The organism is Bradyrhizobium sp. (genome assembly GCF_022844465.1).
Lineage (GTDB): Bacteria > Pseudomonadota > Alphaproteobacteria > Rhizobiales > Xanthobacteraceae > Bradyrhizobium.
This window is the reverse complement of record NZ_JALHLP010000021.1, coordinates 1-56,135: the sequence shown is the minus strand read 5'-3', so window position 1 is coordinate 56,135 and position 56,135 is coordinate 1. Positions and strand designations below refer to the sequence as shown.

Annotated in this window: 54 protein-coding genes and 1 riboswitch (1 of these 55 running past the window's edge); of the genes, 31 read left to right on the top strand and 23 right to left on the bottom strand. The window is 64.9% G+C overall.

The features are described 5' to 3' along the window. The 4 genes from Q0D31_RS21740 to aroQ all read right to left on the bottom strand — a co-directional run. On the bottom strand, positions 1-557 hold the 5' portion of the coding sequence (locus tag Q0D31_RS21740; RefSeq protein WP_291855905.1) for a xanthine dehydrogenase family protein subunit M. 307 nt of this gene lie to the left of the window's left edge; 557 of the gene's 864 nt are visible here — the first part of the coding sequence; its start codon is at positions 555-557; its stop codon lies off the left edge, out of view. A 145-nt stretch (positions 558-702) separates the two neighbouring features. Continuing rightward, complete coding sequence (locus tag Q0D31_RS21735) at positions 703-1,920, bottom strand: MHYT domain-containing protein (protein ID WP_291855902.1); 1,218 nt, start codon at positions 1,918-1,920, stop codon at positions 703-705. A 187-nt stretch (positions 1,921-2,107) separates the two neighbouring features. Continuing rightward, on the bottom strand, positions 2,108-2,680 hold the full coding sequence (locus Q0D31_RS21730) for a 6,7-dimethyl-8-ribityllumazine synthase (protein ID WP_291855900.1): 573 nt from the start codon (positions 2,678-2,680) through the stop codon (positions 2,108-2,110). A gap of 73 nt (positions 2,681-2,753) precedes the next feature. Further along, positions 2,754-2,917: riboswitch (FMN riboswitch) on the bottom strand. 166 nt (positions 2,918-3,083) lie between these two features. Continuing rightward, on the bottom strand, positions 3,084-3,515 hold the full coding sequence (gene aroQ, locus Q0D31_RS21725; protein ID WP_291855898.1) for a type II 3-dehydroquinate dehydratase: 432 nt from the start codon (positions 3,513-3,515) through the stop codon (positions 3,084-3,086). Positions 3,516-3,970: 455 nt separating this feature from the next. Between aroQ and Q0D31_RS21720 the strand changes: the two genes are divergently transcribed. After that, a complete protein-coding gene (locus Q0D31_RS21720) occupies positions 3,971-4,471 on the top strand; it encodes a YbjN domain-containing protein (protein WP_291855896.1) in 501 nt (166 codons plus the stop codon). Positions 4,472-4,650: 179 nt separating this feature from the next. Further along, complete coding sequence (gene proC / locus Q0D31_RS21715) at positions 4,651-5,469, top strand: pyrroline-5-carboxylate reductase (protein WP_291855894.1); 819 nt, start codon at positions 4,651-4,653, stop codon at positions 5,467-5,469. A gap of 270 nt (positions 5,470-5,739) precedes the next feature. Here proC and Q0D31_RS21710 read toward each other — a convergent pair whose 3' ends face one another. The 3 genes from Q0D31_RS21710 to Q0D31_RS21700 form a co-directional block, all read right to left on the bottom strand. Next, a complete protein-coding gene (locus Q0D31_RS21710) occupies positions 5,740-5,943 on the bottom strand; it encodes a tautomerase family protein (RefSeq protein WP_291855892.1) in 204 nt (67 codons plus the stop codon). Between the two features lie 132 nt (positions 5,944-6,075). After that, the gene (gene hisS / locus Q0D31_RS21705) at positions 6,076-7,548 is read right to left on the bottom strand and encodes a histidine--tRNA ligase (protein ID WP_291855890.1); all 1,473 of its coding nucleotides are present in this window, start codon (positions 7,546-7,548) and stop codon (positions 6,076-6,078) included. 91 nt (positions 7,549-7,639) lie between these two features. Continuing rightward, positions 7,640-8,719: a branched-chain amino acid aminotransferase gene (locus Q0D31_RS21700; RefSeq protein ID WP_291855948.1), complete on the bottom strand. Its 1,080-nt coding sequence runs from the start codon at positions 8,717-8,719 to the stop codon at positions 7,640-7,642. Positions 8,720-9,133: 414 nt separating this feature from the next. On the opposite strand from Q0D31_RS21700, the gene Q0D31_RS21695 reads away from it, so the two are divergent. Genes Q0D31_RS21695 through Q0D31_RS21685 form a run of 3 tightly spaced genes read left to right on the top strand, consistent with a single transcriptional unit; the run spans position 9,134 to position 11,821 of the window. Continuing rightward, positions 9,134-9,688 (top strand): MarR family transcriptional regulator, encoded by a 555-nt coding sequence (locus tag Q0D31_RS21695; protein WP_291855887.1) that lies wholly within the window; start codon positions 9,134-9,136, stop codon positions 9,686-9,688. 2 nt (positions 9,689-9,690) lie between these two features. Beyond that, positions 9,691-10,425, top strand: coding sequence for a response regulator transcription factor (locus tag Q0D31_RS21690; protein ID WP_291855885.1), 735 nt, complete (start codon positions 9,691-9,693; stop codon positions 10,423-10,425). Positions 10,426-10,435: 10 nt separating this feature from the next. Continuing rightward, positions 10,436-11,821, top strand: a complete 1,386-nt coding sequence (locus Q0D31_RS21685) for an ATP-binding protein (RefSeq protein WP_291855883.1) — start codon at positions 10,436-10,438, stop codon at positions 11,819-11,821. A 145-nt stretch (positions 11,822-11,966) separates the two neighbouring features. On the opposite strand, the gene Q0D31_RS21680 is transcribed toward Q0D31_RS21685, so the two are convergent. Beyond that, positions 11,967-12,506 carry a DUF3617 family protein gene (locus Q0D31_RS21680; RefSeq protein ID WP_291855881.1) on the bottom strand — a complete coding sequence of 180 codons (540 nt, stop codon included), beginning with the start codon at positions 12,504-12,506 and terminating at the stop codon, positions 11,967-11,969. Positions 12,507-12,546: 40 nt separating this feature from the next. Further along, the gene (locus Q0D31_RS21675; protein ID WP_291855878.1) at positions 12,547-12,837 is read right to left on the bottom strand and encodes a hypothetical protein; all 291 of its coding nucleotides are present in this window, start codon (positions 12,835-12,837) and stop codon (positions 12,547-12,549) included. Between the two features lie 166 nt (positions 12,838-13,003). On the opposite strand from Q0D31_RS21675, the gene Q0D31_RS21670 reads away from it, so the two are divergent. The 4 genes from Q0D31_RS21670 (at position 13,004) to Q0D31_RS21655 (ending at position 15,689) form a co-directional block, all read left to right on the top strand. Then, entirely contained in the window at positions 13,004-13,462 is a 459-nt protein-coding gene (locus Q0D31_RS21670; protein ID WP_291855876.1) for a hypothetical protein, read from the top strand. A 216-nt stretch (positions 13,463-13,678) separates the two neighbouring features. Continuing rightward, positions 13,679-14,293, top strand: a complete 615-nt coding sequence (locus tag Q0D31_RS21665; protein ID WP_291855945.1) for a ribonuclease T2 — start codon at positions 13,679-13,681, stop codon at positions 14,291-14,293. Positions 14,294-14,356: 63 nt separating this feature from the next. Beyond that, on the top strand, positions 14,357-15,217 hold the full coding sequence (gene rlmJ, locus Q0D31_RS21660) for a 23S rRNA (adenine(2030)-N(6))-methyltransferase RlmJ (RefSeq protein ID WP_291855874.1): 861 nt from the start codon (positions 14,357-14,359) through the stop codon (positions 15,215-15,217). 256 nt (positions 15,218-15,473) lie between these two features. Next, positions 15,474-15,689: a cold-shock protein gene (locus Q0D31_RS21655; RefSeq protein ID WP_291855872.1), complete on the top strand. Its 216-nt coding sequence runs from the start codon at positions 15,474-15,476 to the stop codon at positions 15,687-15,689. A 240-nt stretch (positions 15,690-15,929) separates the two neighbouring features. Here the strand turns inward: Q0D31_RS21655 and Q0D31_RS21650 are convergent, their stop codons facing one another. Beyond that, positions 15,930-16,559, bottom strand: coding sequence for an outer membrane protein (locus Q0D31_RS21650; protein ID WP_291855870.1), 630 nt, complete (start codon positions 16,557-16,559; stop codon positions 15,930-15,932). Positions 16,560-16,779: 220 nt separating this feature from the next. Here Q0D31_RS21650 and uvrC point away from each other — a divergent pair, with 220 nt between their 5' ends. The 8 genes from uvrC (at position 16,780) to Q0D31_RS21610 (ending at position 25,334) form a co-directional block, all read left to right on the top strand. After that, positions 16,780-18,858: an excinuclease ABC subunit UvrC gene (uvrC, locus tag Q0D31_RS21645; RefSeq protein ID WP_291855868.1), complete on the top strand. Its 2,079-nt coding sequence runs from the start codon at positions 16,780-16,782 to the stop codon at positions 18,856-18,858. A gap of 103 nt (positions 18,859-18,961) precedes the next feature. Then, complete coding sequence (gene pgsA / locus Q0D31_RS21640; protein ID WP_291855866.1) at positions 18,962-19,576, top strand: CDP-diacylglycerol--glycerol-3-phosphate 3-phosphatidyltransferase; 615 nt, start codon at positions 18,962-18,964, stop codon at positions 19,574-19,576. Further along, positions 19,573-19,824 carry a molybdopterin converting factor subunit 1 gene (gene moaD, locus Q0D31_RS21635; RefSeq protein WP_291855864.1) on the top strand — a complete coding sequence of 84 codons (252 nt, stop codon included), beginning with the start codon at positions 19,573-19,575 and terminating at the stop codon, positions 19,822-19,824. Before pgsA ends, moaD begins: the two co-directional genes overlap by 4 nt. A 48-nt stretch (positions 19,825-19,872) precedes the next feature. Then, a complete protein-coding gene (locus Q0D31_RS21630) occupies positions 19,873-20,340 on the top strand; it encodes a molybdenum cofactor biosynthesis protein MoaE (protein ID WP_291855862.1) in 468 nt (155 codons plus the stop codon). Next, on the top strand, positions 20,340-21,305 hold the full coding sequence (prmB, locus tag Q0D31_RS21625; protein ID WP_291855861.1) for a 50S ribosomal protein L3 N(5)-glutamine methyltransferase: 966 nt from the start codon (positions 20,340-20,342) through the stop codon (positions 21,303-21,305). The genes Q0D31_RS21630 and prmB overlap by 1 nt, the downstream gene beginning before the upstream one ends. Positions 21,306-21,421: 116 nt before the next feature. Further along, positions 21,422-22,768, top strand: coding sequence for an aspartate aminotransferase family protein (locus tag Q0D31_RS21620; RefSeq protein WP_291855859.1), 1,347 nt, complete (start codon positions 21,422-21,424; stop codon positions 22,766-22,768). A gap of 217 nt (positions 22,769-22,985) precedes the next feature. Further along, positions 22,986-24,464, top strand: a complete 1,479-nt coding sequence (locus Q0D31_RS21615; protein ID WP_291855857.1) for an EAL domain-containing protein — start codon at positions 22,986-22,988, stop codon at positions 24,462-24,464. A 15-nt stretch (positions 24,465-24,479) separates the two neighbouring features. Further along, positions 24,480-25,334: a TIGR01459 family HAD-type hydrolase gene (locus Q0D31_RS21610; RefSeq protein WP_291855856.1), complete on the top strand. Its 855-nt coding sequence runs from the start codon at positions 24,480-24,482 to the stop codon at positions 25,332-25,334. 70 nt (positions 25,335-25,404) lie between these two features. Here the strand turns inward: Q0D31_RS21610 and Q0D31_RS21605 are convergent, their stop codons facing one another. After that, positions 25,405-25,800 carry a response regulator gene (locus tag Q0D31_RS21605; protein ID WP_291855853.1) on the bottom strand — a complete coding sequence of 132 codons (396 nt, stop codon included), beginning with the start codon at positions 25,798-25,800 and terminating at the stop codon, positions 25,405-25,407. A gap of 231 nt (positions 25,801-26,031) precedes the next feature. Here Q0D31_RS21605 and Q0D31_RS21600 point away from each other — a divergent pair, with 231 nt between their 5' ends. From Q0D31_RS21600 to mutL, 8 genes are all read left to right on the top strand, one after another. Further along, a complete protein-coding gene (locus Q0D31_RS21600) occupies positions 26,032-27,003 on the top strand; it encodes a bifunctional riboflavin kinase/FAD synthetase (protein WP_291855851.1) in 972 nt (323 codons plus the stop codon). Between the two features lie 298 nt (positions 27,004-27,301). After that, on the top strand, positions 27,302-30,301 hold the full coding sequence (ileS, locus tag Q0D31_RS21595; RefSeq protein ID WP_291855849.1) for an isoleucine--tRNA ligase: 3,000 nt from the start codon (positions 27,302-27,304) through the stop codon (positions 30,299-30,301). Further along, on the top strand, positions 30,298-30,795 hold the full coding sequence (gene lspA / locus Q0D31_RS21590; RefSeq protein ID WP_291855847.1) for a signal peptidase II: 498 nt from the start codon (positions 30,298-30,300) through the stop codon (positions 30,793-30,795). The genes ileS and lspA overlap by 4 nt, the downstream gene beginning before the upstream one ends. Positions 30,796-30,898: 103 nt before the next feature. Beyond that, positions 30,899-31,612, top strand: coding sequence for a hypothetical protein (locus tag Q0D31_RS21585; protein WP_291855845.1), 714 nt, complete (start codon positions 30,899-30,901; stop codon positions 31,610-31,612). Between the two features lie 164 nt (positions 31,613-31,776). Next, a complete protein-coding gene (locus Q0D31_RS21580) occupies positions 31,777-33,165 on the top strand; it encodes a pitrilysin family protein (protein WP_291855843.1) in 1,389 nt (462 codons plus the stop codon). A gap of 32 nt (positions 33,166-33,197) precedes the next feature. After that, a complete protein-coding gene (locus tag Q0D31_RS21575) occupies positions 33,198-34,529 on the top strand; it encodes a pitrilysin family protein (protein ID WP_291855943.1) in 1,332 nt (443 codons plus the stop codon). Positions 34,530-34,644: 115 nt separating this feature from the next. Continuing rightward, positions 34,645-35,064 carry an alternative ribosome rescue aminoacyl-tRNA hydrolase ArfB gene (gene arfB, locus Q0D31_RS21570; protein WP_291855941.1) on the top strand — a complete coding sequence of 140 codons (420 nt, stop codon included), beginning with the start codon at positions 34,645-34,647 and terminating at the stop codon, positions 35,062-35,064. A gap of 130 nt (positions 35,065-35,194) precedes the next feature. Beyond that, positions 35,195-37,000, top strand: coding sequence for a DNA mismatch repair endonuclease MutL (gene mutL, locus Q0D31_RS21565; protein ID WP_291855841.1), 1,806 nt, complete (start codon positions 35,195-35,197; stop codon positions 36,998-37,000). Between the two features lie 80 nt (positions 37,001-37,080). Here the strand turns inward: mutL and rsmD are convergent, their stop codons facing one another. Together rsmD and Q0D31_RS21555 are read right to left on the bottom strand one after the other, a co-directional pair. Then, positions 37,081-37,635: a 16S rRNA (guanine(966)-N(2))-methyltransferase RsmD gene (gene rsmD, locus Q0D31_RS21560; RefSeq protein WP_291855839.1), complete on the bottom strand. Its 555-nt coding sequence runs from the start codon at positions 37,633-37,635 to the stop codon at positions 37,081-37,083. A gap of 7 nt (positions 37,636-37,642) precedes the next feature. Beyond that, positions 37,643-39,766: a pseudouridine synthase gene (locus tag Q0D31_RS21555; RefSeq protein ID WP_291855837.1), complete on the bottom strand. Its 2,124-nt coding sequence runs from the start codon at positions 39,764-39,766 to the stop codon at positions 37,643-37,645. 153 nt (positions 39,767-39,919) lie between these two features. Between Q0D31_RS21555 and Q0D31_RS21550 the strand changes: the two genes are divergently transcribed. Then, a complete protein-coding gene (locus tag Q0D31_RS21550; protein WP_291855835.1) occupies positions 39,920-40,378 on the top strand; it encodes a nucleoside deaminase in 459 nt (152 codons plus the stop codon). A 154-nt stretch (positions 40,379-40,532) separates the two neighbouring features. On the opposite strand, the gene Q0D31_RS21545 is transcribed toward Q0D31_RS21550, so the two are convergent. Beyond that, positions 40,533-41,438 (bottom strand): alpha/beta hydrolase, encoded by a 906-nt coding sequence (locus Q0D31_RS21545; RefSeq protein ID WP_291855833.1) that lies wholly within the window; start codon positions 41,436-41,438, stop codon positions 40,533-40,535. A gap of 120 nt (positions 41,439-41,558) precedes the next feature. On the opposite strand from Q0D31_RS21545, the gene Q0D31_RS21540 reads away from it, so the two are divergent. Beyond that, on the top strand, positions 41,559-42,791 hold the full coding sequence (locus Q0D31_RS21540; RefSeq protein ID WP_291855831.1) for an acyl-CoA dehydrogenase family protein: 1,233 nt from the start codon (positions 41,559-41,561) through the stop codon (positions 42,789-42,791). A gap of 123 nt (positions 42,792-42,914) precedes the next feature. On the opposite strand, the gene purD is transcribed toward Q0D31_RS21540, so the two are convergent. Then, positions 42,915-44,198: a phosphoribosylamine--glycine ligase gene (purD, locus tag Q0D31_RS21535; RefSeq protein ID WP_291855829.1), complete on the bottom strand. Its 1,284-nt coding sequence runs from the start codon at positions 44,196-44,198 to the stop codon at positions 42,915-42,917. A 225-nt stretch (positions 44,199-44,423) separates the two neighbouring features. Here purD and xseA point away from each other — a divergent pair, with 225 nt between their 5' ends. After that, positions 44,424-46,037 carry an exodeoxyribonuclease VII large subunit gene (gene xseA, locus Q0D31_RS21530; protein WP_291855827.1) on the top strand — a complete coding sequence of 538 codons (1,614 nt, stop codon included), beginning with the start codon at positions 44,424-44,426 and terminating at the stop codon, positions 46,035-46,037. Here the strand turns inward: xseA and Q0D31_RS21525 are convergent. After that, positions 46,034-46,870: a dienelactone hydrolase family protein gene (locus Q0D31_RS21525; protein WP_291855825.1), complete on the bottom strand. Its 837-nt coding sequence runs from the start codon at positions 46,868-46,870 to the stop codon at positions 46,034-46,036. The genes xseA and Q0D31_RS21525 overlap by 4 nt on opposite strands. A 185-nt stretch (positions 46,871-47,055) precedes the next feature. Here Q0D31_RS21525 and Q0D31_RS21520 point away from each other — a divergent pair, with 185 nt between their 5' ends. Continuing rightward, a complete protein-coding gene (locus tag Q0D31_RS21520) occupies positions 47,056-47,283 on the top strand; it encodes a DUF2093 domain-containing protein (protein WP_291855823.1) in 228 nt (75 codons plus the stop codon). 10 nt (positions 47,284-47,293) lie between these two features. Here Q0D31_RS21520 and lpxK read toward each other — a convergent pair whose 3' ends face one another. The 6 genes from lpxK to Q0D31_RS21490 form a co-directional block, all read right to left on the bottom strand. After that, positions 47,294-48,313: a tetraacyldisaccharide 4'-kinase gene (lpxK, locus tag Q0D31_RS21515; RefSeq protein WP_291855821.1), complete on the bottom strand. Its 1,020-nt coding sequence runs from the start codon at positions 48,311-48,313 to the stop codon at positions 47,294-47,296. Beyond that, a complete protein-coding gene (locus Q0D31_RS21510; RefSeq protein ID WP_291855939.1) occupies positions 48,306-49,640 on the bottom strand; it encodes a 3-deoxy-D-manno-octulosonic acid transferase in 1,335 nt (444 codons plus the stop codon). Before Q0D31_RS21510 ends, lpxK begins: the two co-directional genes overlap by 8 nt. Next, on the bottom strand, positions 49,603-50,316 hold the full coding sequence (locus tag Q0D31_RS21505) for a lysophospholipid acyltransferase family protein (protein ID WP_291855819.1): 714 nt from the start codon (positions 50,314-50,316) through the stop codon (positions 49,603-49,605). The genes Q0D31_RS21510 and Q0D31_RS21505 overlap by 38 nt, the downstream gene beginning before the upstream one ends. Continuing rightward, complete coding sequence (locus Q0D31_RS21500) at positions 50,313-50,561, bottom strand: DUF4170 domain-containing protein (RefSeq protein WP_291855817.1); 249 nt, start codon at positions 50,559-50,561, stop codon at positions 50,313-50,315. Before Q0D31_RS21500 ends, Q0D31_RS21505 begins: the two co-directional genes overlap by 4 nt. 89 nt (positions 50,562-50,650) lie before the next feature. Beyond that, on the bottom strand, positions 50,651-51,460 hold the full coding sequence (locus Q0D31_RS21495) for a 3'(2'),5'-bisphosphate nucleotidase CysQ (RefSeq protein ID WP_291855815.1): 810 nt from the start codon (positions 51,458-51,460) through the stop codon (positions 50,651-50,653). Beyond that, on the bottom strand, positions 51,447-52,871 hold the full coding sequence (locus tag Q0D31_RS21490) for a TldD/PmbA family protein (RefSeq protein WP_291855813.1): 1,425 nt from the start codon (positions 52,869-52,871) through the stop codon (positions 51,447-51,449). Before Q0D31_RS21490 ends, Q0D31_RS21495 begins: the two co-directional genes overlap by 14 nt. 287 nt (positions 52,872-53,158) lie before the next feature. On the opposite strand from Q0D31_RS21490, the gene Q0D31_RS21485 reads away from it, so the two are divergent. Further along, a complete protein-coding gene (locus Q0D31_RS21485; protein WP_291855811.1) occupies positions 53,159-53,683 on the top strand; it encodes a DUF6101 family protein in 525 nt (174 codons plus the stop codon). A 79-nt stretch (positions 53,684-53,762) separates the two neighbouring features. Here Q0D31_RS21485 and Q0D31_RS21480 read toward each other — a convergent pair whose 3' ends face one another. Then, positions 53,763-53,924 (bottom strand): hypothetical protein, encoded by a 162-nt coding sequence (locus Q0D31_RS21480; protein ID WP_291855809.1) that lies wholly within the window; start codon positions 53,922-53,924, stop codon positions 53,763-53,765. Positions 53,925-55,283: 1,359 nt separating this feature from the next. Here Q0D31_RS21480 and Q0D31_RS21475 point away from each other — a divergent pair. Beyond that, positions 55,284-55,916, top strand: coding sequence for a tyrosine-type recombinase/integrase (locus Q0D31_RS21475; RefSeq protein ID WP_291855807.1), 633 nt, complete (start codon positions 55,284-55,286; stop codon positions 55,914-55,916). The last annotated feature ends 219 nt before the right edge of the window (positions 55,917-56,135 follow it).

Genomic DNA, 56,135 nt, shown 5'->3' with positions numbered 1-56,135 from the left:
AGCTTCTCGTAGGCGTAGCCGTGACCGGCGGCGGGTAAGGGAATGGATATTGAGGTCAGGAGTTCACCGGGTTCGAGCGCGGTGAAATAGGCGCCCTGGTAGAATTCGTTTGCCGCGACCTCCCGCGCGCCGGACTTGCCTTCGAGCCGGTAACTTGCCGACAAGACCATCATCAGCGCCGGCATGTCATTGCCGGGATCGCCATTGGCGACGTTGCCGCCGATGGTGCCGCGGTAGCGCACCTGCGGATCGGCGATCAGCAGCGCGGTTTCATGCAGGATGGGCAGGGATTTGCCGATGTCGTCGGACGCCAACAATTCATGCTGGGTGGTCATCGCGCCGATCACGATCTTGTCACCGCGGCGCTGAATACCCTTGAGCCCGGCAACGCCATGCAGATCGACAAGATGCTCGGGGCTCGCAAGCCGCAGCTTCATCATTGGCACCAGGCTGTGGCCGCCGGCCAACGGACGGGCCTCATCGCCAAGCGTCGAAAGCAGATTCACGGCTTCAGCGAGCGTCGCCGGCCGATGATAACTGAACGGACCAGGAATCATGCGCCTCCTCCATTCGCCCTTTTCGGACGTTGGTGGCCACGCTCTCCTCAGCCGTTCTTCTCCGCAATATCGCGGGCACAAGGTGAGGAAATTCGCACGGAATGCGCGCAGACGTGCACGAAATGCGTCAGTCTTGCCGACCTAATCAGGAAGCATGCCGCCTGACCAGGCCGAGCCGTACCTTCACCTCGGCGATCTTGGCCCGGCTTACCGGCACGCGATGCGGTGACGGGCCATCGAGTTCGACGATTGCACCGTCACCTTCCTTGCGAACCAGCGTGACGTGCGCCATTGCCACGATGTGGCTGCGGTGCACCCGGACGAACAGGCCGGGGTCGAGTTGCGCCTCAGCCTCCGAGATCGACCACGGGCACATCCGCTCCCGCGTGCCGTCGTGAACCTTGGTATAGTGCGCATCAGCCCGGACGCTCCGGATATCTGCGGTGTCGATGAAGTGGGTGCCGTCGGCGCCCTCGACCGGCAACCGTGGCGCGGGTGAGGCGCGCGGCGGCTGACCAATGCCGCCGAGCGGCGTCGCGCGTAGCCGCGGACCGGTGGGGACCACGCTGGCGGCGGTCGAGGGAACCTCGGCTATCGCGGGTGCATCGCCCCGACCCAGGGCAACCGCTTCGACCGCCGGAGGGACCCTCTTGCGGGGGTCGGGCACCAGCGACAGCAAGAAGCCCGCCGCAATCACGAAGCAAAGCAGCGTGACCACCAGAGACAGCATCTGCGACGAGGCCACCAGCCCGTCAATGTGTTGATGCGATCCGGCCGACGCCGGAACGATAGCCATCCCAGCCATCGCGGTGTAGTGCATGCCCGGCACCGCGACACCGAACGCCACCGCGCTGAGCATCAACTGCACGCCGCCCTGGCGGGCGAGGAAAACGCGCACCCCGCCATAAGCCGTGGCGATCGCGATCACGACCGACAAGACGACCATGGCGGGATCATGCGTGATGGCAAAATCCCCGGACAGCCCGTGCATTCCGACATAATGCATGCTGGCAATACCGGCTCCGAGCAGCACCGCCGAAGACACGACACGCAGGATCGAGGGCTCGCCGACGCTGACGAAAAACAGTGAGATCCCCACGACCAGCGTGCAGATCAGGAACGATATGACGGTCGGCAATACGAGGTAGACCGTACCCGCCGGCAACGGCGCCGCGAGCATGCCAACGAAATGCATGGTCCATATGCCGACGGCAAGAAAGAACGACGCACCCGCCAGCAGCAGGCGATGACTGACGTCCGGCGTCCCCCGGATGCGCGCGGCGAGGCCGAACCCGGTGTAACCTCCCAGAATCGCGATCGCCACCGAGAGCGCGACGAGGTATGGATCGTGTCCTGCGAACATGACCTTCTCGGCCGCCCGTCGCCATGGGCGAGCCTCCTCCCGTCGCCGACTTTACAGGTCCGGCGACGGAAATGACAATCGGCTGCTTGGGCTCGATCTACACTCGACTCGATTCCTTCATGCGCGCCGGGACTCGCTCGGTCCGCGGATGGTCGGCCCGTTTTCCGCTTGAAAACGCCACGAGCGGCTACACGATCCCCGCCGCGACCTGGCCGCGCAGCCGTTCCAGGCTGTGCAGCGTGCTGGCGCAGGCTTCCGCAACCTCGATGCCCTTGATGGCGAAATGCTTGCGGAAGAAATCGTGGTGAACCGCGCTGTCGTGGAATTGCTGCGGGGTGAGCACCGCCGAAAACACCGGCACCTCGGTTTTCAGCTGCACGTCCATCAGCGCCTTGATCACGGTGTCGGCGACGAATTCGTGGCGGTAGATGCCGCCGTCGACCACGAGGCCCGCAGCGACGATGGCCGTATAGCGCCGCGTCTTGGCCAGCAGTTGGGCGTGCAGCGGGATCTCGAACGAACCCGGCACCTCGAACAGGTCGACCTGGGCGCGCGCGATGTGGCGCGCCTCGATCTCGTCGAGGAAGGCGATACGGCATTCCTCGACCACGTCGCGGTGCCACGACGACTGCACGAAGGCGACCCGCTGCGGCTTGACGAAACGTGGATACATCGGCGCCAGCGGCCGTTCGGGCACGTGGTTGCCGCCGACAGTTGGCGGGTGGGATTGGATTTCAGGCTCTTGCAACATCTGATTCATGGCTTTCCTCTTTCAGGACCAGAATCAGGGCACACGGAACGACCTTGGCCACGCGCAAACGCGCAGCCGCCGCAACCGTTCTCTTTCATCCGGACTTTAACCGTCGGCTTCGGATTCACACCGAATCTGCTGACCCTTCCTGCCCCGGAAACTTCCCGGGAGAACAAGGCGCTCGCGGGCTTGGGCTACGTCACCCTTACCGCCGGTGGGGATTTTCACCCCGCCCTGAGAACATCGGCCGCCCGGGATGGACGACCTATGCTAGAATATGACCAAACGCCGGCGCGTCAGCAAGCGCTTTGGCATGGGGAATCGGCATGCGCCCCTTCCGTCCTCACAGAACCGGGGCGCGTGCTGGTCAACGGCAGCCGGAATGAGGCGGGTGCCGGGTGAACGCCTTGCTTCACTTCATCTGGGCGACGGTCTGCATCGCCGCAATGTAGCCATAGGGCCCAAGGCCGCAGATCACGCCGGTCGCGACGAACGATATCTTGGAATGGCGGTGATACTCGTCACGGGCGTGGATGTTGGAAATATGCACCTCGATCACCGGGCCTTCGAAGGCCTTGATCGCATCCATGATCCCGACCGAGGTAAAGGAGAAGCCGGCCGGGTTGATGATGATGGCGTCGGCGTCCTGACGCGCGGACTGGATCAGGTCGATGATGACGCCTTCATGGTTGGATTGATGGAAGGCGACCTTCAGTCCGAGCTTGGCTGCATGCGCTGCGCAATCCTCCTCGATCTGCGCCAGCGTCGTGGTGCCGTAAATGTGCGGCTCGCGCACGCCGAGCAGATTGAGGTTGGGGCCGTTGAGGATCATCACGCGCTTCATGGTCTGGTCCTTTTCCAAGAGTTTCCGGTGGTCGAGGTAGTGGGCCCATGTCCTGTGGCCGCGCACCGCAGGCGCCTTGCACCAAAAAAGCGGCCTCCCCGCCAGTATGTGCGAGTGCCCGGCGGAGGACACGCGAAATGACGTCAACCCGGAACAATTAACGAAGAATTAACCATTGTGGCAAACCCGCTGATGGCACGGGAAAACCGGAATCCGATTCCGGTTTGTTCCCTAGCTGGCAATCATGGCCGCGATCAACTGTGGACGACGCCGCTTTGGCCTGTGGATGGACTCAGGGGTCAGTTGCGCGGATTCCGCAAATCACATCACTTGACCTCGGCAGGCCTCGAAGCAAGCGGCGATCCGAGGATTGCAACCGGCGGCGACGCATCAATCCAACGCGCCCCGCTACCCGTGCGTGTATCCGAAGAATCAAGGAACAAGGTCGAGACGGCATGTCCCTCCTCGAAGGCAATATCGATTCCCGGAACAACCCGCTTGCGGTTGTCGAGGACATCGCCGCCGATAACAACTGGGCGTTCGAGCGCTCCGGCGAAGACGAAGTGACCATCATCTCGCGGGGCGACTGGACCGACTACCAACTGTCCTACACCTGGATGGCCGAGATCGAGGCGCTGCATCTGGCCTGCGCCTTCGACATGAAGATTCCGGCCGGGCGGCGCGCCGAGGTGCAGCGGCTGATCGCTGCGATCAACGAGCAATTGTGGATCGGACATTTCGACATCTGGACCCATACCGGCATGGTCATGTACCGGCAGGCGCTGGTGCTGCCGGGCGGGCTGGTCGCCTCGGCCGCGCAATGCGAGGCCATGCTGGTCGGCGCCATCCAGGCTTGCGAGCGCTACTACCCCGCGTTCCAGTTCGTGGTCTGGGCCGGCAAGACCGCCGCGGAGGCCATGAGCGCGGCGATGTTCGATACCGAGGGCGAGGCATAGGGCCACCGCCTTCGCACACTCAATGTCGTCCCTGCGAAAGCATGCGAAAGCAGGGACCCATACGCCGCGGCGCCTTTGTTCGGGCAAGATGCTTGTCGCGCAGGCTTCGCTTCACTAGAATCGACTGTGGTTATGGGTCCCCGCGTCCGCGGGGACGACGGCAGTATTGTGGTGACGCCTTGAACGCCAACGCCCTTCAAAACCTCTACGGCACCGTCGCGCTTGCCGGCGCCGGCAAAATGGGCGGCGCGATGCTGACGGGATGGCTGGCGCGCGGCCTCGACGCGCGCCGCGTGATCGTTTTCGAACCCTCCCCGTCCGATGAAATTAAGGCGCTAACCGCAACGGGCGTCCGCCTCAATCCCGCGGATGCCGGCACGGTCGAAACGCTGGTGGTCGCGGTGAAGCCGCAGACCTTTCGCGAAGCGGGACCCGGGTTAAGGCCGGTGGTCGGGCCGTCCACGCTCGTGGTCTCGATCATGGCCGGCACGCCGATCGCGGCGCTGGAGCGGGTCTGCGGCGGCATGGTGATTCGCGCGATGCCGAACACGCCGGCCGCGATCGGCCGCGGTATCACGGTGGCGGTCGCAGCAAAGCGCGTCAGCGCGGCGCAGCGCGCCACCGCCGACGCGCTGTTGCGCGCCACCGGCGCGGTCGAATGGGTCGACGATGAGGGCCTGATCGACGCGGTGACCGCGGTGTCCGGCTCCGGGCCGGCCTATGTCTTCCTGCTCGCCGAGGAACTGGCGCGCGCCGGCGTCGAGGCCGGGCTGCCGGCCGAGCTCGCCACCAGGCTTGCGCGCGAGACCGTCGCCGGCTCGGGCGAACTGCTGCACCGCTCGGACCTGTCCGCCGCCACGCTGCGCCAGAACGTCACCTCGCCCGGCGGCACCACGGCGGCCGCGCTTGACGTGCTGATGGGCAAGGACGGCCTGCAGCCGCTGATGATCCGCGCGATTGCCGCGGCGACCCGGCGCTCGAAGGAACTGGGGAAGTAGCCGCGAATCCGGTGGACAAAACGACTTGTCCGCCGTCGCTTGAAGAGCGAAGGCGGAAGCGTGCCCGCCCTCGCGAGGTGCGCAGCGCCGGCACGACCAGCGTACGCTCGGCGCTCATGCCGACCTCGATGACATCGTTAGCGTCCATGGACTTGCTTAGTCATTCCGGGATGGTGCGTTAGCACCAGACCTCAGATGCGCAATTGCGCATCGGGGAATCTCGAGATTCCGGGTTCGATGCTTCGCATCGCCCCGGAACGACGGCAGAAATTACTTCTTCGCCGCGGCCGCGCGCTCGACGAAGGTCTTGCCGCCCTTCATCTTGTGGGTGAGCGGCGCTTCGTTGATCTGGATCACGACCGCATCGGCATCGACGCCGAGGTTCTTCACCAGCGCCTGGGTGATGTCGCGCATCATGCCGGCCTTCTGTTCGTCGGTGCGGCCAGCGGCCATGCTCACGGTGATCTCAGGCATTTTCGTCTCCCCTTTTTTCTTTCGTGTTTTCTTTCGTGACGGCCGGGCTTGTCCCGGCCGCCCGCGATCGTTTCCATCAAACAAGACGTGGATGCCCGGCACAAGGCTGGGCATGATGGCTCAAATGGATGGTTATCCCCACTTCACGTTATGACGCACCAGCACTTCGCGCACGGCATCGACGAGCCTGCTTTGATCGACCTCGTATTGAGCCTCGGACTGTTTCCGCAAATACTCTTCGCGGTCCTTGATTTCGGTAAGCCCCGCACCAAGGATCAAATCCTTGATCTGGATCTTGCCATTCGCCCTCTCGTCCGAGCCCTGGACGATCGCACAGGGCGCGTTTCGCCGGTCGGCATATTTCATTTGCTGGCCAATACTGTGTTTTGGGTTTCCCAGATACAGTTCGGCGCGAATGTTCGCGTTGCGTAGCGTCGCGACCATCTTCTGATACTCGGCAATGTCGCCGCCGAACACCGTAACGACGACCGGGCCAAATGCCGGCCTGGTATCGAGCTTGCCGAGCAGGGTCAGCGCCGCCTGCAGCCGCGACACGCCGATGGAAAAACCGGTCGCCGGCACCGGCTCGCCGCGAAAGCGCGAGACCAGCCCGTCATAGCGCCCGCCGCCGCCCACCGAGCCGAAGCGAACGGGTCGGCCCTTGTCGTCGCGGGTTTCGAGCAGCAGTTCGGCTTCGTAGACAGGGCCGGTGTAGTATTCGAGGCCGCGCACGACGGAGGGGTCGATAATGATTTGATCCGACCCGTAGCCGGATGCAGCAACGAGCTTGCTGATCGCATCGAGTTCGTCACGCCCCTCCTGTCCGATCTTGCTGTCGCGCAGCCGCGCATCAATCGGCGCGCCCTGTTCGATCGCGCCGACCACCAAGGCGATATCGCCCGCCTTGAGCCCCGCGCCCTTGGTGAAGTCACCTGACTCATCCTTACGGCCGTCGCCCAGCAACTGCTGAACGCCGGAAATGCCGAGGCGATCAAGTTTGTCGATCGCGCGCATAACAATCAGCCATTGCCCGTCGTCAGCGATCCCTAGCGCCTCCCTCACCCCATCGAGCACCTTGCGGTTGTTCACCTTCACCACATAGGAGCCGCGCGGAATCCCGAGCGCTTCCATCGTATCCGCCGCCATCATGCACATCTCGGCGTCGGCCGCCGGCGACGCGCTGCCGACCGTGTCGGCGTCGAACTGCATGAACTGGCGGAAGCGGCCGGGGCCGGGCTTTTCGTTGCGATAGACATAGCCCTCGCGGTAGCTGCGATAGGGTTTTGGCAATGAATCAAAATTCTCCGCGACATAGCGCGCCAGCGGCGCGGTCAGGTCGTAGCGCAGCGATATCCACTGCTCGTCATCGTCCTGGAACGAGAACACGCCCTCGTTCGGCCGATCCTGGTCCGGCAGGAATTTGCCAAGCGCGTCGGTGTACTCCATCGCCGGTGTTTCCACCGGCTCGAAGCCGTAGCGCTCATAGACCTCGCGGATTTTCTCCACCATCCGGCGCGTAGCCGCAATCGCGGCCGGGCCGCGATCTTCCAGCCCGCGCGGCAGGCGCGCCTTCAGCTTCTGCGGTTTTTTGGATTTTTCAGCCATGGAGGGCTAGGTACCAGCGCGGACGCTGTGCGGCAACCGGGCTGGCTACGCCCCCTCCCCCGCAAGCGGGAGAGGGAGAAGGATGCGCCGCTCACAAGACCTTTCTGATCCAGTCGTGCGGGTCCGCCACGCGGCCGTACTGGATGTCGACCAACTGCTTGCGCAGCCCCATGGCGACCGGGCCAGCCGCGCCGCCACCGATCAGAAAATCGCCGCTGCCCGAACACACCTTGCCGATCGGCGAGATTACCGCCGCGGTGCCGCAGGCGAACGCCTCTGTCAGCCTGCCGCTGGCGGCATCGGCGCGCCACTGCTCGATGGTGTAGGCCTCCTCGCGCACGCGCGTGCCGGAGTCCCTGGCGAGCGCCAGGATCGAATCGCGGGTGATGCCGGGCAGGATGGTGCCGAGCGGCGGCGTCAGGAGCGAACCATCGTCGAAGGTGAAGAAGACGTTCATGCCGCCGAGCTCCTCGATATAGCGGCGCTCGATCGCATCGAGGAACACCACCTGGTCGCAGCCGTGGTCGATGGCCTCGGCCTGCGCGCGCAGGCTGGCGGCGTAGTTGCCGCCGCATTTGACGGCGCCAGTACCGCCGATCGCGGCGCGCGTGTAGTTCTCGGACACCCAGATCGACACCGGTGCTGGTCCGCCCTTGAAATAGGAGCCGACCGGCGAGGCGATCACGGCAAAGATGTATTCCGCCGACGGCTTCACGCCGAGGAAGACCTCGCTCGCGATCATGAACGGCCGCAGGTAGAGACTGCCCTCGCCGCCCGGAATCCAGGCGCGGTCGATCCGCACGAGTTGCTCGACCGCTTCGATAAACACGGATTCAGGAAGCGGTGCCATCGCCATGCGCTCCGCCGAATTGCGAAAGCGTCGGGCGTTGGCGTCGGGGCGGAACAGGTTCACGCCGCCATCGTCGCGCTTGTAAGCTTTCAAGCCCTCGAAAATCTCCTGCGCGTAGTGCAGCACGGCTGTGGCCGGATCGAGCGGAAAATTCGCCCGCGATTCGACGCGCGCGCCATGCCAGCCCTTGGCCTGGCTGTAGCGGACCAGGGCCATGTGATCGCTGAAAACCCGGCCAAAGCCAGGATCCGCGAGCTTGGCCGCGCGCGCGCTGTCGGGAGTCGGGACAGCCGACGGCTGGATTTCGAATTTCAAGCCCATCCCCGTGCCTTTCGCCGCTGCGGCTTCCGGCGCCGGCCTGGCTGCCCGCTCCCTGACGCCATCAATCTTGTCGAACGAAACTCCCATGGGGTCCTCTCCCGGATTGGCGCGAAAAACCCGCGCCCTGCGCCCTGGTTGTCAAAAACCAAGGCCTTGATTGATTCGCCTGGACCTCAGCCACCAGCCCTGTGGCCGGCTTCAGCGCCTTCATGTCCGCGAGGACATGCTTTTGCGGACTGCCGAAGTCCAGTATGTTTCCCGAAATGCCGCACGACAATCGCACGGTAGTCCAATTTGCGCCGTTTCCGCCATCGCCGGCCTTTTTCGGCTGGGCAGGGTATCTCTCCCTCTCGAACGACTTAAAGTTTCGCATTGAACGCAAGTTTTGTAACATTGAACCCAAGATATGTCAATATGGCTGACGTAAATTTTCAAAGAGCCGCGGTCGCCCCTGATTCGAAGGGGTTGGCAGGCGCGTCCCCCGCTTCGCGGGCCGGCGAAATGCGCTGGGATGTGATCGAGCTGCTGTTCTTTGCCTACCGCGATTTCGTCGGCGACGCCGACCATGAGCTCGAGGCTTTCGGGTTCGGCCGCGCCCATCACCGGGTGATGCATTTCGTCTACCGCTATCCCGGCCTCAAGGTCGCCGACCTCCTGGACGTCCTGCGCATCACCAAGCAGTCGCTCGGCCGGGTGCTCAAGCAATTGCTCGATGAAGGCTACATCATCCAGAAGACCGGCAATAACGACCGTCGACAGCGTCTGCTTTACGCCACCCCAAAGGGGGAAGCCTTGGTGACCAGGCTCGCCGGGCTGCAGACCGATCGCATCACCCGCGCGCTCGGCGGAATCGATCCCGCCGGCGTCGAGGCGATCGGCCGCTTCCTGCGCGCGATGATCGACCGTGACGACCCCGACAAGGTGCTGGAAGCGATTTTCGGAGCCGGCAGCAAGAAGCCAAGGGAGTGACCGTGGCGCAAGCAGCAACCATCGCCGCCGCCACCGCGCGCACGCCGCCGCAGCCGGCCGACGACGCCCCGCATCTGCTGCTGGTCGACGACGACCGCCGTATCCGCGATTTGCTGTCGCGGTTTCTGTCCGGCGAAGGCTACCGCGTCACCACCGCCTCGAGCGCCAGCGACGCCCGCGCGAAACTGCTCGGCCTCCACTTCGACCTGCTGATCCTCGACGTGATGATGCCCGGCGAAACCGGCTTCGAGCTGGCACGTTTCATTCGCACCTCCTCCTCAGTGCCGATCATCATGCTGACGGCGCGCCACGAGGCAGAGGCGCGGATCGAGGGCCTGCAGATCGGCGCCGACGACTATGTCGCCAAGCCGTTCGAGCCGCGCGAGCTGGTGCTGCGGATCGGAAATATCCTCAAGCGCAGCGCGCCGCCGCCGGTGGAAGTGATCGAGCAAATCGCCTTCGGGCCATATCTGTTTCATCTCGATCGCGGCGAATTGCGCAGGGGCGAGGAAATCGTCCACCTGACCGATCGCGAGCGCGAAATGCTGCGGATTCTGTCGGCGATACCGGGTGAAACGGTGCCGCGCGCGGCGCTGGCGGGCGGCGGAACCGTGAACGAGCGCGCGGTCGACGTGCAGATCAATCGGCTGCGGCGCAAGATCGAACGCGATCCCGCCAATCCGCTGTTTCTGCAGGCGGTGCGCGGCATCGGCTATCGCCTGGTCGCATCGCCTTGAGCCCGCAACCATGAGCACGCTCGACACTGGCCTGACCATGATCCGCAACGCGTCACAACGCGTCTCCGCGGCCAATGGCTGGATGGGCAACGCGTTCAAGAGCTGGATGCCGACCGGCCTTTACGCGCGCGCGCTCCTGATCATGATCGTGCCGATGGTGATCCTGCAAACCGTGGTTGCGTTCGTGTTCATGGAGCGGCACTGGAACACGGTGACGCGTCGACTTTCCGCCGCCGTGGTGCAGGACATCGCGAGCCTGATCGACGTCTACAAGGGCTATCCTCAGGACAAGGAACGCGCGCAGTTGCGCCGCATCGGGCAACGGCTGCAACTGGTCGTCGATTTTCTTCCGGTCGGCGACCTGCCGCCGCCCGGTCCTAAGCCGTTTTTCTCGCTGCTCGACCAGCAGCTCTCGGTGCAGCTCGGCCGCCAGATCGGCAGGCCATTCTGGACCGACACCGTCGGCAAATCCAACCTGGTCGAAATACGCATCCAGCTCGATGACGCCGTGATGCGCGTATTCGCGCAGCGCAGCGCGGCCTACGCCTCCAATTCCGAGATATTCATCTTCTGGATGCTGGGCACGTCTTCGATATTGCTGATCGTCGCGGTGCTGTTCCTGCGCAACCAGATAAGGCCGATCCTGCGGCTCGCGGAAGCCGCCGAAAGCTTCGGCAAGGGCCGCGAGGCGCCGAATTTCCGCCCGCGCGGCGCTCGGGAAGTGCGGCAGGCGGCGCAGGCATTCCTGGAGATGAAGGCGCGCATCGAGCGCTCGATCGAGCAGCGCACCGCGATGCTGGCCGGCGTCAGCCACGATCTGCGCACCATCCTGACCCGCTTCAAGCTCGAACTCGCCCTGATCGGCGACAGCCCCGAGGTCGACGGCATGCGCAGGGATGTCGATGAGATGTCCGGCATGCTGGAGGCCTATCTCGCCTTCGCGCGGGGCGACAGCGGCGAGATCGCGCAGCCGACCGACATGGCGATGGCGCTGGAAGAATTGCGCGGCGATGCCGAACGCAACGGTCATGCCGCGACGGTGACGTTTCACGGGCTGCCCGTAGTGACCGTCAAGCCGGCCTCTTTCAAACGCTGCCTCGCCAACCTCATCTCCAACGCGGCGCGGCACGCCGACACGATTTCGATCACCGGCCATCGCGATCACCGCTATTTGACGGTGACAATCGACGACGACGGGCCGGGAATCCCGGTCGAGATGCGCGAGGAGGTGTTCAAGCCGTTCCTGCGCCTTGACGACGCCCGCAACCAGGACGAGGGCGGCACCGGTCTCGGGCTGGCCATCGCCCGCGACATCGCCCGCTCGCACGGTGGAGACATCACGCTCGGCAATAGCCCGATGGGCGGCCTGCGTGCGGCGGTGCGGGTGCCGGTGTAACCCGATATTCCTGCGTTGCGGCCATCCGTCGAGACGCAGGCTTCGCCTGCTCCTCATGGTGAGAACCTTAGTCCCTCATGGTGAGGAGCGCGGCGACGCCGTGCGTCTCGAACCATGTGGCCAGTAGCGCAATCAGCAAGCGCCGTTACTTCTGCTTCGGCATCATGCCCTTCAGCTTTTCCATGTCCTTGATGTTCATCTTGATGCCGCCGGGCATCATCATGTCGCCGGGCCTCTGGTCGGCCTTGCAGGCGCCGAGCCATTTCGCCTCGATCATCGTCGTCGAATCCCGCGGCACGCCGGCGGGACCGCCCTCGCTGCGCGAGGTGGACTTGACGGTATAGGCGGAGTTGAAGTCGCCGACGATTTCAGCGCGCGAGGCGATCGATACGCCAGCGATGGCGCAGACCGAATCGGTGACGTAGCCGGTGGCCGTCTTCTGGATATCCTGCTTCGTGCACATTTCCTTGGCCATGGGCGAAAACGACGTGCTCATGTCCTTGTCGGTGGTCTGGTCGGTACACTGCTGCATGGTCATTTCGGGGGCCGTCGCGCCCGCGCGCAACACCTTCATCTCCCACAGGCCGGCCCTGCGCACCGGCAGTTCCACGGCGTGAGCGTCACTGACCGGCAACAGGGCCAACAGAGCAAGCGCCGATCCGAGTGACAGAAGCCGTCGCGCCATGCTCGCGCTCCCTCTGCTAGAAGATCAAGGCTGGTTGCGCTCAGTAGAGCGTGCGCAGAGGCCGTTCGGCGGCGCCATAGGGCACCCAGCGGCAGGCAAAGGAGATGTACCCGCCATAATTGGGCTGTACAGCCAGGAACCGCGCCACCTTGCCGTAGGAGGCGCAGTGGTCCACGGCCATTTGGCGCGCATCCACCTGTGTGGCAAGCGGATAGGCGATAATGCCGCCGGTGTCATTTCCCTTGAAAGGTGGCACCCAATGAGCCGGCGCCGGCGTGCTTGCCAGCATTCCGCATATTGCAACCAGGCTCGCGGCCCCAATCCTTCGCATGATCGACTCCCTTTCGCTCGAAGCGCACCATACGGCGCGCCGCAGGCCATGAAAAGAATGGTTGCGGCCCGACAAAGACTTGCCTTGCAGGTGTTGCCGCGCTGCACTTGACCTCGCCGGGGCTTCGCGGCACCGTTATCCTGCGTTGGACCAGTTGCGGATTCCCATGAACATCCTGTTCACACCATTGAAAGCGCTCGGCCTTGCGGCAACCGTCGCCCTGCTGATCTCCGGAACCATGGCCCAGGCCGCCAGTCCACTCGAACTGAATTTCGGGCTTTTCGGCCCGCGTTATGACGGCCGTGTTGCACCGTGCGAAGCTGCGTTGCCGACGATCACCTCGCAGTTCCAGGAGAAGGAAAGCACTTTCTGGAATTCAGCGCTGACGATCACCGCCTATGGCCGGATCCATGAAACCGCCTTCCGGCCCTGGCAATCCGACAATATTCCGCGGCGCTACTGCAGCGGCGACGTCATGTTGAGCGACGGCAAGCTCCGCAGCGTTCATTACTCGATCATCGAGGATGGCGGCTTTGCCGGCTTCGGCCAGGGCGTCGAGTGGTGCGTGACCGGGCTTGACCGCAACTGGGCCTACGGCGCCCGCTGCAGGGCCGCGCGGCCCTAAACTCTAGTCCTTGGGGATTGCCCCGCCTCTTTCCTCGCCGGCTTCAATGCGATGCGGTCAGCCGCTGATTCCGGACCCAATACATTTTGTTCTTGAAATGTTCCATTTGGCTGCTACGCTTCGGGAACGGTGGGCAAGGGGGATGGTTCGATGTTTCGATCAACTGGTGTTTTTCGGCTCCTTCTTTTGGTGTCCGTTGTCGTCGCCTCCGCGGGAATGGCTTCGGCCCAGGACCGCCGCCAGAACGCCCCCGGCGAGTTCGATTTCTACGTCCTGGCCCTTTCATGGTCACCGTCGTTCTGCGAGCAGGCGGCCGAGCGCGGCAGCAGCGGGCGCTCGCAGACCCAGTGCGGCCGCCCCTATTCGTTCGTGGTCCATGGCCTGTGGCCGCAATATGAGCGCGGCTTTCCCGAATACTGCCTGCGGCCGTCGCCGCGGCTAGACCGCAACGTCATGACCTCGATGCTGGACTTGATGCCGGCGCCGGGTCTGATCTTCAATGGATGGGACAAGCACGGCACCTGTTCGGGGCTGGGCGCGCGCGCCTATTTCGAAAACGTCCGCAAGGCGCGTGCCGCGGTGAAGATCCCCGAGGAATTCCTGCAATTGTCGGAAGCCAAGACCATTAGCCCCGGCGACCTCGAACAAGCCTTTATCACGGTCAATCCGGGCCTGAGCAGTTCGGCGATTTCGGTGGTCTGCAGCAGTCGGCGCCTGAGCGAAGTCCGGGTCTGCATGAGCAAGGACATGCAATTCCGCGCGTGTGAGGAAGTCGACCGCCGGGCCTGCCGCCGCGACGAGGTGGTGATGCCGCCAGTGCGGGGCGGCTAACCCCACCGTTCTCGGCGGCGTGGATTGTTCGCCGCGTTCGCCCTGACGTGCTAACCCCTGCCCATGAACTACCGACACGCCTTCCACGCCGGCGGCTTTGCCGACGTCATCAAGCATATCGTGCTGGTGCGCATGCTGACCTATCTGCAGGAAAAGCCGGCGGCGTTTCGCGTCATCGACACCCATGCCGGCGCCGGGCGTTACGATCTCACCGGCGACGAGGCGCGCCGTGGCGGCGAATGGCTGAGCGGGATCGCCCGGGTGATGCAGGCGCGGTTCTCTGAAAATGCGCTGCCTCTGGTGACGCCCTATCTCGACATCGTCAGGGCCTTCAACCCTCCAGGGGAGTTGAAGGCCTATCCCGGCTCACCCATGATCGCCCGCGCGCTGCTGCGGCCGCAGGACCGGCTCACGGCCTGCGAAATCGAGCCGGGTGCCCGCAAGCAACTGATCGAGACGCTGCGCCGTGACGCCCAGGCACGGGTGGTCGACCTTGACGGGTGGATGGCGTTGCCGGCTTTCGTGCCGCCGAACGAACGTCGCGGCCTGGTGCTGATCGACTCCTCATTCGAACACAAGGACGAGTTCGAAAAACTGGCCGACGGCTTCACTGAGGCCTTCGCGAAATGGCCGACCGGAAGCTACCTGATCTGGTACCCCGTGAAGAGCCGGCGCGCCACCGACACCCTGGCCCGCCTGGTCGCCGGCGCGGCTGCCGCCAGCAAGCCGGCGGCGAAATGTCTGCGCCTCGAATTCAGCGCCGCGCCGCAGGCCGCAGGCGGCCCCCTCACCTCCAGCGGCCTTCTGATGGTCAATCCGCCATGGACGCTGGCGGGTGAGTTGAAGACCATTCTACCCGAACTTGAAAAGCCGCTCGGCCAGGGCGGCGCCGGCCGCTTCAGGCTCGAGACGCCCAAGCCATAAGGCACCGCGCCTGCAGGGGAAAATGCGATCGGGCAGTAGGCAATCAGCGGAAAACCGTATTATGCTTCGGCCGTTGGACTGGCTTTACGTTCCGCTTCCGCGAATGGTTGCGGCGGAGCATTCAAGGCCAAGACCGGGCCGATCGGCGGCGCGAACCCGAACGGCTGGGGTGGCCAGGCCTCCGGCAGCGAATGTCCGGTCGGCCGATACGCGAATTGCGCGTAGCGGCGGAGCAAGGCGGGGGAAGGAGCACCCGATGGCCATGACTGGAACTATCAAGTTCTTCAATGGAGAGCGCGGCTACGGCTTCATCAAGCCTGATGATGGCGGTCGCGATGTGTTCGTCCACATCACCGCCGTGGAGCGGGCCGGATTGAAAGATCTGGCGGAAGGACAGCGCATTGCGTTCGAGGTTGAGCCGGACAAGAAGGGTAAGGGTCCCAAGGCGGTTAACCTGGTCGTTTCTTCGTGAGCGGACGTTCGCGCGCTGGAATCGGATTGAACCCTTGCCTGCAAGAGCATGATCCGGAAAAGTGTGCAGCGGTTTTCCGAAAAGATCATGCTCGAACAAAGAGCTAAAGTACGATGATGCATCCCAATCTCATCGTGCTTTAGGATGCGTCGAACGCAGCCATCGCGCGCGACGGTCTCGCCCTGAAGAAAAAGCCCCGGCGGCTCACGCCGCCGGGAGTCTGTAGCCGGTAGTTTCTTGTCAGAAGCGATAGTTCACGCCGGCCCGCACGGTGCCGAACCGGTAACCGTTTGGCGCACCGGTGATGACAAAATTGCTGTTGTTCAGATCCACATAGAGATATTCGATCTTGGCGCTCCAGTTCGGGGCAAAACCCATCTCGGCGCCGGCACCGAGCGTCCAACCGAGATTGGCATGGGATTCCGAAAGGCCGAAAGTGGACGCGCGCAGTTCGCCGTAAGCGAGACCGCCGGTGCCGTAGAAAAGAATGTTGTTAAGCGCGTAGCCGACCCGGCCGCGCACCGTGCCAAACCAGGGGTTGGAGAATTTCCAGGGAGCGAAGGTTTCCTCGGCGCCGGTCGCCTGTATGTCGCCTTCGATGCCGAACACCCACGGCTCCGCGCCCGGTCGCCAATTGAAGCCCGCCTGAACGCCGCCAACGAATCCTGACGGCTTGGTCGGATTGTTTGCGACCGATCCCCATGCGTAGCCGAGATTGCCACCGAGATAGAGGCCGGCCCAGCTATAGGAGTCGAAACGCTGATTGACGGTGTAGGGCGCCCGCGATCCGTAATTGAGGTCGCCCGCCCGCGCTGACATTGTCCAGCCCGCGGCGACCAGCACCAGCGCACGCAAAGCAAACCTGACCATCACGCAACTCCACGCAACTGCCGCGACTTTCCGGTTCGGGAGCCCCGGACCGGTTAGCAAGTTCGAGCTTTTTCCCGCACGATTTATCGAGAGTTTTAAGTTAAAGGGTTGTTAAGACGGGTTACCGCCCGCTCATCATTCTTAATAATGGGTTACCGAGAGCTTCCGACGTCCGCCCCGGGCGCTGGCGATGCCGACTTCCAGCGACTAATTTAGGCCCATGGACCGCGATTCTACCCATCAGCCAAAATCCTCACGCAAGTCGCGGCGGAACCCTCTCCCGGAGGTGCCACCGCAGCACCAGGCCTGTGCAGATGTGGATCCTGCGACCTCAGCCGCCGAGGAGGACGACGAGGCGCGGCTGCCCGAGGCCCCGGAGGAGCCTGCCGAGGCGGTGGCCGAAGGCCCGCTCGCGGTTGGCCACGCCGCCATCGAGAACGCGGTGCGCCTGGCGCCGACCTCGCCCGGCGTCTACCGCATGCTCAATGCCGGCAGCGACGTGCTCTACGTCGGCAAGGCAAAGAACGTCCGCAAGCGCCTGTCTTCCTATGCCCGTGTCAACGCGCCACTGCCGGCGCGCATCCTGCGCATGATCGCCGCGACCGCCTCGGTCGAGATCGTGTCCACCACCACCGAGACCGAAGCGCTGTTGCTCGAGGCCAATCTGATCAAGCAGTTGCGGCCGCGCTTCAACGTGCAACTTCGCGACGACAAGTCGTTTCCCTATATCCTGATCACCGGCGATCATTGGGCACCGCAGATTCTGAAGCATCGCGGCGCGCAAACCAGGCCGGGCCGGTATTTCGGGCCGTTCGCGTCCGCCGGCGCCGTCAATCGCACCATCACGGCGCTGCAGCGCGCCTTCCTGATCCGCTCCTGCACCGACGGTTTTTTTGAAAGCCGCACCCGGCCCTGCCTGCTCTACCAGATCCGTCGCTGTTCGGGGCCCTGCACCGGAGAGATCGACTTCCCCGGCTATACCGAGCTGGTGCGCGAGGCGAACGACTTCCTGTCCGGCCGCAGTGGTCTGGTGAAGCGGGAACTCGCCGGCGAGATGGAGAAAGCGTCCACCGAACTCGAATTCGAAACCGCGGCGCTGTATCGCGACCGCCTCGCTGCGCTGTCGGCGATCCAGTCGCAGCAGGGCATCAACCCGCGCACGGTGGAAGAGGCCGACCTATTCGCCATCCATCAGGAGGGGGGGTATTCCTGCGTCGAGGTGTTCTTCTTCCGCACCGGCCAGAACTGGGGCAACCGCGCCTACTTCCCGCGGGCGGAAAGATCCTTCACGCCAGAGGAAGTGCTGGCCTCTTTCCTCGCGCAATTCTACGACGACAAGCCGCCGCCGAAACTCATCCTGCTGTCGCACGAGATCGAGGAGCGCGCATTGCTGGCCGACGCGCTCGCGGTCAAGGCCGGGTCCAGGGTGGAAGTCGCCGTACCTAGGCGTGGCGAAAAGAAAGAGCTGATCGCGCACGCCCTGACCAACGCGCGTGAGGCGCTCGGCCGCAAGCTCAGTGATACCGCAACGCAGGCCCGCCTGCTGCAGAGCCTGGCGACGACGCTGGGATTGGCGCAAGCCCCGCGCCGGATCGAGGTCTACGACAACAGCCATATCCAGGGCGCTAACGCGGTCGGCGCAATGGTCGTGGCAGGACCGGACGGGTTCATCAAGAACCAGTACCGCAAGTTCAACATCAAGTCCGAGGGCCTGACGCCCGGCGACGACTACGCGATGATGCGCGAGGTGCTTGAACGGCGTTTCAAGCGGCTCGCGAAGCCGCCGGAGGGCGAAGCGGCCAAGGCAAAGGGTGGCTCGCGTGCCGACGATGATTCGTTTCCACAATGGCCCGATCTCGTCGTCATCGACGGCGGCCGCGGCCAGCTCAATGCCGCGCGGGAAGTTCTTGAAGGCCTTGGCCTGACCCAGGTGTCGCTGATTGCCGTCGCCAAAGGGCCGGATCGCGATGCGGGGCGAGAGACCCTGTTCATGCCGGGTCGCGAAGCGATCAAGCTGGAACCGCGGGACCCGGTGCTGTATTTCATCCAGCGATTGCGCGACGAGGCGCATCGATTCGTGATCGGCTCTCACCGCAAATTACGCAAAAAGGATATCCGGGAAGCCGGCCTGCAGGAAATCCCGGGGATCGGCCCGTCACGCAAACGTGCCTTGCTGCATCATTTTGGAACGCTGAAGGAAATCGAGCGGGCGTCGATCGCCGACCTCGGCAAGGTTCCCGGCGTCAGCGCCGAAAGCGCCCGCAAGATTTTCGAGTTTTTCCATGCGCAGCCGGGTTAAAGGGGGTGGGTCCCATGGGGAGTTTCTCGGCCGTTACCTGCGACCAGATGATCCGGGCCGGAGCCCGGTTGACCTTCACGCTCCAGCGGTATTGGTAAGACGCATGAACATCGCAACTACCAGGGGGCCGACCAAGAGCCTGTCCCTGCCGAATATCCTGACCTATGCGCGCATAGCCGCCATTCCGGTGGTCGTCGGTTGCGTATACGTCCAGTCCATTCTGGATGGACCGCTGTGGCTGCGCTGGGTGGCACTGGCGGTGTTCATCGCGGCCGGGGTGACCGACTATCTCGATGGCTACTATGCGCGAATGTGGGATCAGCAATCTGCCTTTGGCCGGATGCTGGATCCGATCGCCGACAAGCTTCTGGTGGCGTCCTGCCTGCTGATGCTGGCCGCCGACAACAGCATCCACGGCTGGACCCTGTGGGCCGCCATCGTGATCCTGTGCCGCGAGATCCTGGTGTCGGGATTGCGGGAATATCTGGCGGCGCTGCGGGTCAGCGTACCCGTGACCCGACTCGCAAAATGGAAGACCACCGTGCAGCTGGTTGCGATCGGCTTTCTGATCGCCGGCGAAGCGGGCGAGCGGATTCTGCCCGCCACCACCATGATCGGGATTGTCCTTTTATGGATGTCGGCGATCTTCACCATCTACACCGGCTGGGATTATTTCCGCGCCGGCATCCACCACCTCATCGAGGAGGATGAGGGATGAAAGTCAAGTATTTCGCCTGGGTGCGCGAACGGATCGGCATACCAGAAGAAACGATAGAGCCCCCGGCAGAAGTGCGCACGGTAAGCGATCTGATCGGCTGGCTCTCCAGCCGCGGCGAAGGCTACGCTTATGCATTCGAGACGCCAAAGGTGATCCGCGCCGCGATCGACCACGCCCATGTCAGACCGGACGCGGCGATCATGGGTGCCCGCGAGATCGCGTTTTTCCCGCCCATGACCGGCGGCTGACGAGGCGTTTTCGAGCGAAACGAAACGCTCAGAACAGAAGATGATCCGATGTCCGTCACCGCGACCATTCGCATTCAAGAGGCCGATTTCGACGTGGCGCGGGAAATCGCGGCGCTGACCAAAGGCCGCACCGACGTCGGCGCGGTGGTCTCGTTCAGCGGGGTCTGCCGTGGCGACGAGAACGGCGAGCCGATCGCCGCGCTGACGCTGGAACATTATCCGGGGATGGCGGAAGCCGAAATCGGGCGGCATGCCGGCGAGGCGGCGGCGCGCTGGCCGTTGACGGGCTTGACGGTGATCCATCGCGTCGGACGCATCGCGCCCGGCGAAAACATCGTGCTGGTGGTGGCGGCTTCGCAGCACCGGCAGGCCGCTTTCCACGCCGCGGAGTTCCTGATGGACTATCTGAAAGCCAACGCGCCGTTCTGGAAGCGCGAGGAAGGCCGAAAGGGCGCGAACTGGATCGAGGCCCGCGACCATGACGATGCCGCGGCGGCGCGCTGGACCAAATCCTGATGGCCAAACGCGCGAAACCTGTGACCAGGCGCGGTCGCGCCACATCGAAGCTTGCCCCGGTCGCCGCCGGCGAATTGCTGACGCTGACGGATTTTGTCCGCTACGGCGTCAGCCGTTTCGTCGAGGCCGGCCTGGTGTTCGCCCACGGCACCACCGACCCGCTCGCGGAAGCCGCCTTCCTGGTGTGCGAGGCGCTGCATCTGCATCCTGATCAGTTCGAGACCTTCGCCACCGCGCGCGTCACCGCAGCGGAAGGCGGCAAGATTCTCGATCTGATCGCGCGCCGCGTCAGCACGCGGGCACCGTCCGCGTATCTGGTCAACAAGGTCTACATGCGCGGCCTGCCCTTCTATGTCGACGAGCGCGTCATCGTGCCGCGCTCCTATATCGGCGAATTGCTCGACCTGCATTTCGGTGGCGACGATGACGAGCAGGGCGGCTCGCTGATCGCCGATCCCTTGGAGGTGGAAAGCGTGCTCGACCTCTGCACCGGGTCGGGCTGTCTTGCGGTGCTGGCAAGCCGGCGGTTTCCGAATGCCGAAATCGACGCGGTCGATGTTTCAAGGGACGCACTCGACGTCGCTGCGCGCAACGTCGGCGACTACGGATTGGAGGACCGCCTCACGCTGTACCGCGGCGATCTGTTCAAGCCGCTGGGCGACAAGCGCTACGACCTCATCATTTCGAATCCGCCCTATGTCGATGCGCAAGGCATGGCCAACCTGCCGCGGGAATGCCGCCTTGAGCCAAAACTCGCTTTCGACGGTGGCGCCGACGGTCTCGAAATCATCAGGCGCATCCTCGACGAGGCGGGCGCGCACCTGACGCCGAAGGGCGGACTGTTGTGCGAAATCGGCCGCTGTCGGCCGCAACTGGAGGCCGCCTACCCGCAACTGCCGCTGCTCTGGCTAGATACCGAGGATTCCGCGGGCGAAGTATTCTGGATTGCCGCCACCGATCTCTGAACCGCCGGATGGCGCGGAAATATCATGGCGCGTTGGCGTTCCCGTCACGCGGTGAAGCTGATAGTTTGGGCTCGACCCAAGCCGCAAACGCCAAGCAACCGCCAGAGAGGCCTCCGATGCTGGACAAGAGCCCCCGCCCCACCGCCGTCAACGTCCCGAACGACCTCGCCGCGCACTGGATGCCGTTCACCGCCAACCGGGCCTTCAAGAAAAACCCGCGGCTGCTCGCCGGCGCCAAGGACATGCACTATTTCACCGTCGATGGACGCCATATCCTCGATGCCGCCGCGGGCATGTGGTGCACCAATGCCGGCCACGGTCGCACCCAGATTTCCTCGGCGATCGCCAGGCAGGCCGAAGCGCTGGACTATGCGCCGCCGTTCCAGTTCGGCATCCCGCAGGCGTTCGAACTCGCCAGCCGCATCGCCGATCTGGCGCCCGACGGCCTCGACCATGTGTTCTTCTGTAATTCCGGCTCGGAAGCGGCCGACACCGCGCTGAAGATCGCGCTGGCCTATCATCAGATCGCCGGCCAGGGCACCCGCACCCGGCTGATCGGCCGCGAGCGCGGCTACCACGGCGTCGGCTTCGGCGGAACCTCGGTCGGCGGCATCGTCAACAACCGCAAGATGTTCGGCACCCTGCTGGCGGGCGTCGACCATCTGCCGCATACCTACGACCGCGACAAGCAGGCCTTCAGCAAGGGCGAGCCGGAGTATGGCGCGCATTTCGCCGACGATCTCGAGCGGTTGGTGAACCTTCATGGCGCCTCCACGATCGCCGCCGTCATCGTCGAGCCTATGGCCGGCTCGACCGGAGTGCTGCCGGCGCCGAAGGGATACCTCAAGCGGCTGCGCGAGATCACCCAGAAGCATGGCATCCTGCTGATCTTCGACGAGGTCATCACCGGCTACGGCCGGCTTGGCTTTGCCTTCGCCGCCGAACGCTATGGCGTGCTGCCGGACATGCTGACCTTCGCCAAGGGCATCACCAATGGCGCGGCGCCGATGGGCGGCGTGCTGGTGCGCGACACCATCCACGACGCCTTCATGAGCGGTCCGGAACACGCAGTGGAACTGACCCATGGCTACACCTATTCTGCCCATCCGCTCGCCTGCGCCGCCGGTCTTGCCACGCTCGACATCTACCGTGACGAAAAGCTGTTTGAACGCGCCAACAAACTGGAGCCAAAGTTCGCGGACGCCGTGATGTCGCTGCGGAAGGAACCGGGCGTGCTGGATATTCGCACCGTCGGCCTGACCGCCGGTATCGACCTGGCGCCGCTGGCCGACGCGCCGGGCAAGCGCGGCTTTGCCGGACTCAACAGCGCCTTCCACGACAACGACCTGATGGTGCGAGTCGCCGGCGACACGCTGGCGCTGACGCCGCCGCTGATCGTGACCGAGGACCAGATCGGCGAAATCATCGAGAAGGTGGCCAAGGTGATCCGCGCGGTAGCCTGAGCGCGGATGTGTCGGGTCCCGGCCTCGGGCCGGGACTGTCACTCCTGATCCAGCCGCACGATAGCAACGAGGGTTGCGCGAAAGAACACTAGCTCTACGAATCAACATTGATGCTAAGGTTGGGTTCGCTTGGGGGAGCGCGAACCAGAACACGCCCGAGGACTGCCGCTTTTTCCCGGGTGAGGACGGTTCGGATTTTGGGGGCGTAACGCGCAACATGATTCGCATTTCGACGATTTTCATCGCCATTTGCATGGTTCTGGTCGCGGCCTCCCTCGGCCTCGTGCTGCATTCGGTGGCGGGCTTCAGCGGATCGGAATCCGCGATCGTGGCGCTCACGGCGCTGACTTTCCTGATCCTCTACAATGCGGTGTCGATGCGGCTGCGCGATCGCTCCGATGTCGGCGGCCAGATCGCTGACCTGTCGCGCGGCACCGCCGACCTCGCCCGTCAGGTGGCCGAATTCGGCCGCCGGCTCGCCGCCGTCGAAGGCCGGGTGGTATCGGCAAACTCCGCAAGCTCCGATCGCATTCAAACCATGGTCGGCGAGATCAACGAGCTTGGCTTGCTGGTCAAGCAGCTGGCGCTGTCGGTCGCCAGCGAGGAGGAAACGCCCTCCTCAGGCGTGCCCGCCGCAGCTTCCGGCCCGGCAAGCCAGGCAACCGCCGTACCGCCGAACGAAAGCGGATATATTGCGGAGAATGCGCTTCCTGCCGCCGCCCGACCGGCGCCGGTTGCGGCGGCCACCACGCCGGCGGCCGTCGCCACTGAGAGCGCCGAAACTTCGCGCGGCCAGGCGAAGTTGCTGGCAGCCGTGCGGAGCGCCGTCGACGAAAACCGGCTCGACATCTATCTGCAACCAATGGTGACGCTGCCGCAGCGCAAGGTGCGCTACTACGAGGCGGTGACGCGGCTGCGCGACGACAGGGACCAGGTGATCGCCGCCGACGATTTCATCGCCGTCGCCGAAGCGGGCGGGTTGATCGGGCGTATCGATCACATGGTGATCCTGCGCTGTGTCCAGGTGTTGCGCCGCCTGATGGTGCGGAACAAGGAGGTCGGGGTGTTTTGCAACCTCTCGGCGGCGACGCTCGGCAATCCCGCAAGTTTCGCGCAATGCCTGGATTTTCTCGATGCCAACCGCGCGCTGGCGCCGTCCTTCGTACTCGAATTCAAGCAGGCGACGTTCCGCCAGCTCGGCCCGACCGAAACCGAGAATCTCGCCGCGCTGGCGCAACGCGGCTATCGCTTCTCGATCGATCATGTCTCCGACCTCAGGATCGAACCGCGGGAACTCGCCGACCGTGGCGTCCGTTTCATGAAGGTGCCAGCGGCGCTGCTGCTCGATCCCAGGCAAGGCTCGGCCTCGGACATCCACCCCTCCGACCTTTCCGATCTGCTCGGACGCTTCGGCATCGACCTGATTGCCGAAAGGATCGAGGGCGAGCGCGCGGTGGTCGATCTGCTCGATTATGATGTGAGGTTTGGGCAGGGCTTCCTGTTCGCGCCGCCGCGGCCGTTGCGGCCCGAGGGGGCGGCCGCCGCCGGCGGGACCGCTCCGGCCAAGGAATCAGCTGGTTCCATTGCCCCTAATGGCGCCGCCAAACCGGTTGCCGTCGTCGGTTCGGCTGCAGAGGGCGCCGCGCGGGCAACCGGCAACGCCGCGCTGGCGCGCCGCGCCGCCGGACCCGCCTGACAGGCGCCCAAGGTCATGGCCGCACTCCGCTTCGTGGAGCACCTGCGCGACCTCGTAGGCGGCGTGGAGGTCCTGCTCTCCGACATCTGGGGCGTGGTGCATAATGGGATCGAGGCGTTCCCCGAAGCCTGCGAGGCGCTGCATATCTTTCGCCAGCGGGGTGGCACCGTCATCCTGATCACCAACGCCCCGCGACCAGCCGATTCCGTGCAACGGCAACTGCGAAAGCTCGGCATTGCCGACGAGACCTATGACGCGATCGTGAGTTCGGGCGACCTGACGCGGCACTTCGTCGCCGACCATCCGGAGAAAAAGATGTTCTGGCTCGGTCCGGAACGTGACGCATCGATCCATCGCGGGCTCGACGCCGCGATGGCGCCGCTGGAGCAGGCCGACTACATCGTCTGCACCGGCCTGTTCGACGACGAGACCGAATCGGCGGAAGATTACCGCGCGATGATGCTGCAAGCGCTGGAACGCAAGCTGCCGCTGGTCTGCGCCAACCCCGACATCGTGGTGGAACGCGGCGACCGGCTGATCTATTGCGCTGGCGCGATCGCCGAGCTGTATCGCGAATTGGGCGGCGAGGTGATCTTCTACGGCAAGCCGCACCGGCCGATCTATCAGCGCGCCATGGCGCTTGCCGCCGAGCGCCGCGGCCATCCGACGCCGCTTGATCGCGTGCTGGCGATCGGCGACTCGGTGCGGACCGACCTTGCGGGCGCCATGGCGTTCGGAATCGATTGCCTGTTCGTGACCCGCGGCATTCATTCCGCCGACGTCGAGGGCCTCGATCAGTTTGATCCCGCCTCGGTAAAGGAGCTTTTCGGCCACCCACCCCGCGCCTTGATCCGGGAGCTTCGGTGGTAACGTCGCTTTTTCTCTCTCCGACCCTCGCCTTTCGCGGCGAGAGGCAGAGAGCCGGGGCGCGGTGGCAGGCTTACGCCGTCGCCATGTCCGGGAACACCGCCTCGATCTTGGTCTTCAGCGTGGCCGCGTTGAACGGCTTGACGATATAATTGTTCACACCAGCCTTCTTGGCGGCGATCACGTTCTCGGTCTTGGATTCGGCCGTGATCATGATGAAGGGCGTGGTGGCGAGGTTGGGATCGGCACGGACCTCCTTGAGCAGGTCGTAACCGGTCATCGGCTCCATGTTCCAGTCGGAAATCACGAGCCCGTATTTCTTGCCGCGCATCTTTTCCAGCGCCGCCGAACCGTCGCTGGCATCGTCGATGTTGTCGAAGCCCAGCTGCTTCAGAAGATTTCGGATGATGCGGATCATCGTGCTGTAGTCATCAACCACCAGAACCGACATGGACAAATCAACCGCCATCTTCTTCCCCCACTCAACGCTCAAGCAACTAAATCACGACAGGCGCTGCGCGACCCGCAGTCCTCTCCTCATCCCTAGCAGCACTGATTAAACAGCCCGTTAACCCGAACGCAGACCGGATCGAGGCAGTATTGTTACGGCCCCGATGGCTTGACTTCGCAGGCAGCGCCGCGTCACGGTCCGGCCGCGCTCGGCGCGCCAAAAGTGAAGAATCTGTGAAGAAAACCTACAATGGCAACTGGATTTACCATTATCCGCGACGCGACCCCCGCCGCCGAAATTCCCCGCGGGGCCGTGGTCGCCATGGGCAATTTCGACGGCGTCCATCTGGGCCACCGCGCCGTGATCGCCGCCGCCCTGCGGATGGGTCGAACCGTCGGCAAGCCGGCTTTTGCGGTCACCTTCGAGCCGCACCCCCGCAGCTTTTTCAGCCCCAACAGCCCGCAGTTCCGTCTCTCTGACGAAACCAACAAGCTGCGACTGCTGGCGGGAACGGGCCTGACCGGCGCTGTGGTGATGACATTCGACAAGGCCCGCGCCGGCACTTCGGCGCAAGATTTCATTAACCATGACCTGGTCCAGCGGCTCGGCATCAGCGGCATTGCCGTCGGCTACGACTTTCATTTCGGCAAGGGTCGGGTCGGCTCGCCGGGCCTTCTGCTCAGCGAGGCGCCACGGCTCGGGATCGCGGTCGACGTCCAAGCCCATGTCGATGTTGAAGAGCGGCCGGTTTCCTCCAGCGCGATCCGCATGGCGCTGGCGGAGGGCCAGATCGACGACGCCACCGCGATGCTGGGCGGGCCATGGTTCGTCAGCGGCGAAGTCATCCATGGCGAGAAACGCGGCCGCGATCTCGGCTACCCCACCGCCAATATCCGCCTCGACAAGCATTGCAGCCTCCGGCACGGCATCTACGCGGTGCGGGTTGGCCGCGGCTCCGACCGGTTTGACGCCGTCGCAAGTTTCGGCCGCCGCCCGACCTTCGACAATGGCGCGCCGCTGCTGGAGGTGTTCCTGTTCGGCTTCAAGGGCGATCTTTACGGCGCCGTGCTCGACGTCGCCTTCATCGGCTTCATCCGCGACGAGCAGAAGTTCAACTCGGTCGAAGCGCTGGTCCGGCAGATGGACAACGATAGTGCCCAGGCCCGCGCGCGACTGGCGGCCGCGCCCGACGCTTTTCCCAGACTTGGAGCCATCGGTTGAGCAAGCTACCGCCGGCAGGCGCGGGCCAAATCGGCGCCGACGCCGGGATTGACAGCGAGCACCCGACATCGCCGCGAGCCATGCCCGGTCCGCGAGGACGAGCGAGATTCGGGTACCCCCGGGCTTTGCGATTTCAGCTTCCGGCTGCTATGGAAAGCTCCATGTTGGCTCGGCGCACCATCAGCATTAGCGGCCCGGCTTCCGCCTGAGCGTTCGGCTCGGCGCAAGACCGGGATTTGCCTGTTTCATCCGCGATTTCAGCGCTTCAGCGCCGTTGACGAGCCAAACCAGAGCATTCATGTCCGAAAAGCCGCAAAAGTCCGAAGCAACCGACTATTCCAAGACCCTGTTCCTGCCGCAGACGGAATTCCCGATGCGGGCCGGCCTGCCGCAGCGCGAGCCGGAGATCCTCAGATACTGGAACGAGATCGACCTCTACGGAAAGCTGCGCGAGGGCGCCAGGGGCCGCGCCAAATTCGTGCTGCATGACGGCCCGCCCTACGCCAATGGCAGCATCCATATCGGCCATTCCCTGAACAAGATCCTCAAGGACGTGGTGACCAAGAGCCAGCAGATGCTCGGCTTCGATTCCAACTACGTGCCGGGCTGGGACTGTCACGGCCTGCCGATCGAATGGAAGATCGAGGAAGAGAACTACCGCTCCAAAGGCAAGCAGAAGCCTGATTTCCGCGACTCCACCGCGATGGTGGCGTTCCGCAAGGAGTGCCGCGCCTACGCCACGCACTGGCTCAACGTGCAGCGCGAGGAATTCAAGCGGCTCGGCATCATCGGCGACTGGGACCACCCCTACGCCACCATGAGCTATCCGGCCGAAGCCCAGATCGCGCGCGAACTGATGAAGTTCGCCGCCAACGGCACGCTCTATCGCGGCTCCAAGCCGGTGATGTGGAGCGTGGTGGAGAAGACCGCGCTCGCCGAGGCGGAGATCGAGTATGAGGATTACACCTCCGATACGGTGTGGGTGAAGTTTCCGGTGACCTCGCCGGCGCACGGCGCCCTGGCCAATGCATCGGTGGTGATCTGGACCACCACGCCATGGACGCTGCCGGGCAACCGCGCCATCTCTTTTTCGCCAAAGATCGCTTACGGCCTCTTTGAAATCACCGACGCGCCCGCAGACAATTGGGCGAAGAACGGCGATCTGTTGATCCTCGCCGAAACACTTGCCGAAAGCGTCTTCAAGCAGGCGCGCGTCACAGCATACAAGAAAGTGCGTGAGCTGCCGGCCGACACGCTGGACGCGGTCGAATGCGCTCATCCCTTGAAGGGCGTCAGTGGCGGTTACGAATTCACCGTTCCGCTCCTGCCCGGAGACCACGTCACGGACGACACCGGCACCGGCTTCGTCCACACAGCGCCCGGCCATGGCCGCGAAGACTTCGACGTCTGGACGGCAAATGCGCGTGAACTCGGCCAACGCGGCATCAACACCGCCATCCCCTACACCGTTGACGAGAACGGCGCCTTCACCGATCACGCCCCGGGCTTCACCGGCAAGCGCGTCATCAACGACAAGGGTGAGAAAGGCGAGGCCAACGAGGCTGTGATCAAGGCGCTGGTCGAGGCCGGCAGGCTGCTGGCGCGCGGCCGGCTCAAGCATCAATATCCGCATTCGTGGCGCTCGAAGAAACCCGTGATCTTCCGCAACACCCCGCAATGGTTCATTGCGATGGACAAGGACATTGCGGTGGACGGCAAGACAAAGCCCGGCGACACGCTGCGCGCCCGCGCGCTGCGCGCGATCTCGGTGACGCAATGGGTGCCGCCCGCCGGCCAGAACCGCATCAACGGCATGATCGCCGGCCGCCCCGACTGGGTGATCTCTCGCCAGCGCGCGTGGGGCGTGCCGATCGCGGTGTTCGTGCGCGAGAAGGCCGATGGCTCCGCCGAAATCCTGCAGGACGCCGCCGTCAACGCCCGCATCGCCGACGCCTTTGAGAAGGAAGGCGCCGACGCCTGGTACATGGACGGCGCGCGCGAACGCTTCCTCGGCACGCTCGCCAATCAAGACTGGAAGAAGGTCGACGATATCTGCGACGTCTGGTTCGATTCCGGTTCGACGCACGCTTTCGTGCTGGATGACCTCGTGCATTTCCCCGGCCTCGCCGGCATCCAGCGCAAGGTCGACGGCGGCCGCGACACCGTGATGTATCTGGAAGGATCGGACCAGCACCGCGGCTGGTTCCATTCCTCGCTGCTGGAAAGCTGCGGCACCCGCGGCCGCGCGCCCTACGACGTGGTGCTGACGCATGGCTTCACGCTGGACGAGAACGGCCGCAAGATGTCGAAGTCGCTCGGCAACACCGTCGAGCCGCAGAAGGTGATGAAGGATTCCGGCGCGGATATTCTGCGCCTCTGGGTCTGCGCCACCGACTATGCCGACGACCAGCGCATCGGGCCGGAAATCCTCAAGAACACCATCGAAACCTACCGCAAGCTGCGCAACTCGATCCGCTGGATGCTCGGCACGCTGCATCATTTCAGGCGGGAGGATGCGGTCGCGCCAGCCGACATGCCCGAGCTGGAACGGCTGATGCTGCACGAACTGGCGGGCCGTGCCGCGATCGTGCGACGGGCGTATTCCGAATTTGACTACAAGACGGTGGTCGCCACGCTATCGGCGTTCATGAACACGGAATTGTCGGCCTTCTATTTTGACATCCGCAAGGACGCGCTCTATTGCGACGCGCCGTCGTCGCTGGCGCGCAAGGCGGCGCTGACCACGATCGACATCGTCTGCGACGCGATCCTGCGCTGGCTGGCGCCGGTTCTCAGCTTCACGACCGACGAGGCCTGGCGGATGTACAGGCCGAGCGCCGAACCGTCGGTGCATCTGACGCTGTTTCCAGAGGGGTTCGAGAAATTTCGCGACGAGAAACTCGCCACACGATGGGAGACCATCCGCGACGTCCGCCGCGTCGTTACCGGCGCGCTGGAGATTGAACGTGCCGCCAAGAACATCGGTTCGTCGCTGGAAGCCTCGCCGCTGATCTATGTGTCGGACAAGAACATCTTCAACACGCTGTTCGACGTTGACCTGGCCGAAATCTGCATCACCTCGAACGCGATGGTCACCAATGACGACGCGCCGGACAACGCCTTCCGGCTCGGCGACGTGCCGGGGGTCGCCGTCATGGTCGAAAAGGCCGTCGGCAAGAAATGCGCGCGGTCGTGGAAGATTCTGCCCACGGTCGGAGAAGACGCCGAGTATCCCGACGTGTCCCCGCGCGACGCGCAGGCCTTGCGCGAATGGAAGGCGCTTGGAGTAGCGGTTTGACCCCTCACCTCCGCGCCGGAATCATCGCCGCGGTCGCCGCGCTGGTGATCGACCAGGCCTCGAAGCTCTGGCTGCTGTACGGGTTCGACATCGCCCGCCGCGGCGCGGTCAGGGTTACGCCATTTTTTGACCTGGTGCTGGCGTGGAATGTCGGGATCAGCTTCGGCTGGTTGCAGACCGATCACCAGCTTGCCCAGCTGGCGCTAATGGCGATCAAGGCGGTGGCCGTGATCGTGCTGGGCGTCTGGATGGCGCGGTCCAGCACGCTGCTGGCGACCCTCGCGCTCGGCCTGATTATCGGCGGCGCGATCGGCAACGGCATTGACCGATTCCTGCACGGCGCCGTGGTCGATTTCGCCCTTTTCCACCTTGATATTGGGGGGAAAACCTTCAATTGGTACGTGTTTAACTTGGCTGACGTGGCCATTGTTGCCGGGGTTGTGGGCCTGCTGTATGACTCCTTCCGGGGGGTGCCCGCCGCAAAAGCGCCCTGATGCCGGCCGATACGGACCCCCTTGCGGCATGGTGCCTGTACGCGTGGGATTCGGCGCTCGCGCCGAGCCCGCGGGTTGCAAAATCTTGAATGGGAACAGTCTGATGCGCGAGACCGACGCCCGCTCCCGGATGTTACAGAAGAGCCCGACGAACCGGGCGTTGCGGTTTGCTGCCGTGGCCTTTTGCATCGGCCTCATGATGGCCGCCGCGCCCGTCCGCGCCGCCGATGGCGAGGACGAGGACGAAATGACTTTCGAGGAAAAGATCATCGACGGCATCATGCGCGGAATCGGCGGCACCAACATGGAGAACCGCGGCATCGAATACCGCGAGCGGTCCCCGCTGGTGGTTCCCCCCAAGCTCGACCTGCCGCCGCCGGCCTCCGCTGCGGCGGAAATCAAGGCACCAAACTGGCCGAAGGATCCGGACGAGCAGCGCCGCAAAGCGGCGTCCGCCGCCCGCAAGAAGGAAAACAAGGACCCGCGCGAAGCCGCGCGCATCCTGACCCCGGCTGAGCTTGCGGTCGGCAAAACCGCGGCGCCCTCGCGCACCAACAGCGATCCGGTGCAACCCGGCACTTCCTATACCAACCCGATCCTGAGCCCGTCTCAGCTTGGCTACAACGGCGGGTTCAGCGGCCTGTTTGGCGGCAGCAAAGTCGAGACCGCCCCGTTCAAGGGCGAGCCGACGCGGGAATCGCTGACCCAGCCGCCGGTCGGTTATCAGACACCGTCGTCGAGCTTTGCCTACGGTACCGGGCCAAAGGAATCCCTGAACAGGGAATACAACCCTGCCGCCGGCAAGTATGGCGAATAGTTAAGTTTGGCTCTCGCCTTCGTTACCATGGCGGACGTCGGCGCGGTGTACGATCCCGCCGCAGTTTGGCGAATGGTTCAGTCCGCGTTGTTTCTCACAATTGCGCGAGGTCGCATCGCAGGAGCGGTAACCGCTTCTGCTGAGCTCGCGCCAGACAGGTCATGATGTCATCGCACCGCCTTGCCGCTCCGCTCATTGCAGCCTTCATCTCGACGTTTGCTCTTCCCGCCGGCAGCGCCCTCGCCCAGACCACCGTCACCTCGGAGCGGCCGGCCAGCTTCACCCTCGGCAACGGCCTGCAGGTGGTCGTAATTCCCGACCGCCGGACGCCGGTCGTGACCCAGATGATCTGGTACAAGGTCGGCTCCGCCGACGAGACGCCCGGAAAATCCGGGCTGGCGCACTTTCTCGAACATTTGATGTTCAAGGGAACAGCCAGGCATCCCGCCGGTGAATTCTCCAAGACCGTGCTGCGGGTCGGCGGCAACGAGAACGCCTTCACCTCGCTCGACTACACCGGCTATTTCCAGCGCGTGCCGCGCGAACAACTGGCGAAGATGATGGAGTTCGAGGCCGACCGCATGACCGGCCTCGTGCTCAAGGACGAAAACGTATTGCCCGAGCGCGACGTCGTGCTTGAGGAGTTCAACATGCGGGTCGCCAACAATCCGGAAGCCCGGTTGTCCGAGCAGATGATGGCGGCGCTCTATCTCAACCATCCCTACGGCCGGCCGGTGATCGGCTGGCGCCAGGAGATCGAGAAGCTCGACCGCGAGGATGCACTGGCGTTCTACAAGCGCTTCTACGCGCCGAACAACGCGATCCTGGTCATCGCCGGCGACACTGACGCGAAGGAAGTCCGCCCGCTGGTGGAAGCGGCCTATGGCGGCATTCCGGCCCAGCCGGCCATCGCCGCGCAGCGCGTGCGCCCGCAGGAGCCGGTGCCGGCCGCGCCGCGCACCGTGACGCTGTCGGATCCGCGCGTCGAACAGACCAGCGTGCGGCGCACGTATCTCGTCCCATCCTCGGCGACTGCGGCCGTCGGCGAAAGCCCGGCGCTCGATGTGCTGGCGCAGCTCATGGGTGGCGGCTCCAACTCCTATCTGTATCGGGCGCTGGTGATCGAGCGTCAGCTCGCGATCAGCGCCGGCGCCGGATACCAGGGCACCGCGCTCGACGCGACCCAGTTCTCGATTTCGGCTTCGCCGAAACCCGGGGTGGAGTTTGCGCAGATCGAGCAGGTCATTGACGGCGTGATTGCCGACGTGATCCAGAATCCCGCCCGCGCCGAGGACCTCGAACGGGTCAAGACGCAGCTGATCGCGGAGGCGATCTACGCCCAGGATAGCCAGGCCACGCTGGCGCGCTGGTACGGTGCCGCGCTGACGACGGGGCTCAGCATCGACGATATCAGGAGCTGGCCGGACCGTATCCGCGCCGTCACGGCCGAGCAGGTCCGCGACGCCGCGCAAAAATGGCTCGACAGGAAGCGCTCGGTGACCGGTTATCTGATCAAGGATTCCGCGCCGAAGCGTGAGGAGAAGCGCTCGTGAACGATTTGCTTAACGGCGCCCGGCGCTTCGCATTGGGCCTGATCGCCTGCCTGGCGTTGCTGGCGGTGGCGACACCATCGCACGCCGCGGCGAAAATCCAGCGCCTGATTTCGCCGGGCGGCATCGAGGCCTGGTTCGTGCAGGACGCCACCGTACCCCTGATCGCAATGGAATACGCGTTCAGCGGCGGCGCCAGCCAGGATCCGGTCGGGAAATCCGGCGTCGGCAACATGGTCGCCGGCCTGCTCGACGAGGGTGCGGGCGATCTGGATTCCAAGGCTTTCCACGAGCGCCTCGACCGCCGCGCGATCCATCTCAATTTCTCCTCGAACCGGGATCATTTCCGCGGCTCGTTGCGCATGCTGAAGGACAATAAGGACGAGGCCTTCGATCTGCTGCGACTTGCGCTCACTTCCCCAAATTTCGACCCGGCCGACGTCGAGCGCATTCGCGCGCAGGTGACCTCCGGACTGCGCCGCGACACCACCAACCCGAGCGCGCTGGCGAGCCGCAAATTCCTGGAAGTCGCGTTCGGCGACCATGTCTACGGCCGGCAGGCCAACGGTACGCTGGACAGCATACCGACGATCGCCGCCCCTGACTTGAAGGACTATGTCCGCCGGGTGATCGCCAGGGATACGTTGCGGATCGCGGTGGTCGGCGATGTCGACGCCGATACGCTCGGCAAGTTGTTGGACAGAACGTTCGGCGCCTTGCCGGCCAAGGCGAGCCTGACGCCGGTCACGGACGTGCAGGCCGCCAGGCCGCCGCAGCGCGCCTTCATCCCGCTCGACGTGCCGCAGACGGTGGTGACGTTCGGTGGTCCCGGCATTCGCCGCCAGGATCCGAACTTCATGGCCGCCTTTGTGGTGAACCACATCCTCGGCGGCGGTGGAATGTCGTCCCGGCTCTACCGGGAGATTCGCGAAAAGCGCGGCCTTGCCTACTCGGTCTCCCATTCGCTGCTCTGGATGGACCGCTCGGCGCTGTTCGTTGGCAACACCGGCACCCGCGCCGACCGCGCCGGCGAAACCGTCGATGCGATCGAAAAGGAAATCCGCCGCATGGCCGAGGACGGCCCGACCCAGACGGAGCTGGACGAGGCCAAGTCCTATCTCAAGGGATCGCAGATGCTGGCGCTCGACACCTCCTCGAAGCTCGCGCAAGCTTTGCTGCAGTATCAACTCGACAAGCTGCCGATCGATTACATCGAGAAGCGCAACGCCATGGTCGACGCCGTGACGCTCGACGACGCCCGGAAAGCCGCCAGACAATTGTGGGGCCAGGGCCTGCTCACGGTGATCGTCGGCCGCGCGCCGCAGGCCGCCGCACAGCCCGCCGCCGCGCCGCCGAAGGCGAACTGACGGGAATTTTTTATCAGAAGCTGGTAAGACGTGATGCCCGGGAGCCGCAGACACCTGTACGTCGTCTGTGCAAGGCGGGCTACCATGCCCGGGCATGACGACTGCCGGTGACACCATGATGCGGATATCCCGCGACCTTGCGATCGACGCGGACGACATCGATATCTCCTTCGTCCGCGCCTCCGGTCCGGGCGGGCAGAACGTCAACAAGCTCGCCACCGCCGCCCAGCTCCGTTTCGACACCCGCAGAATCGCGCTGCCCGAGGACGCCGCGGCGCGGCTGGACCGGCTTGCCGGCCAGCGCATGACCAAGGACGGCGTGATCGTGATCCACGCCCAGCGCTTCCGCACCCAGGAGCGCAACCGCGCCGACGCGATCGACCGCCTGCTCGAACTGTTGCGCGAAGCCATGGTGCGGCCGAAGCCGCGGCGGGCGACCAAGCCGACCTTCGGATCGAAGCAGCGGCGTCTGGAAGGCAAAAAGCGCCGCAGCGACGTCAAGGCGAAACGCAACACCGCGCGCTTTGACGATTGAGGCGCTCCGCGACGGTGGCGCCCCGCCCGTGCCGGCACCGAAAGTTCCGCACAACCGGCTGCCGATGCATGCATTTGTCGTCGCAGGGGCCTAAAATCATCACCCAGCTCCACCGATTCCGTGGGAAATCATGCCTGTCCGCCAGCTTCCCGAACAGCTCGTCAACCGCATCGCCGCCGGCGAAGTGGTCGAGCGCCCCGCCAGCGTGGTCAAGGAGCTCGTCGAGAACGCGATCGATGCCGGCTGCTGCCGGATCGATGTTTTCACCGATGGCGGCGGGCGACGGCGGATCGGCGTCACCGACGACGGCAGCGGCATGAGCTGCGGCGATCTTGCGCTCGCCGTCGACCGTCACGCCACCTCCAAGCTCGACGACGAGGACTTGCTGCAGATTCGCACGCTGGGATTTCGCGGCGAGGCGCTGCCCTCGATCGGCGCGGTGGCCAAGCTCGACATCACCACGCGGCACGCCAGCGAACCACATGCATGGTCGCTGTCGGTCGAAGGCGGCGCGAAGTCGCCGATCATGCCGGCAGCGTTGTCGCAGGGCACCCGCGTCGAGGTCAGCGATCTCTTTTACGCGACGCCCGCCAGGCTCAAATTCCTCAAGACCGACCGCACCGAGGCCGAGGCGATCCGCGAAGTGGTGCGGCGGCTGGCGATGGCGCGGCCCGACATCGCCTTTACGCTCGCCGGCGAGGAACGCGCGCCGGTGACCTGGGCCGCGGCGCTGCCCGGCGCGGCGGGCCGGCTGACGCGGCTCGGCGATATCCTGGGCGGCGAATTCCGCGCCGCGGCCATTGAAGTGCGCGCCGAGCGCGAAGGCGTTGCCATTGAAGGCTTTGCCGCCGCACCGTCGCTGACGCGGGCCAACGCGCTCGGGCAATATCTGTTCGTCAACGGCCGCCCGGTGCGCGACAAGCTCATCCTCGGCGCGGTGCGGGCGGCCTATTCGGATTATCTGCCGCGCGACCGCCATCCGGTGGTCGCGCTGTTCGTGACGCTGGAGCCGCAGGAGGTCGACGCCAACGTGCATCCGGCCAAGACCGAGGTGCGGTTTCGCAACGCCGGCCTGGTTCGCGCGCTGATCGTGCATGCATTGAAGGAAGGTCTCGCCCGCGAGGGCCGGCGCACCGCCGCCAATACCGACGGCTCCGCGTTGTCGGCGTTCCGCCCGTCCTTTGCGCCGCGTCCGACCCATTGGGACTGGCACAACTCGCCGGCTTATCCGGCTAGCCCCGCGCCGGCGTTCACGGGCGCGGCGGCGCTGGCCGAAACCGGCCAGGCAGCGTTCGATGTCGGCGCGCCGACCGCCGATGTGCGCTTCGAGGCGCAGGCCGCCGCCGACCTGCTCGACCGTCCGCTCGGCGCGGCGCGAACCCAGATCCACGAAACCTATATCGTGGCGCAGACCCGCGACGGCCTGATCGTGGTCGATCAGCACGCCGCCCATGAGCGTATTGTCTACGAGAAGCTGAAGGCGTCGCTGGCGAGGAACGGCGTGCAGCGGCAGATGCTGCTGATCCCCGAAATCGTCGAACTCGATGAGGCCACCGTCGAGAAGCTGCTCGCCCGCGCCGAGGAACTGGCCTCGTTCGGCCTTGCGATCGAATCCTTCGGCCCCGGCGCCGTCGCCGTGCGCGAAACGCCCTCCCTGCTCGGCAAGGCCAACGCGGCGGCGCTGCTGCGCGATCTCGCCGAACACATGGCCGAATGGGACGAGGCGCTGCCGCTGGAGCGCAGGCTGATGCATGTCGCCGCCACCATGGCCTGCCACGGCTCGGTCCGCGCCGGGAGACGCCTCAAGCCGGAAGAGATGAACGCGCTGTTGAGGGAAATGGAGGACACGCCGAACTCCGGCCAGTGCAACCACGGCCGGCCGACTTATGTTGAACTGAAGCTCAGCGATATCGAGAAGCTGTTCGGGCGACGGTAACGAGTCGTAGGGTGGGTTAGCAGAAGGCGTAACCCACCGATATTTGCGCGAAAGGGCGGACTACGCTTCGCTAGTCCGCCCTACGGGCCTCGCAAGAACACAAACTCGGTATCGTCATAGGCGCGCCGTTCCAGTTCCGCAAAGCCATCGGGCGCGGCGAACCCTGCCGCCTTCGCCTCCTCCACCACCAGCAACGCCCCCGGCGTCAGCCAGCCGCCGGCGCGCAGCGAGGCCATGGCTTTTTCCGCGAGACCCTTGCCGTAGGGCGGATCGAGAAAGGCCAGCGCGAACGGCTCCATCGGATGCGCCGGGCCGAGATCGGTGGCGTCGCGGCGATAGACCTTGGTCACGCCGCCAAGGCCGAGCGCCTCGACATTGTTGCGCAGCAACGCGCGCGCTTCCGCGCCATTGTCGACGAACAGCGCGAACGCCGCGCCCCGCGACACCGCTTCGATGCCGAGCGCGCCGGTGCCGGCAAACAGGTCGAGCACGCGCGCGCCGGCAATCGGATCGTCATAGGCGTGGATCAGGATGTTGAAAACCGATTCGCGCAACCGGTCCGCCGTCGGGCGGATTGCCTGCGAGGAAGGCGAGGCCAGGTTACGACCCTTCAATCGTCCGCCGACGACGCGCATCGTCCAACTACTCGTCCCGCGGTTTCAGGTCGCGCTTGCCGTGATAGCCGCGCTGCGGACGGCGCGGCGGGCCATAGCCGTTGGCCTCGTCCTCGTTGCGCGCACGCGCTTCCTCGCTGCCGGTGCGCTGCACCAGCACGCGGCGGCCCTTGCGATCGGCGATCAGTCCGCTCTTTCCGGCAGGCTTGAACGGCTTCTTGCCGCGCGGCGCCTCGCTCACCGGCACGTCGTCGGACTTTTCACCAGGCATCGGCCGGTTGAAGTCGGCGCCGGCCAGTGTCGCGATCTTCTCGCCGAGCTGCTCGCGCAGCACCCGGGTCTTGACCTCCTCGACCTCGCCTTCGGCCAGTTCGCCGAGTTGGAACGGGCCGTAGGATACCCTGATCAGCCGGTTCACCTCGAGGCCGAGATGGGCCATGACATTGCGGACCTCGCGGTTCTTGCCTTCGCGGATCGCAAACACCAGCCAGACATTGGCGCCCTGGTCGCGCTCCAGCGTGGCGTCGATCGAGCCGTATTTCACGCCGTCGATCTCGACGCCTTTCTTCAGCTCGTCGAGCTGCGCCTGCGTGACCTCGCCATGGGCGCGAACGCGATAGCGCCGGAGCCAGCCGGTGTCGGGCAGTTCGAGCGCGCGCGCCAGCCCGCCATCATTGGTCAGCAGCAACAGCCCCTCGGTATTGAAATCGAGCCGGCCGATCGAGATCAGCCGCGGCAGCGATTCCGGCAGATTGTCGAACACGGTCGGCCGCCCCTCGGGATCGGCGTGCGTCGTCATCAGCCCGCGCGGCTTGTGATACAGGAACAGCCGGGTGCGCTCGCGCGGCGGCAAAGGCTTGCCGTCGACGGTGATGACGTCGTTGGCGGTGACGTCGAGCGCGGGCGAATTGATGACGCGGCCGTTGACGGCGACGCGGCCCTGCGTGATCCATTCCTCGGCGTCGCGGCGCGAGGCAAGGCCGGCGCGCGACACCACCTTGGCGATCCGCTCGCCGGACTTCTTGATCCGCGGCGGTTGCGGCGCCCGCTTCTCGAACTCGGGCTTGCGCTCACGGTAGGCGCCACGACCGCCAAAGGCCGGCCGTTTGGCGAATATCTTGCTGTCGTCCTCGTTCTGGCGACGTGGGCGGTCGTCACCCGCCTCGTTGCGCGGATGCTCCTGCCAGTCGGTGCGGGCTGCCGCCGGGCCGCCTTCCCGCCGCTGGCGCGGACGATCGAACTTGGGACGATCCTCGCGGTCGCGCGGATAGCGCGGCCGTTCATCGCCGCCACGATCGTCGCGGGGTCGGTCAAAGCGCGGCTTGTCAAAACTCCGCGCGCCGTCGCGCGGCGGAGGGGAGGCACGCTCGCCGCGATCCTCGCGCTTCTGCCACGGCTTGGAATCACCGTCATCCCGGGCCCGATCGGGTCTGGCGCCGAAGCTCTTGCGTGGGCCGCGGTCGGGCGCGCCCCGCGAGAATTTTCGCTCGCCGGATTTTCGCTCGGGCCGATCACCGCGCGGGCGATCGCCGTCGCTGCGAGAACCTTCGCCGCGCGGGGTGTAAGGCCGTTTCTCGCCACCACCTGCCCGCGGCGCATAGGGCCGCTTGTCACCAAATTTCTTCTCGCCGAAGCGCGACGCCGGACGGGCCTCGCCATCGCGCTCACGGCGCGGGGCGCGGTCGTCGCGGCTGAAATTTGGCCGGTCGCCGCGCGGCGTGTACGGGCGCTTGTCGCCGCCACGATCTTCGCGCGGCTTGAACGAACGCTTTTCACCATCGTCGCCACGAGCCGGGCGGCTGGCAAACGGCCGGTCGCCGCGCGGACGCGGCGAGTCACCGAAATCCCGGCGCGGCGGACGAGCGTCGCCGTCGCGCTTGCCGGCGTAGGACTTGCCCGCACCCGCATAGGGCTTCTTGCCGAACGGCTTCGCGCCTTCCGACTTCCCGGCATAGGGCCGCCGCTCGCCGTCGCCGTCCCCTTTTCCGGCAAAGCTGCGCTTGGCGAACTTCTTGTCAGGTCCCCGGGCAGCTCCCGAGCGGCCCTTGCCCCCGCCCGCGCGGCCTTTGCCGTCCCCGGTGCGGCCCTTGCCGTCACCCGGCCGGTCACGCCGGCCGCGGGAATCGTTGTTTTTGTCGGTGTCGCGGGGCATGAATAGTCTCTCGGGTACGGATGAATTGGCAATCAGGCCGATGCGGATGGGCTGTCATAGCGAAAACGCGCGCGCACTTGGCTCAAGGCGCATTGTCACGCACAACCCGCATCCACGTTTGCTGAAGGCGCTCCTAGTAGCAGGTTTCTTTCGATGATACGAGGCATGACTGCCCCTTCTTTCATGGATTTGGCGCTGAAAACCGCCGAAAACGCCGGAAAGGCGGGCGAAGTTCCGATTGGGTGCGTGATCGTCAGGGGCTTCGAGGTGATCGCCACCGCCGGCAACCGCACGCTGACCGACCGCGACCCGACCGCCCACGCCGAAATACTGGCGATCCGGCAGGCCGCCGAGGCGATCGGGACCGAGCGGCTGGTGGATTGCGATCTCTACGTGACGCTGGAGCCCTGCACCATGTGCGCCGGCGCGATCTCGCTGGCGCGGATCAGGCGGCTGTATTACGGCGCCGCCGATCCCAAGGGCGGCGCAGTGGATTCCGGCGTGCGGTTCTTCGCGCAGCCGACCTGCCATCACATGCCCGACGTCTATTCCTCAGTCGGCGAAAGCGAGGCGGCGACGCTGCTCAAGGATTTTTTCAAGGTGAGGCGGTAGGGACGATCTCTCCAAACACCGCACTTTCATCATCCGCGAAAGCGGATGATCCAGTATTCCGGTGAAAGCCGTGATTGATCGAGTAGCCGCGACGTACTGGATACCCGCTTTCGCGGGTATCACGAGCGTTACGTTCAGTGACAACACGCCGAGCCTAATTCGCCGCAAAAAACTCCCGCAGGAGCTTTGCCGTCGCTTGCGGATTCTCCTCGGTGAGAAAATGCCCTGAATCGACCGCCGCGCCCGATACGTTGGTCGCCCATTTCCGCCACGTATCCAGCGGCGTCGTTGCCGCGCTCGCAACGCCGGCATCGCCCCACAGCGCCAGCATCGGGGTCGTGATCTTCCTGCCGGCGTCGACATCGGCCTTGTCGATCTCGTAATCGGCATAGGCGCCGGCTCGGTAGTCCTCGCACATCGCGTGCACGCGGGAGGGATCGCGGAACGGCGCAAGGTAATGCTCCAGCGCGCGCGGATCAAAGGCCTCGAGCGTCTGGCTCTTGGTCTGGCTAGCCATCTTCTGCCGCAGGAAAAACTCGCCATTGCCTGTGATCAGCGTTTCCGGCAGTGGATAGGGCTGCGCCAGGAATGCCCAATGATAGATCTTGAGCGCCGAGAGCCGGTTCAACCGCTCCCAGTAATCATAGGTCGGCGCGATATCGAGCACGGCGAGCTTGGACAGCCGGCCGGGGTGGTCGAGCGCGAGCCGGTACGACACCCGCCCGCCGCGATCGTGGCCGGCGAGCGCGAAATGGACATGCCCAAGCTGCTCCATCGCTTCCACCATCGCCTTCGCCATCGCGCGCTTGGTGTAGGGCGTGTGGTTGTCGTCGCTGTCGGGCATGTCCGACCAGCCATAGCCCGGCAGGTCGGCGATGATCAGCGTGAACCTGTCGGCGAGTTGCGGCGCGACCGGATGCCACATCACATGCGTCGAGGAAAATCCATGCAGCAGCAACAGAGGCGGCCCGCTGCCGCCGACGCGGGCGAAAATGCGGCCCGACGAGGTGTTGATCCACTCGGAGGCATATCCGGGAAACAGGTCGGCAAGGTCTGACATCGGCGCTCCCTCGGGCTGCTATCGTGCTTCAAACATTGTTTGTCGTTGCCGCTGGCCGGTCGCAGGTTTATGCCATCCCTCAAGCTCAACCAACAGAAACATGACGCGAGGAAACCTCCGATGTCGATCGATTTCGAAATCCCGGCCGAAGCCAAGGCGATCCGCGAGAAAGTCCGCAAATGGGTGCAGGAGGAGTGCATCCCCGCCGAGAAGGAACTCGACAGCAAGCCGCTCGCCGACGTGCTGGGCCCGCTGCGGAAAAAGGCGCGCGCACGCGGCCTGTGGTGCCCGTGGGTGCCGAAGGAATATGGCGGCATGGGCCTCGGTCCGCTGGCGAACGCGCTGGTGCAGATGGAACTCGGCGAGAGCATGCTGGGGGCGCTGTCGATGAACACGCAGGGGCCGGACGATGCCTCGATGATGACGATCCTCGCCCACGGCTCCGAGTACCAGAAGGAAAAGTTCCTCAAGCCGCTGCTCAACGGCGACAAGCGCATCTGCTTTTCGATGACCGAGAAGGCTTCCGGCGCCGACGCCACCGGCATGCAGACCACCGCGGTCAAGGACGGCAATGAAAACTACATCCTCAACGGCGAGAAGTGGTTTTCCTCATCCGCCAGCGTCGCCGACATGGCGCTGGTCATGGCCAGGACCGACCCGAACGCGCCGCGACACAAGCAGTATTCGACCTTCATCGTCGAACTGCCGAACCCCGGCTACAGGATCAAGCGCAATGTCGCCAACATGGCGATCGAGGGACCGCATGACGACGTGATCCACGGCGGCCACTCCGAAATCGAGATCAAGGATCTGAAGGTGCCGGCCGACAATCTGCTCGGCGGCGAAGGCAACGGTTTCGACATGGGCCAGCACCGCCTCGCCTATGGCCGCCTGCGCCACGGCATGCACAACGTCGCCAAGGCGCAACGCGCGCTCGACATGGCGGCCGCCCACGTCACCAAGCGCTCGACCTTCGGCCAGTTGCTCGCCGACCGCCAGGCCGTGCAGTTCATGCTCGCCGATTGCGCCAGCGAACTCTATATCGGCCGGTTGATGCTGCTGCATATCGCCTACAAGGCGGAAAAGGGCATGGACATCCGGCAGGAGAACTCGATCGCCAAGATCTTCCACGCGCACATGGTCCACAAGGTGATCGACACCGCGATCCAACTGCACGGCGCGCTCGGCTTCAGCCAGGATACGCCGCTCGCCAAATGGTACACCCAGGTGCGCGCGCAGCGGCTGGTCGACGGTCCGGACGAAGTGCACAAGTGGCGGATCGGCAAGAACGTCATCAAGGCGTTCCGCGAGCACGGCACCACGGCGAGCGCAGCCGGCGGGGATTTGCTGTAGTCCACACCGTCATTCCGTGGCGGCGCAGAGCGCCGAACCCGGAATCCGGAGATGAGGCTCCAAACGCTTCCAACATCGAGATTCCGGATCGCCGCGCACGGCGCGTCGTCCGGAATGACGGCGTTATCCCTCCGCCTTCTCCCGCGCGACGGCCTGCCAGCCGATGTCGCGACGGCAGAAGCCATCTCCCCAGTGGATGCGATCGACGGCCGCATAGGCGCGTTGCTGCGCTTCCGTGACCGTCTTGCCCAACGCGCAGACGTTAAGCACGCGCCCGCCATTGGCGACGAGGCGGCCTCCCTTGAGCGCCGTTCCGGCATGGAAAATCTCGACGCCTTCGACCTTCGCGGCCTCGTCCAGCCCTTCGATTGCGGAGCCCTTGCCGTAGGAGCCGGGATAGCCCTTGGTCGCCATGATCACCGTCAGCGCCGCCTCGTCGAACCAGCGCAGGCTGAAATTCTTCAATTGTCCGTCGGCGCTGGCGAGCAGCGCCGGCACGATGTCCGACATCATCCGGAGCATCAGCACCTGGCATTCGGGGTCGCCGAAGCGCGCATTGTACTCGACGAGCTTCGGCCCATCCCTGGTCACCATCACCCCGGCGAACAGCACGCCCTTGTAGGGCGATCCCATCGCCGCCATCGCCCGCAGCGTCGGGCGGATCATCTCGTCCATCACCCGCGCACACATCGTGTCGGTCATGACCGGCGCCGGCGAATAGGCGCCCATGCCGCCGGTGTTCGGTCCCTTGTCGCCGTCGAAAGCACGTTTGTGATCCTGCGCGGTCGCCAGCGGCAGCGCGTCCTCGCCGTCGCACAGCGCGAAAAACGAGGCTTCCTCGCCTTCCATGAACTCCTCGATCACCACCTCGGCACCGGAGGCCCCGAAGCCGCCGCCGAACATCATGTCGACTGCCGCCAGCGCCTCCTGTTCCGTCACGGCCACGACGACACCCTTGCCGGCGGCGAGCCCGTCGGCTTTCACGACGATTGGAGCACCCTGCTTTCGGATGTAGGTTCTTGCCGCTTCGGCGTCGGTGAAATGGTCGTAGGCCGCGGTCGGAATGTTGTTGGCGCGGCACAGCTCTTTGGTGAAATTCTTCGAGCTCTCAAGCCGGCCCGCCGCCTTGCTTGGCCCGAAGGCCTTGAAACCGGCTGCGTTGAGGTCATCGACGATCCCGGCCGCGATCGGCGCGTCCGGCCCAACCACCACGAACTCAATCCGCTCGCGCTGGCAGAAGTCAATCACCGCTGCGTGGTCGGCGATATCGAGCGCGACGCACTCGGCTTCGCGCGCGATGCCGGCATTGCCCGGCGCGCACCACAGCCTGGTCAGCAGCGGGGAGGCGGCGATCTTCCACGCGAGAGCGTGTTCGCGGCCGCCGGAACCAAGCAGGAGGATGTTCATCGCTGGAGCCGGATGCGAGGATGAGATGCGGTTCGGTCGCACAAAACCGCCCCCCGCCGCAAGGGGATATCACCACCCGCCGGCCTTGCGGGCCCGGGCGCCCGGATTTAACGGCAGTCAGGCCTGGCCGCCTGATGTATAGATAATCCGCATGACGCGGATTGGCGGCGACGGCCAAATTCCCTAACCTTGCCCGAACGCCCCGAGAGCCCGAATCGATGGCCCATGCCCGCTGCGGATAACCTGCTCAACGCGCCGGAATTCACCGTCTCCGAACTGTCCTCCGCGCTGAAGCGGACGGTGGAGGACGCCTACGGGCATGTCCGCGTGCGCGGTGAAATCTCCGGCTTTCGCGGGCCGCACTCTTCCGGACATTGCTATTTCGCGCTCAAGGACGAGAGCGCCAAGATCGAGGCGGTGATCTGGAAAGGCGTGCATTCGCGGATGCGGTTCAAGCCGCAGGAGGGGCTTGAGGTCATCGCCACCGGCAAGCTCACGACCTTTCCGGGTTCGTCGAAATACCAGATCGTGATCGAGGCGATCGAGCCGGCGGGGATCGGCGCGCTGATGGCGCTGATGGAGGAACGCAAGCGGAAGCTTGCCGCCGAAGGCCTGTTCGACGAGGCGCGCAAGCAATTGCTGCCGTGGCTGCCGGAGGTGATCGGCGTCGTCACCTCGCCGACCGGCGCGGTCATTCGCGACATCCTGCACCGGTTGCAGGACCGCTTCCCCCGTCGCGTGCTGGTGTGGCCGGTCAAGGTGCAGGGCGAAGGCTCGGCCGAACAGGTTGCCGCCGCCATCCGCGGCTTCAACGCGCTGCCCGAAGGGGGCCGGATTCCGCGGCCGGATCTGCTGATCGTCGCGCGCGGTGGCGGTTCGCTGGAGGATCTGTGGTCATTCAACGAGGAGATCGTGGTCCGCGCCGCCGCCGAGAGCATGATCCCGCTGATCTCGGCCGTCGGCCACGAGACCGACATCACGCTGATCGATTTCGCCGCCGACAAGCGCGCGCCGACGCCGACGGCCGCCGCCGAAATGGCGGTCCCCGTCCGCAGCGAACTGTTCGTCGAGGTCGAAAGCCTGGCACGCCGCGCCATGGTGTGCTGGCAGCGCGGCCAGGAAAGCCGCCGCAACGAGTTGCGCGCCGCAGCGCGCGCGCTCCCAGGGCCGAGCGAACTACTCGCGATCCCGCGGCAGCGGCTGGATCATCTCACCGCCGCCCTGCCCCGCGGCCTCAAGGCCAATACGCACGCCCACCACCGCCGCTTCGCCGATGTCAGCGCCGGGCTGACGCTGAAGGTGCTGCGCGGACAGGTCGCTCACGCCAGCCAGCGCCTGACCGTGGCGGGCGAACGGATCCGGCTATCCGCCCGCGCGCTGCTGCGCAGCCGCCGCGACCGGTTTGTCGGGCTGGAGGCCAGATTAAGGGCCTCAAGGCTCGCCAACGCCGAGGCGCAGCGCAACGCCATCGCGCGCGACCGCGAGCGCGCACAAAGGCTGGCGGAGCGTGCCCGCCGCGCGCTTCTGACCGGGATGCATCGGCTCAATGCGCGAGTCGCGCATAGCGGCCAGTTACTGGCGGCGCTGTCATATCGCGGCGTACTGGCGCGCGGCTTCGCCCTGGTGCGTGATGCGCGGGGCCACGCCGTGCATGCCGCGACTTCGATCGGCCCGGGCGCTCATCTCTCGGTCGAATTCGCCGACGGCCGCGTCGGCGTCACCGCGGATGCGGACCGGCCACCCGCGACATCACAGCCGCCGGAGGCGCCCCCGCGCGCGACCCGGACCGTCTTGGCCAAGCGCGTGACCAAGCCGATCGACCAGGGAAACCTGTTCTAGCGCGACAGCCATTCGGCGACGAGTCGCTGCGAATCCGATCGCGCCTTCATGTCGGTGCCGACATGGCCACGTTCCGGCAACGCCGGCTCGGCGCCGCCACCGAGCGCGCGCAACGGAAGGTTGGCGCGGTCGAATTCGTGCAATGCACCGGGATAGACCACGATCCGTGCCAGCGCGCTGCGGCCGCGTGCGCCCTCCACCATCTGCCGGCAGGCCGCGGGCGAACTGATGTCGTCCTTTGCGCCAATCAACAGCAGCGTCGGCACCCGCGCGCTCCAGCCGAGGCCGGAGGACGTCCGGCAATCCGGATAGAACGCGATCGCCGAGCGAAAATCCGGCCCCGCGCTGCGCAGCGAAAGTTGCGGGCGCACCGCCCACAGCACGGCGCTGGCGCCATTCGCCCACCCCATCAGACTGATGCGGTCGCGCGCGACCCAGGGCTGCTGCAACAACCATAGCCGCGCCGCCACGACATCGGCCACCCGCTCGCGGCGCGCCAGCACACGGCGTTCGCTGGCGCGGCACTGCGGGCCGAGTTCCCGCGAACCGTAACTGTCTGGCAGCAGCACGGCATGGCCGCTCTTCAGCAGTTGTTCCGCCCAGTCGCGATAACGGGGCGGCACCGGCTCCGAATGCCCACTCAATCCGCCGCAGCCATGTAGCGCGATCACGGTGGGAAACGGACCGTCGCCATCCGGCTTGTAGAGTTGCGCATGCAGGGTCCGGCTGGCCGCGGGGATGTCGACCTGGCGCGGGGTCGGCAATGCCGTGGCGTTTGCAATACCCGACGCGGCAAGGAGCAAGACCAACAGCGTTACTGAGAAAAGGCGCATCGGTCTCCGTCGAGGTTTGCCAGGGCACCGGGCACAGCCGGTTTCAAGTTATCATGCGACCGGGCTCAAAAATCATCACAAGTCGGTGGGGTTCCCGAGCGGACAGTCGGCGTTATCTGTGATAGATCGGATCCCAAAATTCATTGGCCGGGCCTTGATGCGCCGGTTCAGCGGAGAGTTTGACGGTGCTCAACAAATTCGGTTCCTCCGGTCAGGGCGAAGCCCAGGTGCAGTATCTGGACGGCGATTTCCGCGTGATATCGCCCGGGACCTATGTGCGTTGCGCCGTGACCGACGCCCGGATCCAGCTCGACGAATTGAAGTACTGGAGCGTCGACCTGCAGGAAGCCTATTCGGCGCCCAGCGCCGTGCTGCAGCGGCACTTCCCCGGCGTGCCGAAGTCGCAGAGCTGAGCCGCAATTCCTAATCCGCCCTCCGCTCACGCGCCCGCGACAGGCGCTCGGATACGAACTTTCGCAAGCGCGCCGGCTCGTCGAATTCCAGGGTCACCGCGAGCGGCACCACCTGCCGCGCCCAGTCCGGCAACTCGCCGCCGCGCCGCAACCGCGCCATATCCTTTTCCGTCGTGACCAGCGCCAGGGCGTCGCCCCTTGCCTCTTCCGCCAGCCCCTCGATCTCGCCTTTCGAATAGCTGTGATGATCGGCAAAGGCGCGCGAGCGGGCGACATCGACGCCGTTCGCCCGCAGCATGTTGAAGAATCGCGCGGGATCGCCGATTCCGGCAAACGCCAGCGCGCGCCGGCCGCGAAGCGAGGCGAGCTGCGCCGGATCCGGCCGCAGATGAGCTGACAGTACCGGCTTGCCCTGTGCGGCGATCTCGGCTGCGACCGCCGCCGCCGCGACGCCGTCGCCGACAATGATCAGCGCATCGGTACGCGCCAGTTGCGGCCCGAGCGGTGCGCGCAGCGGGCCGGCGGGAAACACCTGTTCGTTGCCGAGGCCGCGCTCGCTGTCGATGACGATCAACGAGGCATCCTTGACGATGGCCGGACTCTGGAAGCCGTCGTCCATCAGGATCACGCTCGCGCCCAACGCCCGCGCCAGCGGCACGCCGTCCGCGCGCTGACGGGCCACCACCACTGACAGCCATCCGGCCAGCATCAGCGGCTCGTCGCCGACATCGGACGCCGCATGGCGCCCGGGATCGACCCTGACGGGTCCACGCAATCGTCCGCCATAGCCGCGGCTGAGCACGACCGGGGTCTCGCCGAGCTCGCGCAACAGTTTCGTCAGCGCCAGCACGGTCGGCGTCTTGCCGGCGCCGCCGAGGCCGTAATTGCCGACGCAGAACACCGGAATTCCGGCATCAAGACCCCTGCGCTGCAGGCGCTTCGCGGCGATAGCGCCATAGAGCGCGGCGAGCGGTCTCAACAGACGCGCGTTCAGCGAGGACGGTCCATGCCAGAAGCCCGGCTCACGCATTGGCGGCTCCCGTCTCCAGCCGCAACTGCAGGAGATACGGCTCGAGCGCCGTCAGCGTGCGCTCCAGCGCGCCGCCGAGTTGTTCGACCACCCGTTCGGACGCGGCAAGCATGGCAGCGCGCGCGCCGGGATCGGCCAGCAACTGCCCGAGCTGCTTCACCAACGCTTCCTGGGTATCGGCCCGTCGCGCGCCGCCGGCGGCATCGAGGGCGTGATAGACATCGGTGAAATTGAAGACGTGGGGGCCGTGAACGATCGACGCGCCGAGCTTGACCGCCTCGATCGGATTCTGTCCGCCATGCGCGACCAGCGATCCGCCCATGAACACGATCGGCGCCAGGCGGTAGAACAACCCCAGTTCGCCCATGGTGTCGGCGACATAGATATCCGTCGCAGCGGCTGGCAATTCTCCGCGCGAGCGAATGCCTGCATTGAGGCCGGAATCGGCGATCATCTGCGCAATGGCCTCGCCGCGGTGGGGATGCCGCGGCACGATCACGGTCAGCAGATTTGGAAAGAATCCCGCGAGCGCCCGGTGGGCGTCGGTCAACATCTCCTCTTCGCCGGGATGGGTAGAGGCCGCGACCACGACCGGGCGACCGCGTGTCATCGCCATCAGCCGCTCCAGCCGGTTGCCATCCGCCGGCGGCGCCGGCACGTCGAACTTGAGGTTTCCGGTAACCGCGACGTTGCGGCTACCCAGCGCAGTAAACCGGTCGGCATCGAGTTGCGACTGCGCGAGGCAGGCCTCGAAGCGGCCGAGCAGCGCCGCGATCGTGCCCGAGACCCGGCGCCAGCGCGGAAACGAGCGTTGCGACATCCGTCCGTTGATCAGCACCATCGGCAGCCGGCGCGCGGCGCTCGACAGGATCAGGTTCGGCCACAGGTCGGACTCGATGAACAGCGCCAGCGACGGCCGCCAGTGATCGAGAAACCGCGCGACGTAACGTGGCGAATCGTACGGCACATATTGATGGATGACGTCGGCGGGGAAACGCCTGGCGACGATCGCCGCCGAAGTCACGGTGCCCGAGGTAAGCAGGATGCGGAAACCCTGCGCGCGCAACCGCTCGATCAACGCGGCGGCCGCCAGCACTTCGCCGACGCTGGCGCCGTGGATCCAGATTAGCGGCCCATCGGGGCGGAGATCGGCGCTCAGGCCACGGCGCTCGCCGACGCGCGCCGGATCTTCCTTGCCAAGACTCAATCTCCGGCTGATCAGCGCAGGCGACAGCGGCACCATCACCGACGACAGCTTCCGGTAAACCCGCAACGCCATCGGCAGTGGATCAGCCAAGCGCGGCCTCCGGACGACCGACGGCCGCATAGGCGCGCCGGGTCGCCTCATTGAGATACGTTTCCACCCGAAGGCGCAATTGTTCCATGGTCTCGGCGTCGGCATCCGGCGGCACGTGAACCGCTTCGATGCCTACCACGACGCCGCGTCCGAACGGCAGATTGATCGTGGTGGAGTCCCAGTTTTTCAACCGGATAAACCGGCTGGTCGCCATCGCAAACGGCATAATGGGCCGCCCGGATTCCCGCGCCAGCATGATGACGCCGAGCCCCACCACCCGCGCGCGCTTCGGCACGTCGGCGGTGGTTGCAACATTCCAATTGTCCGCAAGCGCCTGCAGCATCTCCCGAAACGCGCCAACACCGCCCTTGCGGTGAAAGGCGCCGCCATGATCGCCGGAGCCCCTGATCGTGCCGATGCCGAGCCGCTCCGCCGCGATGGCGTTAAATTCACCGTCGCGGTGCCGCGAGATCAGCACCTTGGCGCGATGGCTGTCCCTGGTCTTGACGAACGGAGTCATCAGATGCTGGCCGTGCCAGAACACGAAGATTGCCGGCTGCTCCGGCTCGACGATGTCATAGACGTCGGCCGGTTCGTAGCTGAAACGGTTGGTCAGCCAGACCAGCCGCAGATATTCCGCCGCGAGCACGCCGAGCACGCGCTGGACCCAGCTGCTGCGCAGCAAATCACGAGAGAATCGTTTCAACGGGAGGGCTTCGTGTCTTGACCCGGATCGAGCAGCCGGTGGAGGTGGACCACGAAGTAGCGCATGTGGGCGTTGTCAACGGTCTGCTGCGCCTTTGCCTTCCACGCCGCGTGGGCGGATGCATAATTGGGAAACACACCGACGATTTCGACCTGGTCGAGATCCTTGAAGGTCGTGTGTTCGAGATCGGTCAACTCGCCGCCAATGACGAGGTGAAGCAATTGCGGCTGGGCGCTTTCTGGCATGATGGCTTTTCCTAACGATGTGCCCGGCAAGCAACCACATGGCTGTCAGTGGGTGAAGGGGGCGATTGGCCCGCACGGACCATGCCGTTTCAGGGCAGCGGACGAGATCGAAAATGCTCGACAATGCGCGCATGACGATCGTGTCCCGCCGCCACCAGCATCCCATGCACCACGTCCCGACGATTATACTCAATCGTGTCCCCCGAGAGCGCGGTCATCCTACCACTGGCTTCCTGCACGATCAAATTCGCCGCGGCAAGATCCCAGTCACGGCTCTGACCGCCGGCAAAAGCGGCATCAAGGCTGCCATCGGCGACCCGGCACAGCCGCAGCGCCAGCGATCCGATTCGCGGATGCAAGGTGATGTCGTCCGTCGAGGGGCTCAGCCGCTGCACCAGCGGTTTTGGACCTGCCACGCGGGAAAAATCCAGCCCGGCGCCCACGGCGGCACGCGCCGGCCGCTCGTTGCGGGTGGCGCCCTGCCCGCGGATCGCGAAGAAGAACTCGTCGGTCGCCGGCGCGAACACCGCCGCCAGCACCGGAGTGGCGCCCGCCACCAGCGCCACGCTCACGCACCAGTCTTCGCGGCCGGCAAGATAGGCGCGGGTGCCGTCGATCGGATCAACGATCCACACCAGCGGCTTTCCCAAACGCGAATCATCGTCGACGCTTTCTTCCGACAGCCAGCCATATTCCGGCGTCGCCGAGCGCAGCCGCTGCTCCACGAGATCGTTGACGGCGATGTCGGCCTCGGAGACCGGCGAGGAGACGCCTTTGGTCCAGTTCCTAAGCTCGGTGCGAAACAGCGACAGCGCCAACTTGCCGGCCTCGCGCACCGTGTCGGTCAACAGCGCCGCGTCGCGCGCCAAGATTCGGTCGGCGGTATCAGCGTCCGCCAAGCGTCAAACCCTCGATGCGCAATGTCGGCGCGTTGACGCCGTAACGGAATTCCAGATCGTTGGCCGCCACCAGCGACTTGAACATCGCCAGCAGATGTCCGGCGATGGTTACCTCGCTGACGGGATAGGTGATCTCGCCGTTCTCGATCCAGAAGCCGGACGCACCGCGGCTGTAATCGCCGGTGACGCCGTTGACACCAGAGCCGATCAGGTCAGTGACGTAAAAGCCCTGCTTGATGTCGGAGATCAGTTGCCGCGGCGTCATCTCGCCGGCTTCGAGGTGCAGGTTGTAGGCCCCCGGCGACGGCGACGACGAGACGCCACGATGGGCATGCCCGGTCGTGACCATGCCAAGCTCGCGCGCGGTGGCGCAATCCAATAGCCACGTCGTCAAGACGCCCGCCTCGACGATCGCGGTTCGCTTGACCCTGACGCCCTCGGCGTCGAAACTCTGCGAGCGCAGTCCGCGGACCCGAAGCGGGTCGTCAATGATCCGGATATTGCCGCCGAACAGCTGCTCGCCAAGCCGGTCTTTCAGGAAGCTGGTCTTGCGCGCGATCGAGGCGCCGTTGATGGCGCCGACGAGATGGCCGACCAGCGATCCCGCGACGCGGGGGTCGTAGACGACCGGCACCTTGCAGGTCTCGACCTTGCGCGGATTGGCCCGCGCCACCGTGCGTTCGCCGGCCTTGCGGCCGACGCTCGCGGGCGAAGCGAGATCGGCGGCGTGCGGGGCCGAGGTGTAGTCGTAGTCGCGCTCCATGCCGGTGCCCTCGCCTGAGATCGCGGTCATCGAGATGCCCTGGCTGGAGCGCAGGTAGGAGCCGTGGAAGCCGGTCGAGGTCACCAGCACCATGCCGCCGATCCCGCTGGAGGCCGACGCGCCGCCCGACTTGGTCACGCCCTTCACCGCCAGGCCCGCGGCTTCGGCCTCGCAGGCGCGGCGCTCCAGTTCGCCGGTCGAGGGAACCTCGCGGTCGAGCAAATCGAGATCGGCGAACTCGCGCGCCAGCAGCGACGGATCGGCGAGACCGACATATTTGTCGTCGGGCGCGACGCGCGCCATCGCTACCGCGCGCTCGGCCAGTTTCGCCACGCCGTCGCCGGAGACATCGTTGGTCGAAACCACGGCCTGGCGCTGCCCGACCAGCACGCGCAATCCGACGTCGTCGCCTTCGGAACGCTCGGATTCCTCGACGCGGCCGTCGCGCACCTCAACGCCCTGCGAAACGCCGCGAACCGCGACCGCATCGGCGGCGTCGGCGCCGGCGCGCCTGGCCGCCTCGACCAGGCGCTGCGCCAGCGTCGACAGCGCCGATTGATCGAACAGGCCGGCGCTCATGTCGGAAGCCTTGCCGGAAGCTTTGGAGGCCTGCGCAGGCGCTGAAGCCGCGGATGGTGAAGAGTTCACGAACAAGATCCCCGACATCAAAGCGAGATTGGGAGGCAAAGCAGCAGATTAAGCAGATGTGCCTGATTCACCGGGAGTTCAAGCATTTCGCGGCGCCAATTGCCAACCATTTTCAGCTTCGCCGCAAGGTCTCGTCAATCATGTCAGCCAAGCTCCTGTCAATCATGCCGCCAGATGCGGCGGGGGTGACTTCGGGTTAACCAGCCTTTTTAAGCCGAAGCGGAAATCGCCCGGCTATGGTCTCGCCTGTCGACCGGGAACATAATTCCGGCGGGGAGACCAAAGCCGTGGGGCGTCAAACATCAACAAGCGGGATCAATCCCGCCGGGTCGAGCCGCGCATTGCGGCTCGACCCTCTTTCCCTTCCGCTCAGCTTCCAGGCGCAGGATGCCCGCGCCGACGGCGGCGTGCGAAAAATCGAACTTCACCGCGAACGCGTCGTGCTGCACCGCGCCGTCAAGGGCATGCGGATGGCGGTCAATATCCGCGTGCGCGACTTCAAGGGCGTCGCGTTGCGCGGGCTCGACGACGCGCAGGCGCTGGTGCTGGTGCATCGCGACCCCTCGCTGAACATTCCGCTGTGCGTCAGCTCCGACCCCGAGGAAATTGCATCCGCCTGGCAGATCTGGAGCGACATTTTCGCGCTGCCGCTGCTGGCTGAAGAGGAGCCGCACGAGCCGGCCGCCCGGCGCCGCCGCCACAACGCCATCCGCGCCCGCCGCCCGAGATTCCTGGTGCGCCGCCGCGCCGGCGACCTGCTCAACCCCGCGAACATTCACGACGGCGAACGCGAGATCATCGCGCGCGATTGAGTTTGACAGCATTCCTCGCCGCAAATTGACTGTCATGCCCCGCGAAAGCGGGGCATCCAGTACGCCGCGGCTTCTCGATTCAATCATGGCTGTCTCTGGAATACTGGATCGCCCGGTCAAGCCGGGCGATGACGGATGGAGACAGGTTCGCGATCTCGCGGCGCATTTCGCCCGAGGTTTGCTGTTGCTCCTTGCCCCCTTCAATGAAGAGGGCGCAGGGAAGACCGGGTGCGCGCTGCACCCGCGGTCTCGTGTGCATTGTGCACTAAGAATGCGCACACGAGCATACAGGTCCAGCGGAGAGCATCCGGCCTTCCCTGCGCAGTGGGTTGACGGCTTATAACGTGATCTCCCCGGCGAACGGCTCTTTTGCCACCGTCGCTCCCGAGAATTGCTTCCCGAGAACTTGACGCCAGCACCGCGGCGTCAGGACCACACGACTTCGCCGTACGCCTCAGTCACCATCGTCTCTTTGACCTCAGCGTCCACCGCATCCCACCGCGCGTTCGTGACGATCGCGATCCGCCCCTCCATCGGGTGAGACGGCGGGAGTTGTAATTCTGATTTGCCCGACGACGGAAGCGGAATATTTTTCGCGCGTGGGCTGGACAGGTTTTAGGTGATTTGCCCGTCGAGTTGAATTGTCGCGGTTACGCATCGCGATTGTGCTTGCGCGCAAAGCAAATCAGTTCGTAGCAAGTAGCCCGTATGAGCGCAGCGATATGCGGGAGTCGGGGAAATGATGAAGGCCCCGGATGTCGCGAAGCTCATCCGGGCTACACGCTCATGTCCGCTTCACGGCTAAAGCGACCGAATTATTGCGCAGCCGCGAAATGACGCGATGTGCCAGCAAAGGACATTTCCGGCAAGCTCATCATCGCCTGCTGATTTGGCCGAGATGAACGCATCCGGCGGCAAGACGCATGAGCGCCAACTCAACGTCGTCGTTTTCGTTTTCCGCAGGTTTGGTTAGTGGGCTCGCAAGAACTAGCGGTCACTTTACAGGTGGTTATCACACAGGGGTGAAGCGGTTGACCACACACACTCTGTAATTCCTTGCAGTAGTGCGTATATGTGCACTCATATATTATGCCGCCAGTGCACGTATTGACATGGCTGTCATAGGAATAATCGGCGTACACTTTCGATGCCGTTGCCATCGTTAGAAACCCAACGGATACGCTAGCAATTAAACATGTTGCCAAATTCCGTTTCATCGGAAGATCCTCCTTTTCGCCAGTTCGCAAGATACGTCGAATTGCTAGCGTGTTTGTTTGATGTGCATCAATCTTTGCGGGAAGGCGGGATTCTAGCGGGCATTACCACCTCATGCCGCTTTCGCCGTGTCGGTAGCGCCTCATGAAAGAGGACCGCCCGTGGCCGAGCGGCCCAAGTCCAAGGAGGAAACGCCCCACGGACGGGCCTGCACACACACGACGGGGACGGCGCGGCCGAATGTCTGTATTGGGTCAATCGCTACAGGGCGTTTGTCGCCCGACCAGCCCCGGAGATCCGCTTTGGCCCGAAAACCGACCTGATTCCAATGCCTAACACAGTGGCCATACTCCTCGGCTCTGTAACCGAGCCGAGGAGTATGGCCATGCAGGATCAAGTGAATGCGACCCAAGCGCCCAAGCGAGTACCGTGGAACAAGGGCAAGCTGACCGGGGCAAAGCCGCCGCTGCGACCCAAACACGTCTGGTCGATCCGGACCAAGCTTCAGATCGCGGGCCGCGCTCGCGACCTTGCCATGTTCAATCTGGCAATCGACAGCAAGCTTCGTGGCTGTGATGTCGTTGCCATCCGGGTCGAGGACATCGCTGCCGGCGGATACACGGCGGATCGTGCCACGGTCCGGCAAAAGAAAACCGGGCGACCCGTCAGATTCGAATTGAGCGAGCAGACCCGCCAGTCGGTCGATGACTATCTAAAGCTCACCGGCAAACGACCCGGCGAGTTCTTGTTTGCCGGCCATTGCGGTCCTGACCGCAGCATGACTACCCGCCAATATGCCCGCCTCGTCTCCGAGTGGATAGGCAGCGTCGGACTCGACCCCAGGCTGTTTGGGACGCATTCGCTGCGACGTACCAAGGCCACCCTGATCTATCGACGGACGGGCAATCTCAGGGCTGTCCAGCTCCTGCTCGGGCATACCAAGATCGAAAGCACCGTCCGGTATCTCGGCATCAAGGTCGATGACGCCCTGGCAATAGCGGAACAAGTTGATGTCTGAAATACCCGGGCAGAGCGGAAATGCTCTGCCCGCCCTCTGACCGCCGTTTTGTGCCATGACCGGACATTAGTATGGCAGCTCGTCGCCGGGAGAGCTGGTTAGGATGCGCTTGCTGGAGAACGAACTGACCTGATTGCGAGCCACGCTTGGTTATGTGATTGTTTATTAGATATATCGGTGAAAAGCTGCACATCGGGCGGATGGGGTGTTTATGATGGT

Excerpts from the sequence above, each read along its gene's own strand:
- Q0D31_RS21710 (WP_291855892.1), bottom strand. The coding sequence starts at position 5,943 with ATGCCTGAGATCACCGTGAGCATGGCCGCTGGCCGCACCGACGAACAG.
- lpxK (WP_291855821.1), bottom strand. The coding sequence starts at position 48,313 with ATGCGTGAGCCGGGCTTCTGGCATGGACCGTCCTCGCTGAACGCGCGT.
- pgsA (WP_291855866.1), top strand. The coding sequence starts at position 18,962 with ATGAACATCGCAACTACCAGGGGGCCGACCAAGAGCCTGTCCCTGCCG.
- mutL (WP_291855841.1), top strand. The coding sequence starts at position 35,195 with ATGCCTGTCCGCCAGCTTCCCGAACAGCTCGTCAACCGCATCGCCGCC.
- Q0D31_RS21555 (WP_291855837.1), bottom strand. The coding sequence starts at position 39,766 with ATGCCCCGCGACACCGACAAAAACAACGATTCCCGCGGCCGGCGTGAC.
- Q0D31_RS21615 (WP_291855857.1), top strand. The coding sequence starts at position 22,986 with ATGATTCGCATTTCGACGATTTTCATCGCCATTTGCATGGTTCTGGTC.
- Q0D31_RS21650 (WP_291855870.1), bottom strand. The coding sequence starts at position 16,559 with ATGGTCAGGTTTGCTTTGCGTGCGCTGGTGCTGGTCGCCGCGGGCTGG.
- Q0D31_RS21585 (WP_291855845.1), top strand. The coding sequence starts at position 30,899 with ATGCGCGAGACCGACGCCCGCTCCCGGATGTTACAGAAGAGCCCGACG.
- prmB (WP_291855861.1), top strand. The coding sequence starts at position 20,340 with ATGGCCAAACGCGCGAAACCTGTGACCAGGCGCGGTCGCGCCACATCG.
- Q0D31_RS21685 (WP_291855883.1), top strand. The coding sequence starts at position 10,436 with ATGAGCACGCTCGACACTGGCCTGACCATGATCCGCAACGCGTCACAA.
- rsmD (WP_291855839.1), bottom strand. The coding sequence starts at position 37,635 with ATGCGCGTCGTCGGCGGACGATTGAAGGGTCGTAACCTGGCCTCGCCT.
- Q0D31_RS21670 (WP_291855876.1), top strand. The coding sequence starts at position 13,004 with ATGAACATCCTGTTCACACCATTGAAAGCGCTCGGCCTTGCGGCAACC.
- xseA (WP_291855827.1), top strand. The coding sequence starts at position 44,424 with ATGCCCGCTGCGGATAACCTGCTCAACGCGCCGGAATTCACCGTCTCC.
- Q0D31_RS21545 (WP_291855833.1), bottom strand. The coding sequence starts at position 41,438 with ATGTCAGACCTTGCCGACCTGTTTCCCGGATATGCCTCCGAGTGGATC.
- purD (WP_291855829.1), bottom strand. The coding sequence starts at position 44,198 with ATGAACATCCTCCTGCTTGGTTCCGGCGGCCGCGAACACGCTCTCGCG.
- Q0D31_RS21700 (WP_291855948.1), bottom strand. The coding sequence starts at position 8,719 with ATGGGCTTGAAATTCGAAATCCAGCCGTCGGCTGTCCCGACTCCCGAC.
- Q0D31_RS21550 (WP_291855835.1), top strand. The coding sequence starts at position 39,920 with ATGATACGAGGCATGACTGCCCCTTCTTTCATGGATTTGGCGCTGAAA.
- ileS (WP_291855849.1), top strand. The coding sequence starts at position 27,302 with ATGTCCGAAAAGCCGCAAAAGTCCGAAGCAACCGACTATTCCAAGACC.
- Q0D31_RS21680 (WP_291855881.1), bottom strand. The coding sequence starts at position 12,506 with ATGGCGCGACGGCTTCTGTCACTCGGATCGGCGCTTGCTCTGTTGGCC.
- arfB (WP_291855941.1), top strand. The coding sequence starts at position 34,645 with ATGATGCGGATATCCCGCGACCTTGCGATCGACGCGGACGACATCGAT.
- Q0D31_RS21655 (WP_291855872.1), top strand. The coding sequence starts at position 15,474 with ATGGCCATGACTGGAACTATCAAGTTCTTCAATGGAGAGCGCGGCTAC.
- Q0D31_RS21525 (WP_291855825.1), bottom strand. The coding sequence starts at position 46,870 with ATGCGCCTTTTCTCAGTAACGCTGTTGGTCTTGCTCCTTGCCGCGTCG.
- rlmJ (WP_291855874.1), top strand. The coding sequence starts at position 14,357 with ATGAACTACCGACACGCCTTCCACGCCGGCGGCTTTGCCGACGTCATC.
- Q0D31_RS21695 (WP_291855887.1), top strand. The coding sequence starts at position 9,134 with ATGGCTGACGTAAATTTTCAAAGAGCCGCGGTCGCCCCTGATTCGAAG.
- uvrC (WP_291855868.1), top strand. The coding sequence starts at position 16,780 with ATGGACCGCGATTCTACCCATCAGCCAAAATCCTCACGCAAGTCGCGG.
- Q0D31_RS21580 (WP_291855843.1), top strand. The coding sequence starts at position 31,777 with ATGTCATCGCACCGCCTTGCCGCTCCGCTCATTGCAGCCTTCATCTCG.
- Q0D31_RS21675 (WP_291855878.1), bottom strand. The coding sequence starts at position 12,837 with ATGCGAAGGATTGGGGCCGCGAGCCTGGTTGCAATATGCGGAATGCTG.
- Q0D31_RS21510 (WP_291855939.1), bottom strand. The coding sequence starts at position 49,640 with ATGCGGCCGTCGGTCGTCCGGAGGCCGCGCTTGGCTGATCCACTGCCG.
- Q0D31_RS21600 (WP_291855851.1), top strand. The coding sequence starts at position 26,032 with ATGGCAACTGGATTTACCATTATCCGCGACGCGACCCCCGCCGCCGAA.
- Q0D31_RS21475 (WP_291855807.1), top strand. The coding sequence starts at position 55,284 with ATGCAGGATCAAGTGAATGCGACCCAAGCGCCCAAGCGAGTACCGTGG.
- Q0D31_RS21720 (WP_291855896.1), top strand. The coding sequence starts at position 3,971 with ATGTCCCTCCTCGAAGGCAATATCGATTCCCGGAACAACCCGCTTGCG.
- moaD (WP_291855864.1), top strand. The coding sequence starts at position 19,573 with ATGAAAGTCAAGTATTTCGCCTGGGTGCGCGAACGGATCGGCATACCA.
- Q0D31_RS21540 (WP_291855831.1), top strand. The coding sequence starts at position 41,559 with ATGTCGATCGATTTCGAAATCCCGGCCGAAGCCAAGGCGATCCGCGAG.
- hisS (WP_291855890.1), bottom strand. The coding sequence starts at position 7,548 with ATGGCTGAAAAATCCAAAAAACCGCAGAAGCTGAAGGCGCGCCTGCCG.
- Q0D31_RS21730 (WP_291855900.1), bottom strand. The coding sequence starts at position 2,680 with ATGAATCAGATGTTGCAAGAGCCTGAAATCCAATCCCACCCGCCAACT.
- Q0D31_RS21630 (WP_291855862.1), top strand. The coding sequence starts at position 19,873 with ATGTCCGTCACCGCGACCATTCGCATTCAAGAGGCCGATTTCGACGTG.
- Q0D31_RS21605 (WP_291855853.1), bottom strand. The coding sequence starts at position 25,800 with ATGGCGGTTGATTTGTCCATGTCGGTTCTGGTGGTTGATGACTACAGC.
- Q0D31_RS21620 (WP_291855859.1), top strand. The coding sequence starts at position 21,422 with ATGCTGGACAAGAGCCCCCGCCCCACCGCCGTCAACGTCCCGAACGAC.
- Q0D31_RS21500 (WP_291855817.1), bottom strand. The coding sequence starts at position 50,561 with ATGCCAGAAAGCGCCCAGCCGCAATTGCTTCACCTCGTCATTGGCGGC.
- Q0D31_RS21735 (WP_291855902.1), bottom strand. The coding sequence starts at position 1,920 with ATGTTCGCAGGACACGATCCATACCTCGTCGCGCTCTCGGTGGCGATC.
- aroQ (WP_291855898.1), bottom strand. The coding sequence starts at position 3,515 with ATGAAGCGCGTGATGATCCTCAACGGCCCCAACCTCAATCTGCTCGGC.
- Q0D31_RS21610 (WP_291855856.1), top strand. The coding sequence starts at position 24,480 with ATGGCCGCACTCCGCTTCGTGGAGCACCTGCGCGACCTCGTAGGCGGC.
- Q0D31_RS21665 (WP_291855945.1), top strand. The coding sequence starts at position 13,679 with ATGGCTTCGGCCCAGGACCGCCGCCAGAACGCCCCCGGCGAGTTCGAT.